This window comes from Paraburkholderia sp. UYCP14C (assembly GCF_004197395.1).
Lineage (GTDB): Bacteria > Pseudomonadota > Gammaproteobacteria > Burkholderiales > Burkholderiaceae > Paraburkholderia.
The window spans coordinates 1-57012 of record NZ_SELS01000033.1 but is presented as its reverse complement, the minus strand read 5'-3'; the positions used below and the strand labels follow the sequence as shown (position 1 = coordinate 57012).

Annotated in this window: 51 protein-coding genes and 2 pseudogenes (1 of these 53 only partly in view); 31 read left to right on the top strand and 22 right to left on the bottom strand. The window is 60.7% G+C overall.

Annotated elements, in window-relative coordinates; genetic code table 11:
- The 6 genes from EVC45_RS26570 to EVC45_RS26540 form a co-directional block, all read left to right on the top strand.
- Positions 1-610 carry the 3' end of a xanthine dehydrogenase family protein molybdopterin-binding subunit gene (locus tag EVC45_RS26570; protein WP_129961190.1) on the top strand. The gene continues 1583 nt to the left of window position 1, outside the view, so 610 of the gene's 2193 nt are visible here — the last part of the coding sequence; its start codon lies off the left edge, out of view; its stop codon occupies positions 608-610.
- A gap of 3 nt (positions 611-613) precedes the next feature.
- Positions 614-799 carry a hypothetical protein gene (locus EVC45_RS26565; RefSeq protein ID WP_129961189.1) on the top strand — a complete coding sequence of 62 codons (186 nt, stop codon included), beginning with the start codon at positions 614-616 and terminating at the stop codon, positions 797-799.
- 19 nt (positions 800-818) lie between these two features.
- Complete coding sequence (locus EVC45_RS26560; protein WP_129961188.1) at positions 819-1844, top strand: NADP-dependent oxidoreductase; 1026 nt, start codon at positions 819-821, stop codon at positions 1842-1844.
- A 42-nt stretch (positions 1845-1886) separates the two neighbouring features.
- Positions 1887-2492 (top strand): 2-hydroxychromene-2-carboxylate isomerase, encoded by a 606-nt coding sequence (locus tag EVC45_RS26555; protein WP_129961187.1) that lies wholly within the window; start codon positions 1887-1889, stop codon positions 2490-2492.
- Positions 2489-3190, top strand: a complete 702-nt coding sequence (locus tag EVC45_RS26550; protein ID WP_129961186.1) for an SDR family NAD(P)-dependent oxidoreductase — start codon at positions 2489-2491, stop codon at positions 3188-3190. The genes EVC45_RS26555 and EVC45_RS26550 overlap by 4 nt, the downstream gene beginning before the upstream one ends.
- Positions 3191-4141: 951 nt before the next feature.
- The gene (locus EVC45_RS26540; RefSeq protein WP_129961184.1) at positions 4142-4921 is read left to right on the top strand and encodes an enoyl-CoA hydratase-related protein; all 780 of its coding nucleotides are present in this window, start codon (positions 4142-4144) and stop codon (positions 4919-4921) included.
- Positions 4922-5222: 301 nt separating this feature from the next.
- On the opposite strand, the gene EVC45_RS26530 is transcribed toward EVC45_RS26540, so the two are convergent.
- Together EVC45_RS26530 and EVC45_RS26525 are read right to left on the bottom strand one after the other, a co-directional pair.
- Positions 5223-5618, bottom strand: a complete 396-nt coding sequence (locus tag EVC45_RS26530) for a DUF779 domain-containing protein (RefSeq protein ID WP_129961183.1) — start codon at positions 5616-5618, stop codon at positions 5223-5225.
- 102 nt (positions 5619-5720) lie between these two features.
- Positions 5721-7241 (bottom strand): aldehyde dehydrogenase family protein, encoded by a 1521-nt coding sequence (locus EVC45_RS26525; RefSeq protein ID WP_129961182.1) that lies wholly within the window; start codon positions 7239-7241, stop codon positions 5721-5723.
- A 177-nt stretch (positions 7242-7418) separates the two neighbouring features.
- Between EVC45_RS26525 and EVC45_RS26520 the strand changes: the two genes are divergently transcribed.
- The gene (locus tag EVC45_RS26520; protein ID WP_129961181.1) at positions 7419-8288 is read left to right on the top strand and encodes a LysR family transcriptional regulator; all 870 of its coding nucleotides are present in this window, start codon (positions 7419-7421) and stop codon (positions 8286-8288) included.
- Between the two features lie 369 nt (positions 8289-8657).
- On the opposite strand, the gene EVC45_RS26510 is transcribed toward EVC45_RS26520, so the two are convergent.
- From EVC45_RS26510 to EVC45_RS26500, 3 genes are all read right to left on the bottom strand, one after another.
- Positions 8658-9842, bottom strand: coding sequence for an acetyl-CoA C-acyltransferase family protein (locus EVC45_RS26510; protein ID WP_129961179.1), 1185 nt, complete (start codon positions 9840-9842; stop codon positions 8658-8660).
- Between the two features lie 211 nt (positions 9843-10053).
- On the bottom strand, positions 10054-10779 hold the full coding sequence (locus EVC45_RS26505; protein ID WP_129961178.1) for an NAD(P)H-dependent oxidoreductase: 726 nt from the start codon (positions 10777-10779) through the stop codon (positions 10054-10056).
- Positions 10780-10996: 217 nt separating this feature from the next.
- The gene (locus EVC45_RS26500; RefSeq protein ID WP_129961177.1) at positions 10997-12100 is read right to left on the bottom strand and encodes an AraC family transcriptional regulator; all 1104 of its coding nucleotides are present in this window, start codon (positions 12098-12100) and stop codon (positions 10997-10999) included.
- A 541-nt stretch (positions 12101-12641) separates the two neighbouring features.
- On the opposite strand from EVC45_RS26500, the gene EVC45_RS26495 reads away from it, so the two are divergent.
- From EVC45_RS26495 to EVC45_RS26465, 7 genes are all read left to right on the top strand, one after another.
- Positions 12642-13661: a zinc-dependent alcohol dehydrogenase family protein gene (locus EVC45_RS26495; protein ID WP_129961176.1), complete on the top strand. Its 1020-nt coding sequence runs from the start codon at positions 12642-12644 to the stop codon at positions 13659-13661.
- A gap of 75 nt (positions 13662-13736) precedes the next feature.
- Positions 13737-14495, top strand: a complete 759-nt coding sequence (locus tag EVC45_RS26490) for an enoyl-CoA hydratase/isomerase family protein (protein ID WP_129961175.1) — start codon at positions 13737-13739, stop codon at positions 14493-14495.
- 2 nt (positions 14496-14497) lie between these two features.
- The gene (locus EVC45_RS26485; RefSeq protein WP_129961174.1) at positions 14498-15730 is read left to right on the top strand and encodes a CaiB/BaiF CoA-transferase family protein; all 1233 of its coding nucleotides are present in this window, start codon (positions 14498-14500) and stop codon (positions 15728-15730) included.
- Positions 15731-16291: 561 nt separating this feature from the next.
- Complete coding sequence (locus EVC45_RS26480; protein ID WP_129961173.1) at positions 16292-17224, top strand: 3-keto-5-aminohexanoate cleavage protein; 933 nt, start codon at positions 16292-16294, stop codon at positions 17222-17224.
- Between the two features lie 229 nt (positions 17225-17453).
- The gene (locus tag EVC45_RS26475; protein WP_129961219.1) at positions 17454-19100 is read left to right on the top strand and encodes a long-chain-fatty-acid--CoA ligase; all 1647 of its coding nucleotides are present in this window, start codon (positions 17454-17456) and stop codon (positions 19098-19100) included.
- A 238-nt stretch (positions 19101-19338) separates the two neighbouring features.
- Positions 19339-20592: an acyl-CoA dehydrogenase family protein gene (locus EVC45_RS26470; RefSeq protein WP_129961172.1), complete on the top strand. Its 1254-nt coding sequence runs from the start codon at positions 19339-19341 to the stop codon at positions 20590-20592.
- A gap of 258 nt (positions 20593-20850) precedes the next feature.
- The gene (locus tag EVC45_RS26465) at positions 20851-21873 is read left to right on the top strand and encodes an NADP-dependent oxidoreductase (protein WP_129961171.1); all 1023 of its coding nucleotides are present in this window, start codon (positions 20851-20853) and stop codon (positions 21871-21873) included.
- A gap of 582 nt (positions 21874-22455) precedes the next feature.
- Here the strand turns inward: EVC45_RS26465 and EVC45_RS47960 are convergent.
- From EVC45_RS47960 to EVC45_RS26435, 6 genes are all read right to left on the bottom strand, one after another.
- A complete protein-coding gene (locus EVC45_RS47960; RefSeq protein WP_373683067.1) occupies positions 22456-22665 on the bottom strand; it encodes a hypothetical protein in 210 nt (69 codons plus the stop codon).
- Positions 22666-23041: 376 nt separating this feature from the next.
- Positions 23042-24709 carry an electron transfer flavoprotein-ubiquinone oxidoreductase gene (locus tag EVC45_RS26455; protein ID WP_129961170.1) on the bottom strand — a complete coding sequence of 556 codons (1668 nt, stop codon included), beginning with the start codon at positions 24707-24709 and terminating at the stop codon, positions 23042-23044.
- 11 nt (positions 24710-24720) lie between these two features.
- Positions 24721-25395 carry a HutD family protein gene (locus EVC45_RS26450; protein ID WP_129961169.1) on the bottom strand — a complete coding sequence of 225 codons (675 nt, stop codon included), beginning with the start codon at positions 25393-25395 and terminating at the stop codon, positions 24721-24723.
- Complete coding sequence (locus EVC45_RS26445; protein ID WP_129961168.1) at positions 25395-26327, bottom strand: electron transfer flavoprotein subunit alpha/FixB family protein; 933 nt, start codon at positions 26325-26327, stop codon at positions 25395-25397. The genes EVC45_RS26450 and EVC45_RS26445 overlap by 1 nt, the downstream gene beginning before the upstream one ends.
- A complete protein-coding gene (locus EVC45_RS26440; protein WP_129961218.1) occupies positions 26324-27097 on the bottom strand; it encodes an electron transfer flavoprotein subunit beta/FixA family protein in 774 nt (257 codons plus the stop codon). Before EVC45_RS26440 ends, EVC45_RS26445 begins: the two co-directional genes overlap by 4 nt.
- 22 nt (positions 27098-27119) lie before the next feature.
- Entirely contained in the window at positions 27120-28307 is a 1188-nt protein-coding gene (locus EVC45_RS26435; protein WP_129961167.1) for an FAD-binding oxidoreductase, read from the bottom strand.
- Positions 28308-28515: 208 nt separating this feature from the next.
- Between EVC45_RS26435 and EVC45_RS26430 the strand changes: the two genes are divergently transcribed.
- Complete coding sequence (locus EVC45_RS26430) at positions 28516-29481, top strand: LysR family transcriptional regulator (protein ID WP_129961166.1); 966 nt, start codon at positions 28516-28518, stop codon at positions 29479-29481.
- Between the two features lie 23 nt (positions 29482-29504).
- A complete protein-coding gene (hutG, locus tag EVC45_RS26425; RefSeq protein ID WP_373683066.1) occupies positions 29505-30308 on the top strand; it encodes an N-formylglutamate deformylase in 804 nt (267 codons plus the stop codon).
- A gap of 222 nt (positions 30309-30530) precedes the next feature.
- On the opposite strand, the gene EVC45_RS26420 is transcribed toward hutG, so the two are convergent.
- Entirely contained in the window at positions 30531-31133 is a 603-nt protein-coding gene (locus EVC45_RS26420; RefSeq protein ID WP_129961165.1) for a helix-turn-helix domain-containing protein, read from the bottom strand.
- A 190-nt stretch (positions 31134-31323) separates the two neighbouring features.
- Between EVC45_RS26420 and glnT the strand changes: the two genes are divergently transcribed.
- The 6 genes from glnT to EVC45_RS26390 all read left to right on the top strand — a co-directional run bounded on the left by glnT (position 31324) and on the right by EVC45_RS26390 (position 39061).
- Complete coding sequence (glnT, locus tag EVC45_RS26415; RefSeq protein WP_211193479.1) at positions 31324-32712, top strand: type III glutamate--ammonia ligase; 1389 nt, start codon at positions 31324-31326, stop codon at positions 32710-32712.
- A gap of 12 nt (positions 32713-32724) precedes the next feature.
- Positions 32725-33633, top strand: a complete 909-nt coding sequence (locus tag EVC45_RS26410; RefSeq protein WP_129961164.1) for a glutamine amidotransferase family protein — start codon at positions 32725-32727, stop codon at positions 33631-33633.
- Positions 33621-34310 carry a protein glxC gene (locus EVC45_RS26405; protein ID WP_129961163.1) on the top strand — a complete coding sequence of 230 codons (690 nt, stop codon included), beginning with the start codon at positions 33621-33623 and terminating at the stop codon, positions 34308-34310. The genes EVC45_RS26410 and EVC45_RS26405 overlap by 13 nt, the downstream gene beginning before the upstream one ends.
- Before the next feature lie 54 nt (positions 34311-34364).
- Positions 34365-35726: an FMN-binding glutamate synthase family protein gene (locus EVC45_RS26400; protein ID WP_129961162.1), complete on the top strand. Its 1362-nt coding sequence runs from the start codon at positions 34365-34367 to the stop codon at positions 35724-35726.
- Positions 35727-35806: 80 nt separating this feature from the next.
- Positions 35807-37243 (top strand): APC family permease, encoded by a 1437-nt coding sequence (locus EVC45_RS26395; RefSeq protein WP_129961161.1) that lies wholly within the window; start codon positions 35807-35809, stop codon positions 37241-37243.
- Between the two features lie 93 nt (positions 37244-37336).
- Positions 37337-39061, top strand: a complete 1725-nt coding sequence (locus EVC45_RS26390) for a bifunctional protein-serine/threonine kinase/phosphatase (RefSeq protein ID WP_168991537.1) — start codon at positions 37337-37339, stop codon at positions 39059-39061.
- A gap of 62 nt (positions 39062-39123) precedes the next feature.
- On the opposite strand, the pseudogene EVC45_RS26385 reads toward EVC45_RS26390, so the two are convergent.
- Both EVC45_RS26385 and EVC45_RS26380 read right to left on the bottom strand, forming a co-directional pair.
- Positions 39124-39417, bottom strand: a pseudogene (locus EVC45_RS26385) (helix-turn-helix domain-containing protein); the annotation flags it as partial.
- 422 nt (positions 39418-39839) lie between these two features.
- Complete coding sequence (locus tag EVC45_RS26380; protein WP_129961159.1) at positions 39840-40751, bottom strand: LysR family transcriptional regulator; 912 nt, start codon at positions 40749-40751, stop codon at positions 39840-39842.
- A gap of 122 nt (positions 40752-40873) precedes the next feature.
- Between EVC45_RS26380 and EVC45_RS26375 the strand changes: the two genes are divergently transcribed.
- The 5 genes from EVC45_RS26375 (at position 40874) to EVC45_RS26355 (ending at position 46017) form a co-directional block, all read left to right on the top strand.
- Positions 40874-42061 (top strand): acyl-CoA dehydrogenase, encoded by a 1188-nt coding sequence (locus tag EVC45_RS26375; protein ID WP_129961158.1) that lies wholly within the window; start codon positions 40874-40876, stop codon positions 42059-42061.
- Between the two features lie 12 nt (positions 42062-42073).
- Entirely contained in the window at positions 42074-43312 is a 1239-nt protein-coding gene (locus tag EVC45_RS26370; protein ID WP_129961157.1) for a CaiB/BaiF CoA-transferase family protein, read from the top strand.
- Positions 43309-44172: a 3-hydroxybutyryl-CoA dehydrogenase gene (locus EVC45_RS26365; RefSeq protein WP_129961156.1), complete on the top strand. Its 864-nt coding sequence runs from the start codon at positions 43309-43311 to the stop codon at positions 44170-44172. The genes EVC45_RS26370 and EVC45_RS26365 overlap by 4 nt, the downstream gene beginning before the upstream one ends.
- A gap of 57 nt (positions 44173-44229) precedes the next feature.
- Entirely contained in the window at positions 44230-44538 is a 309-nt protein-coding gene (locus tag EVC45_RS46900) for a hypothetical protein (protein WP_248295256.1), read from the top strand.
- A 360-nt stretch (positions 44539-44898) separates the two neighbouring features.
- Entirely contained in the window at positions 44899-46017 is a 1119-nt protein-coding gene (locus EVC45_RS26355; protein WP_211193478.1) for a porin, read from the top strand.
- 94 nt (positions 46018-46111) lie between these two features.
- Here EVC45_RS26355 and EVC45_RS26350 read toward each other — a convergent pair whose 3' ends face one another.
- The 5 genes from EVC45_RS26350 to EVC45_RS26330 all read right to left on the bottom strand — a co-directional run bounded on the left by EVC45_RS26350 (position 46112) and on the right by EVC45_RS26330 (position 51579).
- Positions 46112-46885, bottom strand: a complete 774-nt coding sequence (locus tag EVC45_RS26350; RefSeq protein ID WP_248295255.1) for a GntR family transcriptional regulator — start codon at positions 46883-46885, stop codon at positions 46112-46114.
- Between the two features lie 62 nt (positions 46886-46947).
- On the bottom strand, positions 46948-48570 hold the full coding sequence (locus EVC45_RS26345) for a bifunctional 3-(3-hydroxy-phenyl)propionate/3-hydroxycinnamic acid hydroxylase (RefSeq protein ID WP_129961155.1): 1623 nt from the start codon (positions 48568-48570) through the stop codon (positions 46948-46950).
- 79 nt (positions 48571-48649) lie between these two features.
- Entirely contained in the window at positions 48650-50089 is a 1440-nt protein-coding gene (locus tag EVC45_RS26340; RefSeq protein WP_129961154.1) for an aldehyde dehydrogenase family protein, read from the bottom strand.
- Positions 50090-50107: 18 nt separating this feature from the next.
- Positions 50108-50731: a VOC family protein gene (locus EVC45_RS26335; protein ID WP_248295254.1), complete on the bottom strand. Its 624-nt coding sequence runs from the start codon at positions 50729-50731 to the stop codon at positions 50108-50110.
- On the bottom strand, positions 50728-51579 hold the full coding sequence (locus tag EVC45_RS26330; RefSeq protein ID WP_129961153.1) for a fumarylacetoacetate hydrolase family protein: 852 nt from the start codon (positions 51577-51579) through the stop codon (positions 50728-50730). The genes EVC45_RS26335 and EVC45_RS26330 overlap by 4 nt, the downstream gene beginning before the upstream one ends.
- Positions 51580-51707: 128 nt before the next feature.
- On the opposite strand from EVC45_RS26330, the gene EVC45_RS26325 reads away from it, so the two are divergent.
- The 4 genes from EVC45_RS26325 (at position 51708) to EVC45_RS26310 (ending at position 54737) form a co-directional block, all read left to right on the top strand.
- Positions 51708-52289, top strand: coding sequence for an amino acid synthesis family protein (locus tag EVC45_RS26325; protein ID WP_129961152.1), 582 nt, complete (start codon positions 51708-51710; stop codon positions 52287-52289).
- Positions 52290-52364: 75 nt separating this feature from the next.
- Positions 52365-53477, top strand: a complete 1113-nt coding sequence (locus tag EVC45_RS26320; RefSeq protein WP_129961151.1) for an alcohol dehydrogenase catalytic domain-containing protein — start codon at positions 52365-52367, stop codon at positions 53475-53477.
- An 82-nt stretch (positions 53478-53559) separates the two neighbouring features.
- Positions 53560-54114 carry a cupin domain-containing protein gene (locus EVC45_RS26315; RefSeq protein ID WP_129961150.1) on the top strand — a complete coding sequence of 185 codons (555 nt, stop codon included), beginning with the start codon at positions 53560-53562 and terminating at the stop codon, positions 54112-54114.
- Between the two features lie 29 nt (positions 54115-54143).
- Positions 54144-54737, top strand: coding sequence for a malonic semialdehyde reductase (locus tag EVC45_RS26310; RefSeq protein ID WP_129961149.1), 594 nt, complete (start codon positions 54144-54146; stop codon positions 54735-54737).
- 56 nt (positions 54738-54793) lie between these two features.
- Here the strand turns inward: EVC45_RS26310 and EVC45_RS26305 are convergent, their stop codons facing one another.
- The 3 genes and pseudogenes from EVC45_RS26305 to EVC45_RS26295 form a co-directional block, all read right to left on the bottom strand.
- Positions 54794-55159 carry an RES family NAD+ phosphorylase gene (locus EVC45_RS26305; RefSeq protein WP_129961148.1) on the bottom strand — a complete coding sequence of 122 codons (366 nt, stop codon included), beginning with the start codon at positions 55157-55159 and terminating at the stop codon, positions 54794-54796.
- Positions 55156-55266: pseudogene (locus EVC45_RS46895) on the bottom strand (DUF2384 domain-containing protein); the annotation flags it as partial. The pseudogene EVC45_RS46895 and the gene EVC45_RS26305, both read right to left, overlap by 4 nt.
- Positions 55267-55384: 118 nt before the next feature.
- Entirely contained in the window at positions 55385-56827 is a 1443-nt protein-coding gene (locus tag EVC45_RS26295; protein ID WP_129961147.1) for an ISNCY family transposase, read from the bottom strand.
- Positions 56828-57012 lie beyond the last annotated feature (185 nt).

The following is a 57012-nucleotide window of genomic DNA, read 5'->3' as shown; positions in this document are numbered from 1 at the left end:
CGCGACACGCAGCACTTTTGTGATCGAAAGCTTTATCGACGAACTGGCGGCAACGGCAAAGACTGATCCGCTGGAATATCGACTGGCCCTACTTGATAAGAGTCCTCGCGCGAAAGGAGTGTTACAACGGGCGGCCGCTGAGGCTGGATGGGGCGAGCCGCTTGCGCCAGGCCGTGCGCGTGGCATCGCGCTGTGTACTGGGTTTGGCAGCTTTGTCGCTCAGGTCGTCGAACTCGAATTGGGCACGGACGGCGCGGTCAAGCCGATACAGATCGACTGTGCGATCGATTGCGGCCAAGCGGTTAATCCCGACGGTATACGTGCCCAGATGGAGAGCGGGATCATCTTTGGGCTTTCAGGCGTGCTCTTTGGCGAAATCACGTTGAAGGGCGGCCGCGTGGAGCAGAGCAATTTCGACGACTACCGCGTGTTGCGCATCAATGAGGCACCGCCCATTCGCGTGCACCTGATCTCGAGCAGCGAGGCGCCCGGTGGGGTGGGGGAGCCGGGAACCTCGTGCGTGATGCCGGCGTTGACCAATGCGATATTCGCAGCGACGGGCAAGCGTATCCGCAAGCTGCCGGTGGGCAATCAACTGAGCACTGCCTGACGTATGGACAATCTCGATCAGCAGGCGCTGCGCAAGGCGTGCGACCGGCTTGCGCACGCCGTATCAATCGCGGCCGAGCTGATAGCGACGAAGAATGGAGTGCCGCCGAGCGCTCTGCTTGACGTGCGGGCGGCAAAAAACGACCTGGAGCTCGAGCCCGACGCTCTTCGTTATTGCGCTGCTGCCTGACACACCCCAACGGAGAGAAATGATGCAACAGACCGGACGTCAGATCGTCCTTGCCGCGAGGCCAACGGGTATACCGAAGTCCACAGACTTCCGGGAAGAAGAAGTCGCGGTGCCGGAGCCAGGCGATGGTGAGGTCCTGCTCGCGACCAACTACTTGTCTCTCGACCCGTACATGCGTGGACGTATGGACGATCGCAAGTCCTACTCGACTCCGACACCTATCGGCGGCGTGATGGAAGGTGACGTTGTTGCGGAGGTGATACGGTCCCGTCATCCCGACTATCGCATCGGCGATAAGGTGTTAGCGCGACTAGGATGGCGCACGCATGCGGTTAGCAATGGCGCTGGGCTGACCAAGCTCGACAGCCGTTTTAGCCCTGTCACGACGGCCTTGGGTGTGCTTGGGATGCCCGGCTTAACTGCCTACACAGGCTTACTGACAATCGGCAAGCCGCGAGCGAACGAGACAGTTGTTGTAGCTGCCGCGAGCGGCCCGGTTGGTTCGCTGGTGGGGCAAATTGCAAAGATCAAGGGGGCGCGGGCGGTCGGTATCGCGGGCGGCACACAAAAGTGCGCTTTCGTTCGGAACGAGTTGGGATTCGACGCTGTCATCGATCATCGATCCCCCCGCTTTGCCGAGGAGCTGGCCGCTGCTTGTCCGAACGGTATCGATGTCTACTTCGAACTCGTCGGCGGCCGGGTCTGGCATGCGGTGATGCCGCTTCTGAATGAGTTCGCCAGGGTGCCCGTTTGCGGTCTGATCGCACAGTACAACAGCTCCGGACAGCCGGACGGCCCGGATCGGCTTCCCGCAACCATGCGAGAGGTATTGTCGCGCAGCTTGACTCTACGCGGTTTCATCGTTCGAGAGTTCTGGGACCAGCGGCCGACGTTTCTTGGCGAGGTGAGTACCTGGATGTCGGAAGGCCGTGTTCGCTTTCGAGAGGACATAGTCAAAGGTCTCGCCAACGCGCCAGAAGCGTTCATTGGCATGCTGGAGGGTACGAACTTCGGAAAGTTGGTCGTCGAAATCGACGAAGGCTGACCATGACCGCCACAAAATACAGAAAATTGGAGAGCAACAACCATGCAAGTTCGGTTCGTACTCGACTACCGGAGCATCTATTCGTATCTGGCCAATTCACAAGTCAAGAAGCTAGGCGTAACCATCGACTATGAGCTGGTTGACATCGTTTCGGTCATGAAACATGTCAACAACCAGCCGTCGCCGCTGTGCCCACCGAAGCTTCGGTACTCGCGTGTCGACGCCGGACGCTGGGCGCAGAAATACGATCTTGCTCTGTCCCCTAACAAGACGCTGCTTAACGCCATGAAAGAGGGGCATCTGCCCAACGCGCTGCTATCGCGGGCGGGACTTGCGGCTCAGCAAATGGGGCTCTTTGAGAAGGTCAATGAGACATTGTTCAACACGGTCTGGACAGGAACGGAAGACTTGGCCACGGATGAGGCGCGTTTGCAGTTTGCGGCGGCCAATGACATACCGGCCGCATTGTGGGAGGTTGCAGACTCACCCGAGATCGTCGCTCAATTGGCCGTAAACAATGAGCGTGCCATTGAAAATGGTGTCTTTGGCGTACCGACATTCTTTGTCGATCAGGATATGTTCTTCGGAAACGATCGATTGTCTTTCGTCAAAGACAAGCTGGACGCGTTGGCGAGGGCTTCCCAATGAATAGTAAGCGCTTGTTGATAACCGGCGTCGGCCCCGGCACCGGGGCGGCCATTGTTCGGCGCTTCGCCGACGGCGGCTACGACGTAGCCATGGTTGCGCGAAATGAGCAACGTTTGAAGAAGATTGAGTCCGAGATTCGCGGCACTAAGGCGTTTCCGGTCGACGTCACCGACAGTGCCAGTTTCGCCGAGACGCTAGATCGTATCTTCGGCGACTTCGGGCCGCCCGATGTCGTTATCCATAACGCCGTTGGTGGAGCATTCGGAAACTTCCTGCAGATTGACCCCGCCATTCTGGAACGCAATTTTCATGTCAACGTGACGGCGTTCTTGGCTCTAGCGCGACGCGTTGCCCCGGCAATGATAGAAGCCGGTGCCGGCGCGATCATCGCGACGGGCAACACTTCCGCCCTAAGAGGTAAAAGTAATTTCGCCGGCTTCGCGCCAACCAAAGCGGCGCAGCGCATCCTGGCGGAGGCAATCGCGCGCGAACTCGGGCCCAAAGGGATCCATGTGGCCTATCTCGTGATTGATGCAGTGATCGACGTCGAATGGACGAGGGCGGCACGTCCGGACGCTCCTGACGATTTTTTTATCCTACCTGCCGACATCGCTGGCGAGTTATGGCATGTCGCACACCAGCCGAGGAGTGCCTGGTCGTTTTATCTCGAAGTTCGCCCGTTTAAGGAAACGTGGTAGGAAGCGATCTTATCGCCGATGTCGATGACAGGAAGTCGGCACTCGGTACATGGCGAGGGCACGCTGACGCCTTCTCGAGCTAAAGGCGTCTCAGCCTCGCCGTTCCAAGGAGAAAAGTAAGAGCTTCCTTATCACCGTGTAGATTTCGTCACTGAGTTTGGCTACTTTGGCGCACACCAAATGAATGGTGGACGCAACGGTGGACGACCGAATCAACGGCCTTTTCCGGTGCGATTGCCTTGCGGGATGCCCATGCCGGGCGGTGCTGGAGCGAATATCGAACTCGTGGTGGATGTGCCGGCATTTGTAGTGGCCGCAACCTTGGTCGCTTGCGTTACGGTCAGGAGCGCCTGCGACCCCTTTTGAATCCGCGTCTTAAAGTGCCATGAAGTTGAAATAGATGGAGAAGTGCAATGGAAAGAGCAGGACGATCGTTGCGCGCAATGGTCCAAGATTGGTTGTCGCCAGACCCTGAGCGAGGCTTTAGGGTGAGCCACTATGGGCGATCCAAGATCGGGCGTTACATTTGTGTTGTCGCAGACAATGGAAAAGGCTCGAGGGCTATGTTCTTTTATCGTCACCGCGATGGAAACTGGAGCGTCTTTCCACCGGAACCCGAAAGACCGGCCATGCGGATTCCGAGTTATCCTTAATTGGTTGGTCCCGAGCAATTCGAAGCGCTTTTTGCTGCAAGAGTTTCCAGCGGAAAGCTGTTGATCCATTTGCAGGAACCCGTCATGTATAGACGAGACGCCTTTTGTAAGCTTCCATTTGTTGATGTCGAATTGGTCTGCATGCGTGTATCGGCTTGCGAGTGGGCGAATTGCCGAAGCACGCACGTAGCCTTGATGAGATCCCCCTTGAACTGCATGTTCAGACCGATATCCTGTTCGCCAATAGCCGACACCACGCCAATCGCCGGGCTCGCGGGAATCGCCGGAGAAAATAGGTATGACCTCTGAAATCAAAACTGAACGCCACGCTGGCGTATTGACCGTCACGATCTCAAGACCGGACAAAAAGAATGCACTAACGAATGCGATGTACGGTGCCCTTGCGGACGCGATCGACGGCGCATCATCCGATCCCGAAGTCCATGTGATCGTGCTCCAGAGCGAGGGTGATTTGTTCTCAGCCGGAAATGACATCGGCGAGTTTGCGGCGCGAGCTGCAGGCTCTGCACTGCAAGAGCGCCATGTCGACCGATTTCTCCGCAGTCTGGCGAGCACCTCTGTTCCGCTTGTCGCGGCAGTACAGGGCAAGGCGATCGGAGTGGGCGCCACCATGCTGTTGCATTGCGACTACGTGATTCTGGCCGAGGACGCTCAGTTGATCACGCCCTTCATTGATCTTGCGTTGGTCCCCGAAGCTGCGTCGTCCTTGCTCCTGCCGTTGCGCATTGGCCACGCGCGCGCGTTTGAAATGTTCGCATTTGGCGCCCCATTGCCAGCCGCAGCCGCATTGGCATCGGGCCTTGCGAACAGGGTGGTGCCAAACGCCGAACTGCGGAGCGAGGCGAGACGTGCGGCGGAACAGCTCGCGTCGAAACCTTATGGCGCGATGATCGCAATGAAGCGGATCATGCGTGATACAGAAAAGCTCGCGTTGCAGATCGATGTTGAACTTGGCGTCTTCGCGAAGCGGCTCGAAAGCGATGAAGCCCGGGAAGCATTCGCTGCATTTCGCGAAAAACGAAGGCCAGATTTCACCAGGATTCGGGAACGCAAGTGAAAAGCCGCACGAACCGATGTGAGTTGCACGGCCGCTTCACCGCCCTGGTTGTATAGCTCATTGAAGCGATAAGAGCTGTCCGGGGGAATAGCGCATTACCGGACAGCCGGACTGACATTGCGCAGTTGCTGTGCGAGTTCGAGCATGCCAACCTTGGCGCGAATGACTTTCTGTTCCTGTGTCGTGGTGGACTCCTTGCGGTTCGCCGCACACATCGCCGATTCGGCTTACGCACTCCGGCGCTCGCGCGATAGCACGAAGAACCGGCCACTGTCAGATTCAGTCTCGTGCTATTGCACCGTCATTTTTTTGAGCCGAGCTCGCAACTGTAACGTGTTGCGGTCAATCCTAATTCTTGTAGTTCTTCATCGGTGAATACTCGGGATCGGGTGTGGAAGGTTCTGCCACTGGCGCCCTCTAAAGAGAATGTTCCCCCGGATCCCTCGATTACGTCGATGATAAGTTGCGTGTGCTTCCAGTACTGGTACTGGTTCACGCCAATGTATACGGGCACCTCACCGATCTCGCCGAGATAGACATCCCCCGCGCCGATTGTCAGCTCGCCGGGAAGATACGCGTTGATTGCGCTGTTGTCGCAGCAGCCACCGGATTGATGGAAGAAGAATGCACCATACTGCTTTTTCAACTCATCGATCAACGCCAGTGCTGCGGAAGTAGCCAGAATCTTTTCGACCATGCAAATCCTTTGCCGGGTGCCGCATCTAATGAAGTCCGAAAGCGTCTGTCAGTGCCCCGCTGCCAAGACAGCAGGGCACTTCGAGCTATTGAGGTAGCCGGATCAGAAAAAGCCCAGCTTATCGTCGCTGTAACTTACAAGCAGGTTCTTGGTCTGCTGGTAATGCGCGAGCATCATCTTGTGGTTTTCCCGGCCATAGCCCGATTCCTTGTAACCGCCAAACGCGGCATGTGCCGGATAAACGTGATAGCAGTTGGTCCACACGCGCCCCGCTTTGATGCCGCGGCCCATGCGATAGGCGACGTTGCCGTTACGGCTCCAGACTCCGGCACCCAGACCGTACTGAGTGTCGTTGGCAATGGACAGCGCCTCTGCTTCGTCTTTGAAAGTGGTAACCGCTAATACCGGACCGAAGATCTCTTCCTGGAAGATGCGCATCTTGTTGTGGCCTTTGAAAAGCGTCGGCTGCACGTAGTAGCCGCCCGCCAGCTCGCCTCCCAGATGCGCCTGCGCCCCGCCTGCCAGTACCTCGGCGCCTTCCAGCTTTCCAATGTCGAGGTAAGACAGGATCTTCGCCAATTGTTCCTTACTCGCTTGTGCGCCAATCATGGTGTCGGTGTCGAGCGGGTTGCCCTGCTTGATAGCAGCCACTCGTTCGAGCACGCGCCCCATGAACTTGTCATAGATTGATTCGTGGATCAGCGCGCGCGTCGGCGAGGTGCAGACCTCGCCCTGATTGAATGCAAACAGCACCAGTCCTTCGATGGCCTTGTCGAAGAAAGCGTCATCTTTGTCCGCAATGTCGGCAAAGAAGATGTTTGGCGATTTCCCACCCAGCTCCAGCGTGGCCGGGATCAGGTTGTTCGCAGCGGCCTGCGCAATGACGCGGCCGGTGCTGGTGCTGCCCGTGAACGCGATTTTGGCGATGCGGCGGCTGGTCGCCAGCGGCATGCCTGCTTCGCGACCAAAACCGTTGACGACATTGACTACGCCCGGAGGCAGCAAATCGGCGATTAGCTCGATCAGTATCAGAATGCTGATGGGCGTTGATTCAGCCGGCTTCAGCACGACGCAGTTGCCGGCGCCCAGTGCGGGGGCCAGTTTCCACGCAGCCATCAGAATGGGATAGTTCCAAGGAATAATCTGGCCCACTACGCCTAGCGGCTCGTGGAAGTGATAGGCGACTGTGGTCTCGTCGATTTCGCTTAGGCCGCTCTCTTGAGCACGCACAGCGCCCGCAAAGTAACGGAAGTGGTCGATGGCGAGCGGAATATCGGCAATAAGGGCTTCGCGGATCGGTTTGCCCTTGTCCACGGTCTCGGCATAGGCCAGCAACTCGAGGTTTGCCTCGAGCCGGTCGGCAATCTTGAGCAATACACTTGCGCGGTCGGCTGCGGACGTCTTACCCCATTTATCGGCCGCCCCATGCGCGGCATCGAGCGCGAGTTCAATATCTTCCGCGCTCGATCGCGCGGCGCTCGTATAGACGGCACCTGTGGTCGGCGTAACGACGTCGAAATATTCACCCTTGAGCGGTGGGACCCATTTGCCACCAATGAAGTTGTCGTAACGAAGTTTGTAGTCAATCTTGGCGCCTGCAGCGCCTGGTCCTGCATAAATCATGAAAGATCTCGCTTTGTATTGAAAGAGCGGTACTTCCGTTCGAAAGAACGGCACGAAGAGTTCGAAGACGGGTGCATCGGCATCTGCAAGATCGTCTTTGCAGGAACTATACGAACCGAGTTAACATAAGTAAAATCGTTTGTTGCTATTCATTGAATCAAAATAAGTGATCCTGCCATGGAGCTCTATCAGATCAGTCAGTTCGTCGCGGTTGTCGACACGGGAAGCTTCACGCGCGGCGCCTCGCGGGTCGCGGTATCACAGTCCGCACTGTCGGCGACCATCGCGAAGCTTGAGGACGAACTCGGTGTCGCTTTGCTCGAACGCAAGCGCAACGCGGTGACACCGACCGCTGCCGGCAAACGGCTTTACCAGGTCGGCTCCTCACTGCTTCAGACGTGCAATATTCTCAAGGCCGACATTCGTGCAATTGGTGCACCGCGCGTATTGCGCGTCGGTATCGTGCGGACCTTGCCCACGCCGCAACTCGGCGCCCTGTTGAAGGCGTTCAGGCAGGCGCATCCGGAAGTCATGGTGGAACTGACCGATGCTCCAGCGTCGGATCTCGCCGGTCATCTCAAGCGGAAGGAGCTTGACGTCTGTTTGACGACTATCCGCGAAGGCGACGAAATGGAGCGGAGCCTGGCGCTGTTCGACGAGGCGTATGTCGTGATCGTGAGCAAAGCACATCGCTTCGCCGGACTCTCATCGGTGACGCTGGCCGACCTACAAAATGAACCATTCATTGTGCGCACGAGCTGTGAGACATTTGAAGTTGCCGCAAAGGCGTTGCGGTCGCATGACCTTAAGTCTCGGGTGGTATATCGGACAGATCAAGACGATCGCGCGCTCGGCCTCGTTGCCGCGGGCATTGGCATCACTCTTATGCCGGCGAATTTTTGCAACGGAGAAGTTGTCGCGGTGCCCGTGGCCGATTTCCCGCATCGGCGGACGATAGGAGCACGGTGGATTGCCGATTCACGCGATCCGGCAATCGACTTATTCATTTCGTTTGCGAAGAGCCATCGCTGGATGGGGCCGTACTGACCGTTGGTTATCGGGATAGCCCGCGAACGCTCCATGGATTTGGAGCGGATCGCGTTGTATCGCATTCATCTACCTCGCCCGCATAGTCAACCGTTGTGGATCAGGAGGGAATACGCGCCACGTTCCATCATGGTGACGATAGAAGTAGATTGACAGAGATCCTGTTGTCGTGCTTTTCTCAATGCATACATAGCACTCGCGAGGGGACCGTCTGTTCCTGAACTCCGCAACACGCAGCCGGCTTTCTGAGTCTGGCGCGAGCCAGTGTTCGACCATTAACCGTAGCGACTTTCCAGCACTGGGCATCTACTTCTCCATCAATTTCGACCGGCTATGGCTCGCACATGTCTGGCAGCTAACTATGGAACTTCAGACGCGTTCGTAGATCGCGGCAACGCCTTGGCCACCGCCGATGCACATTGTCACGAGCGCATAGCGCCCGGCGGTCCGATGTAGTTCATAGATAGCCTTTACCGAAAGGATGGCACCGGTCGCGCCGAGTGGATGTCCTAGAGAAATGCCGGATCCGTTAGGATTGAGCTTACGGGGATCGAAGTCCAACACCTTCGCGACTGCGCAAGTCTGGGCGGCAAATGCTTCGTTCGCCTCGATCACGTCCATGTCGGAAACCTTAAGGCCAGTTCGTTGCATGACGAAGCGCGTGGCCGGTACAGGACCAATGCCCATGTACTCGGGCTCGACACCTGCATGCGCGTACCCCACCAAGCGGGCCAACGGCTTAAGCCCCATTGCAGCCGCTTTGCCCGCGTCAGCAAGAATCAGCGCGGCGGCGCCATCATTGATACCAGACGAGTTGCCCGCCGTTACCGATCCTGACTCCTTGAATACTGGCTTCATTTTGGACAGGGCGTCGACAGTCACGCTTTGACGGACGTGTTCGTCGGTATCGAATTCGACGACACCGAGGCGGCTCTTAACGGTCACGGGCACGATCTGTCTTTTGAAACGGCCGTCGTCGATTGCTGCAGCAGCGCGACGCTGGCTCTCCAGCGCCAGCTCGTCCTGCTCCTGGCGGGAAATACTGTAGCGCTCTGCGACATTCTCGGCCGTCACTCCCATGTGGATGCGCTGCCACGGATCATGAAGGATTCCGTTCATGTAATCAGTGATCTGGCTATCACCCATGCGCTTGCCCCATCGGACAGCCTCGGCGATGTATGGTCCACGACTCATGGATTCAGCGCCACCGCCAACCGCCAGGTCCGCATCGCCTAGCATGATGGACTGCGCCGCGCAGATAATCGCCTGCAGACCAGATCCACAGAGACGATTGACGTTGAACGCCGGCGTCTCTTTTGGAATCCCCGCATCCATCGCGGAAACACGACTCAGGTAGCCATCCCTCGGCTCGGTCGGGATAACGTTGCCCATGACGACCTGCCCGATGTCGCCTGCTTCGGCGCCTGAGCGCAGCAGCGCGGCTCGCACGACCGTCGTGCCCAGTTCGGTCAACGGAACATCCCGCAACGAGCCACCGAAGGTACCAATCGCCGTCCGGGCGGCTCCGACCACGACCACTTCACGACTACTCATTGCTAATCCCTCCACCACACAGGTGTGTTTAACCATCAAGTTGAAACGTGTTTCGCCGCCGTCGGCATGGGACCGTCGGACCTAGGGTGCGGATGGCGCCGAACAAGACCGATTCCGGAAGTCGCACCAAGTCAGCGTCGGCTCGCCGGATTGCGCCCACGACCCCGTCGGCCAGCCACGCTTGCGCGATGTCATGGGCCGTGAGCCACAGTCATTCAGTTTCTTGCTGTACTTTGTTTTTAAGTGGGTATAGCCGTTCGTCAAAGTCGTTAAGACTCGGGAATGAAAGCGGAGTCTCCCCCTCCAGGGATCGAATTCGATCACGCCACTTTTCCAGTATTTCGACTCTGGCCTCATGCGCGATATAAGGCACATGCCATCCAACAAACGGTGGCAATACTTCGAGTCCCGTGTAGGCCAGCGTTCCCTGCAACAAGTGCCTCAGCATCGATTCGAACGGACCATGTATTGCATCCTGTCCGAACATGTGTTGCTGCCCGCCTAGCGTTACGCTGACTAAAGCGCGTTTGCCACGAAGTCCTCCGCGGTCATAGAAGCGTGTTCCGCCGTACACAGCGCCAGACGCGAGTACGCGGTCGATCCAGCCCTTGAGAATGGCTGGCGTAGAGAACCAGAACAGCGGGAAATTGAGGACCAGGAGGTCACATTGCAGTAGCTTCGCCAACTCCTGCTGAATGTCGGCACTGATTGTCGCGGTCTTTATGCCGTGGCGCTGCTCGAGCGCATAGACGCAGTAATCCGGATTTGCTCGTTCGCCAAAGTCGGCAGCAGACGCGACCGGATTGAAGCCCATTGCGTAGAGATCGGAGACTTGAACCTCATGTCCGTCTTCGATGAATGTCTTCACCGCGACGGTTTTCAAGGCAGAGCTGAATGACTGAGGCTCCGGGTGAGCGTGAATGATCAGAACTTTCATGGCGGAAGTTTCGGCTGGGGAACATATGCACATCGCCGGCGGCGACGAGATGCTCATATGCTGCGGCCAACGCTAAAGGCTAGAAAGGTCTTTTCCGGTCAATACGGAGGTGATCTGATGCCACCGCGGACTACAGTCGGCGGCGGGCAGGAGCGCCGTGACGTGCTAGACAGGCACTATAAAAAAAGAGCCTGCGGCTGTCGTTGTGGGAGTGGAGTTATCGCGTGGGGAGCCGGCCGACCGGCGTCTGTCCTGCTGTAACCGGGCGCGCGGCCCGCTGTGCACCGGGGGCGGCACCGGTCCACTTCTTGAATGCCTTGCGGAAATTGGACGCGTCGGAGAATCCCAGCCGTTCCGCGATCTGCTCGATCGTCAACGAAGTCTGATCCAGATACTGACGGGCTAGTCCGAGCCGCACCTCGTCAAGAATCGCCTGGTACGATGTGCCTTCAGCTGCCAGTCTGCGGTGTAATGTGCGTACCGACATGCCAAAGCGCTCTGCCAGAACATCAACGTTCTCAAAGCGGCCAGGCTGCCTGAGTAGAAAGCCATGGATTGCGGATACCAGTTCCGAGTCGCTTTCAACGCCCGCCAATACCTGTTCGCAGAAGTCCCCGCACACTAGTGCTGTCATCGGGTTCGCGTTCGGCAACTTGCGCTCGCGCGCGCTCGCGTCGTAGTGCCATTCCATAACTTCTGCGCCGAATTCCACCGGACAGCCGAACGTTCGCGTGTAAGCTCGCCAATGTGCGGGAGCGGGGTAGGGAAGCAACATCCGGATTGAAGGAAAGGGCGCTTCAAGGACGCGGCTGAGCAGTGAGTTGATCGAAGCGCGCCAGAACTCCGCCACGAATGGAAGTAGGTCTCCCATGGACCAGGGATCGTGGCTGCGCAAGATTCCGGTATCGCCGTCGATGCGCGAACTAATCTGCAGTACAGGACCTGCATGACGGAGGTGCTTCATGCATAGATCGAGCGCTGCGCCCAACGTCGGGCTGCTGGCGATGGCATAGCCGTAGACACCGAAGTCGCTGACACGCTGCCGCGCACCTGCGAGCAGGCCGATGTCGGGGCGCTTGGCTAGATGGTAGGCATTGCGATAGATGGCCAACCGTTGATGGCGCGAAATCAACGTCCGCGGATCATCAAACTGCTTAATTCGTACCCCGGTTCCGGACAGTACTTCCCGCGCGGAGATACCTTCGTCGGCCAACTCGGCAAAAAGTGCGTCCAGGCCGAACAGCATCATCGTCGGCGCATGAGGGCCGCCGGCATGGCCCACGAACACGTCGCTGTTCACGGCTCTAGACGTGGACGTCATTCGTTTCTCCTAGTCAGCCAATGACCCCATATTGGCAGAAATAGACCCCATTTTAAATCCGGGTTACCCCGCGGCGAGAGTCGTTACTGGGTGAGGGCGACAACACCTACCGTCGTCGCGCCGCGAGGGCTGTCAGGGGATCGCCAAGGCAACCGAGGTGCCTTCAAGTATTTGATCGCTGGTGCGAGGAAAGGAAAGTCCCGCCACTTGTGTATCTCTTGATGCATAACCGATAGACATGCGTGACAGCTCAGCCCGAACCCGACTCCTGAACACCTTGTGTGAACTTCGACGATTTCATCCTGACGCGTTGACGTGGGACGATCAACTGGACATTCAGCAGTTTGCAACGATGCACGTGCGTGCCATCGCGCAACGCCCGTAGGGCGCTGCTGGCATGACATGCATGCCTCACCACACCTTGGGTGCCCGGAAACCAGTCCTGTCATTAAATCACCCGGAAAGCGGCAGAGAGAGACCTTGGCGATAGGACTGGCTCCAGCCATGATTAATCACATAGAGCGAGTGAAGGAGAGAGCACATGAGAGCCCTGATAATCGAAAAGAACGGCGAGCCGTCAGCGGTCGTCCAATCATGCGAATTGCCCGAACCGACGCCCGGGCCAACTGAGCTCCGCGTAAGGATGCTGCTGTCTCCTGTGCACCCGTCGGACTTGCACGTTATCCGCGGACGTTTCGCCCGTCAGCGTCAGCCCGAACTGCCCGCTTCACCCGGGTCTGAAGGTGTCGGGATCATTGACGCCGTAGGCAGCGAAGTACCGAGCTCGCGGCTCGGGGAGCGCGTGGTATTGCTGAACGTGCCCGGAACCTGGCGGGAGAAGGTCATCAGCCCGGCTGCGCGCGCGATACCGGTGCCGGCGGCGGTCTCCGACGAGGACGCCGCGCAGGCTCTTGTTAATCCGATGACAGCTTGGGCAATGACGATGCTGGAACATGAGCTAGGCCGTGGAGACTGGCTGGTCCAGAGCGCGGCGGGCTCAACGGTCGGCCGTTTTGTACTGCAGATTGCCAAAACGCAGGGATTTCACACTATCAACCTGGTACGCCGTCATGAGCAGGTCGCCGAGATCCAGAGTCTGGGCGGGGACGTCGTTATATGCACAGCGCAAGACAACTGGCCTGAACAACTGAGGGAAGCTGTCGGCGGCGAGGGCATCGTGAAAGCGATCGACTGCGTCGCCGGACGCACCGGCGCTACGCTGGCGCGCCAGCTTGCGCCAGGCGGGCGCCTGCTGGTCTATGGAGCGCTGTCGACGCACCGACAGACCGAACCGGCAGCCTTCGAGATGCCGATTTTTGCTCCGGCGCTTGTCTATTCTGCTGCCGAGGTACGTGGCTGGTTCCTCTATTTATGGCTCCAACGCAAGAGCCTGCTCGAAAGCGGCGAAGGGCTGCGCAGTCTGCTCGAGCAGATGGCTGCGGGCAGCCTGAGGCCGCCCGCAGCGCGCCGCTATCACTTCAATGATGCGCTCGAAGCTTTCGCAGCCACGGAGCGCGCCGCTCACGACGCTAAGCCGCTGCTGGCCTTCGCGGAAAGCTGAGCTTCTCACATCTGACCACCAAAACAACGGCGGCCGTCGCAACGGCTCTTACTCGCGCTTCTTCGGAGACAAACCATGCCAACAGTTGAATACCATAAAGATGGCAACGTCGGTGTCGTGACGCTTGCCAAGCCACCGCACAACCTGATTGACAACGCGATGCTGTCGGACGTGATGACAGCATACGACCATGCGCTCACGGAAGGCTGCAGATCGATCCTGCTGCGCAGTTCGATGCGGCACTTTTGTGCCGGTGCGGACCTGAATGTGATCTATGCAGAGCGTGGAGACCAGGAGCGTTTCGAGAGAATTTGGTCCGTGCTCGAGGACATCCCTATACCGACCGTGGCTGCGGTCCACGGAGCGGCGCTGGGCGGTGGCTTCGAACTCGCGTTGATATGCGACATGATCGTGGCCGCCAACACGGCATCGTTCGGCATGGCCGAAGCCACTCTCGGCCTGCTGCCGCTGTTGGGTGGTGTGCAGCGCGTGGTCCAGCGTGCCGGCCCTGCGCGCGGCAAGGAGATGGCAATGTTCGCGCGTCGCCACGATCCGCGCGCCCTCGAGCGCTGGGGCGTGATTAACCTCGTCGTCGAGGAAAGCGAACTGGGCAACGCATCGCTGTCGTGGGCACGTCAGCTCGCCGCTGGCGCGACTGTGGCTCTGGGCGGTATCAAGCGTCTGGCGAACCTCGCCGCAGGCGGCGGCGTCCAGGCCGCGGATGCGCAGCAGGCGCAGATCAACGACGTCATGTGGGCCAGCCAGGATCGCGTGCGCGGCCTCGCGGCCTTTGCCGCAACCGGGCCGGGCTCTGCCGTCTTCGAAGGGAACTGATCATGAGCAGCGCACCGCTTGCAGGTCTGAAAGTCATCGACTTCACCCGCGTCCTTGCCGGCCCAGGCTGCACCAAAGCCCTGCTCGATCTCGGCGCTGACGTCACCAAGATCGAGCCGCCTTCGGGCGACCTTGGTCGCGCCGGGGTGCCGCACGTCGGCGCCATGTCGCTCTACTACGCACAGCTGAATGCCGGCAAGCGTAACATCAGTCTCGACCTTAACTGGCCCGAGGCGCGCAAGCTCGTCACCGAGTTGTGCCGTGACGCCGACGTTATCGTCGAGAACTTCCGCCCAGGCACGCTCGCGCGTTTCGGACTCGCCTACGAGGATGTGATCAAGTTCAATCCCACGGTGGTCTATGTGTCGATCACTGGCTACGGACAGACCGGCCCGTGGCGCAACCGGCCAGCGTACGCGCCCGCAGTGCACGCCGAGACTGGTCTGACACACATCCTCGAGCAGCACTACGCCGGCGCGATGAACGAGTTGCGCAATGACGCCTGCAGCCACGCCGACGTCTATACCGGCCTCCAAGGCGTCATCGCCGTTCTGGCCGCACTGCAACACCGCTCGCGCACCGGCGAAGGGCAGCACGTGGATGTCTCGATGGCGGCGACAATGATTTCGGTCAACGAGCGTGCCGGGGCGCTGCTTTCGGGGCTGGACGTCAATGACGAGCCGTATGCGCTTAGCGCCAACGAGTCGCCGATCATAGAGCTTCCAGACGGACAGCGCCTGACACTCGTCGGGAGTCCGATATTTTCGCCGATATTCGCCCGGTACTGCTCGATGATGCGGCGGTTCGATCTGCCGCGTGATCCGCGCTACGCATCGGCCACGCTGAGGCGCGAGCACCTTGCCAGCCTGATGGCCGAAGTGCGGTCGTGGGTACTTACCTTCACGGATTTTGATCAGCTTCAGGCACAAGTCAGTGAGGCAGGACTCGCGATCGGGATGGTTCGTAGCATCGACGACATCGCATCGTCCGAGTGGGCCAAAGACTGGGGCGCGATCGTCGAGGTCGACGATCGCGAAGGCGGCACGCTGCGGATGCCGGGGCCGCCGTGGCGGTTCAGCCGATCAGAGTTGCCGGCGCCGGGCCTGCCTTATTTCCAGGGCGAATGCAATGCTCACGTGTTGGCTGAGCTCGGCGTGTCTGCCGAGGAGTTGGAGGTATTGCGCCGCCGACGAGTATTGCTGAGCCGACGTAGTCCGGTGGGCGCGTTCGATTGACGCTAGCGGGCGGTTGCGCTGATTCAAGAGGCTTGCCGGACCCGCTCAGGGCATTTTGGGAGCACCAGGATTTGCCCAGCCTCAGGAGGCTTTGTGCCCCGTGACGTCGAGTGGCGGTGGAGCAGCTTTTGGATATTGCGAAGCTCATCGACCGCATCGAGATGGAACTGCGGGCGCTCGAGCACAAGAGGAATTCGGGAAACGCCGCAATGCAGCTGCGAGCGCTCGCCCCGGAAATACAAACTTCAAAAGGCTATCTTGCCACAGACATTGCCCCCAAACATGCCGGAGCGTGGACGTCCCGAGGCCAGCCGCGAACCGGGATTCCGAAGACTTGTGGAGCGCATCCGAGAGAAATGACCTCGCTACCCGAGCTGATCAGATGGAACCCAGCCTTGGTGCGGCATAGAAGAAGAGGGGCGTGCGCAATATAGCGCGGTCCGGAAACACCTGCAGTCCCCAAGACAGCCAAGCGATTTGCATAAACGAAGGTGAGCGTCACCGTCGCCAGCGCGGAGACATGTGCCCCTCGCCAGCAGCTGGCGTGACCAGGAGAACAGAATGTCGAATGGAAGCAAAGTCATCATCACGTGCGCTATCACCGGATCGATCCACACACCGGGGATGTCGGAATTCCTGCCGGTGACCGCGGCAGAGATCGAAGAAGCCGCCGTTGGGGCTGCGCAGGCGGGCGCAGCCATCGTACATCTGCACGCACGCGGGCCCGAAGGGCGGCCAGATCAGTCCCCCGAGGCCTACGAGCTATTCCTGAAGGGCATTAGGGAGCGCAGCGATGTCGTGGTCAACATCACCACTGGTGGTGCCGCGACTATGCCGATCGAAGAACGGCTCCGTCCGGCTGCAACCTTCAAGCCCGAGGTCGCCTCGCTAAACATGGGATCGATGAATTTCGGTTTGTTCCCGATGTTGACGCGATTCCCCAAGCTCAAGTACGACTGGGAAGTGTCGTACCTTGAGGGCTCTCGCGATCGAATTTTTCGCAACACTTTCGCCGATATTGAATACATCCTTAAGACCTGCCAGGAGAACGGTACCCGGTTCGAGATCGAGTGCTACGACATCGGCCATCTGTATACGCTTGCGCACTTTGCAGAGCGCCAACTGGTGAAGCCGCCGTTCTTTGTGCAGTCCGTGTTCGGTATTTTGGGTGGCATCGGCGCTCATCCGGAAGACGTACTTCACATGCGCCGCACCGCCGATCGTCTGCTGGGGCGTGAGAACTACGAGTGGTCTGTGCTGGGAGGGGGGCGCAATCAGATCCCGATCGCGACGTTGGCTGCGACGATGGGCTCGCACGTTCGTGTCGGTCTCGAGGACTCGTTGTGGCTACGCAAGGGGCAACTCGCAAAAACCAATGCGGAGCAGGTCATGCTCGTTCGCCAAATGCTCGAGGGCTTGGGTCTGGAGATAGCGACACCAGACGACGCGCGCCACATCCTCGCGCTGAAAGGAGCGGGCGAAGTGGCCTTCTGAAGCAATTGACGGCGGCCCGTCAGCACGCACCCAGAAGCTGGAATGGACTGTTCAAAGCGAAAAGCGGTGCAACAGACTGAGTGCCAGGCGAGTGGAAGAAGGCTTCTATCTGGATTTGGCAGTGCCAAGTGGCTATTTTTCTCTTCGTTTGATTTGGTTGCGGCACTCGGCAGTTTGGCTGCAGCTTCGTGATCACGGCGAGCGTTTTACACAGACATCAAGGACTCCGATGCATGCATTGATGCAGCAACGACCGCTCCTCATCTCCGGCCTGATCGAGCACGCGGCGACCTACCACGGCGACCGGGAGATCGTCTCCTGCCAGGTGGACGGCAGCATTCTCCGCAGCGACTGGCGGCAGTTGCACGCGCGCGCCAAGCGACTTGCCAACGTGCTAACCGGCTTCGGCGTCCAGGCCGGCGACCGCGTCGCCACGCTGGCGTGGAACACGCACCGCCACGTGGAACTGTATTTCGGCGTGTCGGGCATGGGTGCAGTGCTGCATACAGTGAACCCACGCCTGTTCGCCGAGCAGATCGTCTACATCTTGAATCACGCCGAAAGCCGCTACGTCTTCTTCGACACCACCTTCACCGACCTGGTGGCTAAGATCGCGCCCCAATGCCCGCATATTAAGGGATTCGTCGCACTGTGCTCGCGCGCGCAGATGCCCGCACTGAATGTGGCGCGCCTGTACAGCTACGAGGACCTGCTCGACGGCGCCTCAGCCGAGTACGCGTGGCCGGTCTTCGAGGAGACCCGCGCGTCGTCGCTGTGCTACACCTCAGGTACCACCGGCAATCCGAAGGGCGTGCTGTACAGCCACCGTTCCACCGTGCTGCATACGTTTGCGGCCTGCGCGGCCGACGGCCTTGGGTTGTCGGCGAATGACAGCGTGCTTCTGGTCGTGCCGCTGTTCCACGTCAATGCTTGGGGCGTCCCGTACGCGGCCGCTATGTGCGGCGCCAAGCTGGTACTGCCCGGTCCTGGTGTAGGCGGCGAGAGCATCTTCCGTCTACTCCGCGACGAGGCGTGCAACTTCTCGCTTGGCGTGCCCACCGTGTGGCTCGGCCTGTTTGACTATATCGAGGGCAGCGCTGCTAAGCTGGACGTATCGACCATGCGCCTGAAGCGTGTAGTAGTTGGCGGTTCGGCGGCGCCGCGCGCGATCATCGAGAAATTCGAGAAGCACTTCGGCGCCTTTGTGATACAAGTCTGGGGTATGAGCGAGACCAGCTCGCCAGCCACTATCGGCAATCTGCTGCCCAAGCACGCTGGCCTGCCGCTAGAGCGCCGCTTTGATCTGCAGGTCTTGCAGGGGCGCGCGATCTACGGTGTCGAGATCGAGATCTTCGACGCCGACGGCAGCCCACTGCCACACGACGGAAAGGTTTTCGGCGAGCTGAAAGTACGCGGCCCATGGGTGGCGGGCGGCTACTACCGCGGCGACGATGGCGCCGCCCTCGACGACACCGGCTGGTTCCCGACCGGCGATGTCGCCACCATCGACCGCGACGGCTTCGTGCGCATCACTGACCGCTCAAAGGACGTCATTAAGTCGGGCGGCGAATGGATTTCGTCGATCGACCTGGAGAACGCCGCGGTCGGTCACGAGGCCGTGCAGGAGGCCGCTGTTATCGGCATTGCTCACCGACGCTGGCAGGAACGTCCGCTGCTGGTGGTAGTGAAGCGGCCGGACAAGGAGGCAGCGCCCGCTGATATCCTGGCCTACCTGCAGGACAAGATCACCAAGTGGTGGCTGCCCGATGACGTGGTGTTCGTTGACGCGCTGCCACACACCGCTACCGGCAAGGTGCAGAAGCTGGAACTGCGCGAACGCTTCAAGGGCTATCGCCTGCCGACCGACCAGAGCTGATGGCGCCTTGCCGCAGGTGCGAATTCGCGACCAGCAGGATGTCCGCAAAACCGCCGATGCTGGAGGCTTAGCACTCATCGAAGGTGATGATTGTGGCGCAGGTCATGGAGTGTCCGAACTCACATATGGAAAGTCATTTTAGCCGCTGTAACCACTGCCATCGGTTTTTTAGTGGGAACGTCTTGAACATTTGTCCCCCGATGGCGGCGACACATCTTCCAATCCCAAGGGTTTCATCATGAACGACAGCCACGATTCACTCTCCGCCCGCCAGACCGCCGTCGAGCGGCATCAGCCGCGGCTCTACCATGACCTGACCACTCCACACGAAACCCTCGCGATCCGCGAGGAAGTGCGGAGTTTTGCCGACGAACATGTGCGGCCTGCAGCCTGGGCGATCGGACATCGCGAGGAGTCCGTCGAGAATTTTCCACGAGAACTGTTCAAGAAGATGGCTGATGCCGGCCTGTTCCGCATCCCTTTTCCTGCAGAGGTCGGCGGTCGCGGCCTAAAGCACCCCGCCACGGCCACGGCAGTGTTGATCGAGGAACTTGCTTACTACTCCAACTCGGTGGCGGCGATCGTTGATGTGCACTGCATTTTGGCTGGCCATGCGCTCGAGCACGCATCACCCGAACTGCAGAAGTGCTATCTCGAGCCGCTGCTGGCAGGCGAACGCATCGGCAGCTTCGCGACCACCGAGCCGGAGGCCAGCACGGACCTCGACGTCAAGGTCATGCAAACCCATGCGGTCTGTGGCGATGCCGGTTTTGTGATCAACGGGCGCAAGCGCTTCATTACCAACGCACCGGTGGCAAATTTCGTCGTGCTGCTATGCACCGACGAAGGCCGCATGACCGAGGTCGTCGTCGACCTGGATGCGCCGGGCGTGCGTGTGGGGCCGCCGGATCGCAAGCTTGGCAACCAGGGGCAACTGACCGCAGACATCTATTTCGACAACGTGCGCGTCCCGGTCAGCAATGTCGTAGGTGTGCGCGGTGCAGGACTGAAGATCGCGCTGCAGACGCTCACTTATGGCCGAATCGGCATAGCCGCCAGCGGTGTCGGCATGGCCCAGGCGACCTTCGATCACTGCGTCGACCGCCTAAACAATCGTAAGGCGTTCGGAAAGAAGCTGGCCCAATTCCAGCATTGGCAGTTCAAGCTCGCCGAACGCGCGACCGAGATCGAGAACGCGCGCAACCTGTACCTCAAGGCGGCACTGCGCATGGATGCCGGGGATGCCTTCCCTGAACCCGAGGCCGCGATGGCCAAGTGGTACGCGACGCAACTTGCGGGCGAGTTTGCGCGCGATGGGGTACAGATCTTCGGCGGCTACGGCTTCATGCGTGAACTGGCGGCCGATGACTCGCACTACCGCGTCGAGGAGATCTACCGTGATTGCAAGATCTCCGAGATTTACGAGGGCACGAATGAGATCCAGAAGCTGGTGATTGCCCGCGCCATCTTCGGTAAAGAGGTGACAGGTTGACCACCAATTCGGCCTTCGGTTGGACCGAGGATTGACAGAAAATCACCCTGGCTGTGGCCGGAAATGAACCTGGATGGTGGGCTGGGCTTCGTGATGATTTGAACCGTAACTTGAGCGAAGAAGAAAGCACGTGAAATGTTTGGTCATTGAACGAAACGGCAAAGCGTCCGAGGTCGTCCATTGGCGTGACTTGCCCGAGTGTGCGCCAGGCCGCATCTCTTCCCAATGTGCTGTGATGACATGCTAAAGGATGATTCCATGACTTTAAGATCGAATCGGCAGGTGGTCCTCACTAGCCGCCCAGATGGCATCCCGCAGGCGGAACACTTCCGCATCGTCGAGACAACGGTGCCGGTCCCCGGCGCGGGCCAGGTGGTAGTTCGCAACGAGTGGCTATCGGTCGAGCCAGCAATGCGTGGCTGGGTCAGTGCCGTCGCTAACTACTCGGAGCCCGTTGCGTTGGGCAGCGTGATGCGATCGTTCGCCGCGGGACGTATCGTGGCGTCGCAGCATCCTGACTGGCCGGTGGGAACCGCGGTGACCGGTATGTTCGGGTGGCAGGAGTTCGCACTCGTCGATGGTACTCAAATTGAGCGCCGTATTGATGAGGTCGACCTGCCGCTGTCCACTGCACTCGGAGTGCTGGGCATCAATGGCGTCACGGCTCACTATGGTTTGCTGCAAATCGGTCAGCCTAAACCTGGCGAAACCGTCGTGGTTTCCACGGCCGCTGGCGCTGTCGGTTCGTGCGTGGGGCAGATCGCGCGGTTACATGGTTGTCGCACCGTGGGGATCACCGGTGGAGAGGTGAAGCGCGAGCTGTGTATGGAGCGTTTTGGCTTCGACCAGGCCGTCGACTACAAAGCGCCGGATTTCCCCGAACGCCTGGCCGATGCGTGTTCAGGCGGCGTGGACGTGTACTTCGACAACACGGCCGGTCCGGTAACTGATGCCGTCATGACACACCTGACCATCGGCGCGCGCATCGTTGTCTGCGGCACTGCCTCGATACCGAGCTGGAACCCTCCACCACTTGGGCCTCGCATTGAACGCCACATTCTCGTCAAGCGCGCTCGGATGCAAGGGTTCGTCATCTTCGATCATCTGGACTACTACGCGCAGGCACGTACTGACCTCGCAGAATGGGTGCGAGGCGGTCAATTGAAGTACGTGGAGGACATGCTTGACGGCATCGAAGCCGCGCCGGACGCGATCGCGGGCCTGTACCGAGGTGAGAATCTGGGCAAGCGTCTGATCCACCTCAACGCGGGTCAAATGTAAGCGATATTTTTAGTACCCGAGTGGAGAATCGTTTGCATCTGACGGTCATGCGTGACCGCATCGCGGCGGTCGGGATCGATCAGTGATGTCTGCATGGAGGTGATGAGACCAGTGCACGCCGGTATGATGGCCGACGCGCGTTCGGAGCGTCAACCCGTGCCGCCTCTCCTGATCCTGCTTTACTTCTTTGCTCTTCTCGATCGCGTGAACGTCGGCTTCTATGGGGACTTGTTTGTCAAGCCGTGTTCGATTGTCAGGTAAACGGATCAGATTTCATCCCGGCACCTTTGTATTGCGAGTGATGTGAAGCGGTCGTGTCGCACGGTGGTTCGATCCTGATCCGAGGTCGGGGTGTGGCGAGCGTTCCAGCCAGTGCCGGAACGAACTTCTATCCGTGCAGTGCATAAACGGCCTGCACCTCATGCAGCATGCGCGCAAGGCGCACTGGCAAACCCCAGTTACCGCCGCGCCCCATCGTTGGCTTCGGTCACCGTGCGGTGACCCCCCGACGTTACGGGCGCGTCGACCTCTCATCATGATGTGTTCCTTGCCAGACCACGCGAACGATGTTGACCCGGCACTTCAGGGGACAACAGGTTTGAGCGCGGCCCCGGCCGGGATGTCGCCGTGTTCCAGGTAGCGCCATAGCGCGATGGCAAGACGCCGTGCCAGCGCGACGATGCCCACCCGTCGCATCCGCTTGCCGTTGCCCGCAAAGCGCCGGTTGAACCACTCAGTCAGGAGGCTGCCTGGCTGCAGGCGCAGCCAGCGCCATGCCAGTTCGACGAGCATCTTCCTGCGCGGGCGTGGGCTCGCGCAGCACCGCCCAGACGCGCTCACCGGCGTGATGGCGCCTGAGCATGGCGAGCAGCCTGTCGCCATCGAGGCGGTCGTTCTTGGGCCGCCTTGCGCGTCGGTTCACTTCGATGCTGGCAGAATCAACCACGGGGTTGTCGATGCGTTGCGCGGTCAACCAGCGGTGCAGCCACCAGCCATCGCGCCCGGCCTCATAGCAGGAATGTACCTTGGCCTCGGGCGCAAGCCGGCAGCGCTCCTTCGCACGGCGTACACAATCGAGCACCGCTGCCGTGTCGCCGCCTTGCACGCTGTAACGGCTTGGGCTACGCCGACTGTCGCTCGCCGTTCGATCCTCGTATTGACAGCACCGTTACATATTGACGTAGTTCGGCCCGCCGCCGCCTTCCGGCGCGACCCACAGGATGTTCTGGGTCGGGTCCTTGATATCGCAGGTCTTGCAATGCACGCAGTTCTGCGCGTTGATCACCAGCCGCTCGCTGCCCTCGTCGTTCTTCACGAACTCATACACCGCAGCCGGGCAGTAGCGCGATTCCGGACCGGCATAGGTCTGCCAGTTCACGTTCACCGGTACCGAAGGATCTTTCAGCGTCAGGTGAGCCGGCTGATTCTCTTCATGGTTGGTGTTCGAGATAAACACTGAAGAGAGCCGGTCAAACGTCAGCTTGCCATCCGGCTTCGGATAGACAATCGGCTTGCACTGGGAGGCGGGCTTCAGCATCTCGTGATCGGAATGCTGGTGATGCAGCGTCCACGGCACATTGCCGCCCAGCAGCTTCTGCTCGACGCCGACCATCAAGGTACCGAGGTACAGGCCCTTGCTCATCCACTGCTTGAAGTTGCGCGCACGATGCAATTCGGTATGCAGCCACGAAGTCTTGAACGACTCCGGATACGCGGTGAGTTCATCGCTGGTGCGTCCGGCCTGCACGGCTTCAAAAGCAGCGTCAGCAGCCAGCATGCCGGTCTTGATCGCCGCATGCGAGCCCTTGATCCGCGAGGCGTTCAGGAAGCCAGCATCGTCACCGATCAGCGCGCCACCCGGGAACACCAGCTTCGGCAGCGACAGCAGGCCACCCGCGGTGATCGCCCGCGCGCCGTACGACACCCGCTTGCCGCCGTCGAGCATCGCACGGATCGCCGGATGCGTCTTGTAGCGCTGGAATTCCTCGAACGGCGACAGGTACGGATTCGAATAGCCGAGACCGACCACGAAGCCGACCACGACCTGGTTGTTGTCCATGTGATAGAGGAACGAGCCGCCGTACGTGTCGTTCTCCAGCGGCCAGCCGGCCGTGTGCATCACCAGACCCGGCTTGTGCTTCGCGGGATCGATCTCCCACAGCTCCTTGATGCCGAGGCCGTACACCTGCGGATCGACGCCGTCACGCAGCTTGAACTTCTCGTTCAGCTGGCGGCCAAGGTGGCCGCGCGCGCCTTCGGAGAACAGCGTGTACTTCGCGTGCAGCTCCATGCCGAGCTGGAAGTTCTCGGTCGGCTCGCCGTCCTTGCCGATGCCGAGGTTGCCCGTGGCGACACCCTTGACCGAGCCGTCGTCGTTGTACAGCACTTCGGCCGCCGGAAAGCCCGGGAAAATCTCGACGCCGAGCGCCTCGGCCTGCTGACCCAGCCAGCGCGTCACGTTCGCGAGGCTGATCACGTAGTTGCCGTGGTTCTTGAAATTGTCCGGCAGCGCCCAGGTCGGCACGCTCTTCGCACCGGTTGCGGACAGGAACAGGAAGCGGTCTTCGGTCACGTCGACCGTCAGCGGTGCGCCTTTTTCTTTCCAGTCCGGAATCAGCTCGGTCAGCGCGCGAGGGTCCATCACCGCACCCGACAGGATATGCGCCCCGATCTCCGAGCCTTTTTCCAGTACGCACACGCCAAGCTCGACGCCTTTTTCAGCCGCCAGCTGCTTCAGGCGGATCGCCGCGGACAGGCCGGCCGGGCCGCCGCCGACGATCACGACGTCGTATTCCATCGACTCGCGCGGGTCGTACTGCTCAATCAGGTTTTGCATGGTTGCATTCGTTATTGCACGGGGGATGGATCGACTGGTTCGATCGCAATTGATACCAGTTTCGCGCCGGGCCCAACGTGGTGTAGATCCAGCTCTTCGCTGCGACCTTCGATCCAGATGCCGTGCATGGCGGGCAACTTGACGTTCTTCAGCAACGCGCTCGACGCGGTCCATTGACCGGACAGGCTGATTAACAGTTGTACGCTGGCTGGTGTGATCCTCAGCGCATTCGTCGCGACGCTAACACTCGCGCGGCACGCTTCCCGGCGCGTCATCACGTTCAGTACCTGGACGGGTTTCGTTGGCAAGCTGATCCAGACATGCAGGTCACCGGAAAAGTGCACGGGCTGCCCCATCTGTGCGAGCAACTGTCCATCTTGCGAGTGCAGATCGACTGCGCCGTCACCGATCACCAGCATCGTTCGATCGAAGCCGGTGAATTGCGAAAACCGCGCCGCGCCCTTGAGGTCCGCCAGACTCACACGCCAATCCGCTATACCAGCAGGGTTCGTGCCACGGGCGAGGGTGCGGGTGGTGCCGCCGCCGTTGGCCCATGGTTCGGGCGCAACCGACGTGCAGTCGAGAAAGCGGACTGACGGCAGGGTTTCTTCGACGCGCTGCGTTTTCAGATGACGCAGCCCTTCGCCGGTATCGCGCGAAACGGGGTTGAGAGGGTCGAGTTTCATCACGCCGCCTTTGCACTGACGTGGGCTTCCAGTTCACCCAACACATCGAACAGATCACCGACAATGCCGTAATCCGCCACCGAAAAGATGGGCGCATCCGGGTCCTTGTTCACCGCGACGATCACCTTCGAGTCTTTCATGCCGGCCAGATGCTGGATCGCGCCGGAGATGCCGAACGCGAAGTACAGATCCGGTGCGACCGTTTTGCCCGTCTGTCCCACTTGCACAGCGTTCGGCGCATAGCCTGCATCCACGGCGGCGCGCGACGCGCCGAGCGCCGCGCCTACGCGTTCAGCGAGACCGCCGAGCCGGTCCATGTTGTCTTTCGACGCCATCCCACGGCCGCCGGCAACGACAACACGCGCCGTGCCCAGATCGCGTCGGGATTGTCCGGATGCCTGGCGCTCCAGCAACCTCGTTTTCTCGAACGCGGCCGCCGGTTTCGTTTCCACAATCGTTGCAGCGCCGCCTGATGGCTCCGCCGCAACGAAAGAGGATGTGCGTATCGTGGCAAACGTCACGCGCGCTGTGACCGATACTTTCGCGATCACGCTGCCTGCGTAAAGACCACGCGTGAAGCTGCCTTGCGCGTCGATACCGGTCACGTCCGCGAGAAACGCGCCATCGGTCAGCGCAGCGGCGCGCGGCAACGCGCTGCGGCCGAGATTGCGGTGACTCGCGACGATCAGCGTGTAATCGTCAGAGACGGCCTGAAGCTGACTGCCGAGCGTTTCGGGCACCTGGGCATGCGCCGCATCACCTGCGATAACGAGCACGCGTTCCACCCCGGCAATGCCGGACGCAGCCTCGGCACCTGCTGCGGGCACCATGACGTCAACCGGAAAGCCACGTTGGAGCGCCGCAGTGACCGCGCGCCGCGTCGATTCCGCGAGCGCGTCGTGTTCCCATTCCCCTACCACAAGGCTTCTCATGTCCGTGCTCCCAGGTTGTTGAACAGGTGTTGCGCGGCGAGCGCATCCAGCAGCCCAGCCGTATTCGCGACCTTGATGCCGGCTTCGCGCACGGGCGGATTGCGCAATTCGTCGATTGTCGTGCCCGGTGTCAGATCGACACCGAGCGATCCGCCGTCGATCGTCACAAGCGGCTTCTGCTTCGCCTTGACGATGCTCGGCAGCGTGACGCGACGTGGCTCGACCAGACGCAGGTCCGCGCTGACGACGCTTGGACCGTCCAGTTCCCACGTCGATGTGCCACCGTCATCGCCGCACGTCACCCGCCAGTGGGCGCCATGTGCGGACAACGCGCTTGCGTTCAGGGCCTGCGGCCAGCCAAGCAGTGCCGCAAGCATGGCGGCGACGCCGCCAATGTCGTTGTCGATCGCCTGCTTGCCGCATAGCACGAGGCCGAAGTCGCTTGTCGCCATGTACGCGCGCAGCAAGCGCGCGACGGCCAGCGAGTCCAGCCGGGCGCTGGCGGCGCCGGTATCGATCAGCGCCGCGTCGTCGGCGCCCATGGCGAGGGCGGTGCGCAACACGTCCTGGCTCGTGGACTGGCCGCACGTCACGACCGTCACCTGGGCGGCCACGCCTGCCTCCCGGAGTTGCAGCGCCTGTTCGACCGCGCATTCGTCGAAGGGATTGAGCGACATCTTCAAACCGGTCGTGTCGATCGCGCCGCTTGCGCTGACCCGCACGCGCACGTTGGCATCGACGACCCGTTTGACGGGAACGAGAATTCGAATGGTCATGTGGACAGGCTCCTGATCAGGACACGGCGCCTGCGCCGTATTTGCCGACGAGCAGCGCACCGCTCGCGAACCGGCTCAACGCGTAGGGGGCCAGCGAGACGTCAGTGGGCAGCCCAAGTGCATGCTGCGCGAGGATCTTGCCGACGCCCGGCGACAGCTTGAATCCGTGGCCGGAGAAGCCGAACCCGACGACGAGGCCCTCGATATCGCCAACGGAGCCGAGTACCGGATTCCAGTCGGGCGTGACGTCGTACACACCGGTCCACGACGACGCGAGACCGGCGGCCTCATAAGCGGGAAAGCGCTCGGCCACTTGCGCGCCGACTTCGCCGACGTAATCGAGCGAAATATCACCTTGCTCGGTCTCGGGGGCATTCAACGTCTCGCCGACCACGCCTTCGGACACCAGCATCTGACTGCCGCCATAGCTGCGGTAATACAGCATGCCGGCCGAACTGAGATCTTTGAACGCGGGCATCTTGAAGGAATAGGCGGCCGCATCGCATTCCAGCGCGAGCACCGTATGACGTTCAGGCTTTACCGGCAGATCCACGTCAAGCCAACTGGCGATCTCCGGTGTCCAGATGTTCTGCGTGCTGATCAGTGTGCCGCAACTGAACGAACCCGCCGTCGTCTCGACGCCGACCACCTTGCGGCCCTCGCGCAGCACGCCGGTGACGCTTACGCCTTCCATGATCCTGACGCCCTGCCGGCGCGCGGCGCGAGCGAAACTGGTTGCCACCAGATATGCGTCCGCGAAGCCCGCTTCCGGCTCGTAGCCGATCAACGCGGCGTTATCGAACTGAGCGATCGGCAGGCGTTCACGCGCCTCGGACCTGTCGAGCAACTGGACTTCGATGCCCATGTCCTGCTGCGTGGTCAACGACGCGTGCAACGGCTCGATCTTGTCGCCGTCCGGCGCACAGATCATGTAACCGCACTTGACGAGACCGCATGATGCTTCGTCATCGCCGACGTATTCGGCGAAATTGTTGAACGCCCACCACGACGAGCGGGCCAGTTCGACGTTCTGTTTCACCGAATAATGGGTGCGCAACAGACCGGACGACTGCGACGTCGTGCCCGCACCAATGGTGCTGCGCTCGAGAACAAGCACGCTTTTCGCGCCGAGCGCGGCCAGATGATGGGCCACCGAGGCTCCAATTACACCGGCTCCGATCACAACAAAATCGTAATGGCTCATGTGAACCTCTGCGTTGAAGATGGAGCCGATTCTAGACAGCCGAAAACCCACGGGACTTTTGTATTAGGCAAACTTATGGTTCAGACCGTGGATTGCTCATGCTCTTCGGGTGCCGGAAGAAAAAAAGCATCATGCAGGCTCTTCCGTGGCAAGAGGGTAAGTGGGCAAGAGGGCGAGAAGCCAAAGGCGACAACCAGCGGAGTTTTTCATGAGACGAACTCAACCTCCCATCGACCTGCGCGCGTTGCAGGCTTTTATCGCCGTCTGCGAAGCCGGGTCCATGACGGGCGCGGCGAAGCAACTGGGCGTGAGCCAGAGCGCGATCAGCCAGGCCATCGGCGCGCTGGAGCGCGATCAGGGCGTCGAGCTGTTCGATAGGGAAAGCCGGCCGCCGCGCCCCAATATCGCCGGGCGCGCGTTGCTGGAACTGGCCGGTCCGTTGATCGAGCATGCGCAGATGGTGAGCACGCGCGTTGGAGACGCGTCGCATGCAGGGAAACTGCCGGTGCGGCTCGGCTGTGTGGATTCGTTCGCGGCCACGGTAGGGCCCGAGCTCATCCGCGCAGTATCGGGCTCGGCGCGGCAGATTTCTCTCTGGTCCGGCCTGACGCCAGGCCTCAGCAAACAGTTACATGACCGTGAACTCGACGTGGCGATCTGCACGCAGACCCCTCTGAACGACGCACGAATCGTCGAAGTACCGCTGTTCTCGGAAGCATTCGTGGCCGTCGTAGCGCGCCCTTATCTCAAGCAGCGCAAGAACGTCGACTGGCGCACGCTTGCGCTGGAATTGCCACTGATCCGCTATACGGCGCGCTCCGTGATCGGTCAGCAGGTCGAGCGGTTCGCGCGGCACCTTGGCATAGAGAGCGCGCGACGCTATGAATTCGATGCGACCGATCCGCTATTGAGTCTGGTGGTCGCCCGGCTCGGATTTGCGATTTCGACGCCACTTTGTTTGTGGCAAGCGCGTCACTATCTTGACGAGATCGCCGTATTGCCATTGCCCGATAGCCGTCTCGGGCGTCGTGATTTTTTCCTGCTGCATCGTCAGGGCGAATGGGACGACTTTGCGTCGGAGATCATCGAGCTCACGCGTAGCGTGCTCGATCACAGCATCCGGCCAGCGCTGGCCCGCGTACTGCCGCATCTACCCGACGACGCCCTGCGCTGAGCACGTATTTAAAGGAGTGAACGATGAGCGAGATTTACCACCTGCATCGTGGCGATGGGCCGTTGCTGATTTCGATTCCGCATCTCGGCACGGAGATTCCGTCGTCGTTGAAGCATGTGTATTCGGAGGTGGCACTGACGGTGGCGGACACCGATTGGCATCTCGACCGCCTCTACGACTTTGCGAAAGCGCTGGGCGCGACTGTGCTGGGCGCACGTATTTCGCGCTACGTGATCGATCTGAACCGGCCTCCGAACGACGAGAGCCTGTACCCCGGCCAAACGACGACAGGCCTCTGTCCGACCGAAACGTTCCGGGGCGAAGCGGTTTATCAGCCAAGGTCGGAGCCTGACCATGCAGAGAAGCAACGGCGCGTCTCGACCTACTGGCAGCCGTATCATTCGGCATTGCAGACGGAACTGGCGAGGCTGCGCGAAAAGCATCCAAACGTGCTGCTGTGGGAAGCGCATTCGATCACAAGTGTATTGCCGCGCCTCTTCAAGGCGAAGTTGCCGGATCTCAATCTGGGTACGCAAGACGGTCGCACGGCAAACGCGCTCGTGCAAAGCGCCGTGGCACGCGCTGCTGCGGCCAGCACCTACACATGGGTCGCGAATGGCCGCTTCAAGGGCGGTTACATCACGCGTCACTATGGCGATCCCGAGCGTGGCATTCACGCGCTCCAGCTCGAAATGTGTCAGTGTATCTATATGAGCGAAGACGCGCCCACGACGCCCGCGCGGCGGCGCTTCAACCCACGCTGCAGCGCATGGTGGGCGGCGCGCTGGATGCACTTGAGGGTCTTTGACCGATTTGTCTTTGTATAAGTAAAGCTGTTGATGGGTCTGAACCCGAGGTGCCGTTCCTGTGCAGCGAGGCACCGCACCAGTGTGTAAGCCGCACTGCTTTGACGCGGTGGGCGTTTCCGGAAGTGACGTATTTATGGAGTTGGTCCGGCCAATGCGTTTCCCAGCATGAATCTTATGTTCCTGTTAGTAATCATGGCACGGAGGTTGCATAAGAAGTCGCGGTGAGTGGACGAAGGCGTATCAGTCCCGGTCATCCTGGCCGTAGAGGAAGATGGACAGGAACTGGATCGGCGTTTTGATCAGCCGCTCGGGACCATGTGGCACGTCGGCCTGGAAGGTGATGGTGTCGCCGGGATGCAGGATGTAGGTTTGCTGGCCATGGCGGTACTCGATGACACCCTTGAGCATGTGGATGAACTCGGTGCCCTGATGTTCGAAGACCGGGAAGATCTCCGATTCGTCGTCCATGGTGATCAGGAACGGCTCAAACAGTTTTTTGGGGCCTTGGTCGTAAGCAAGCAGGTGATAGGTGTGGCCGCGTCTGGTGCCCTTACGGACCACCTCCATGCCTTCGCCCTTCTTCACGAGCTGGGCGCCGCCTTCAGGTACGTCGAAGCGGCGGAACAGCGTGGACATTGACACACCGAGCGCGTTGGCGATCCGGTTGAGCACGTCGAGTCCAGTGGAAGTCTGGGCGTTCTCGATCTTCGAGAGCATGCCGCGGCTGATCCCAGCCTGCTCCGACACCTGGGCGATGGTCAGTCCGTGGCGCTGGCGAAGTTCGCGGATTGTCGCGCCCAGATAGCGTTCGAGCGAGGTTTTGCTGTCTTCGCCGTTTTGCATGTTTGAACCTCGTTGAAAGACATGAGGGTAGCAGATAAGCAGGGCCGCATTGCGCCCTGAGTGTTTCTCAGGGGGAACTATTGTTGCACAGTAATAAATTCATATTGATGCTGCGAACAGGCTCGCAGCGGGGTCGTGCAATGGGGCATGACTCGTCAATCAGCCAGCGATGGTGGTGCAAGGAGTGACGATGAACCTGAACGATGCGAGCAAGCTGCCGGTAAACGAGTTGGGTAGCGTGCCCCGCTTTAGCTCGGCTGAAGAGGCGCAGGACTACTTCACGCAACATGGCGTGAAGTACGTGCTGGCGCAATTCGTGGATATTCACGGGGTTGCGAAGGCCAAGTCGGTCCCGGTTGCGCACCTCAAGGGTGTGCTGAAGACGGGCGCCGGCTTTGCGGGCTTCGCGATCTGGGGTGTGGGCATAGAGCCGAACGGTCCGGACTACATGGCGGTGGGCGATCTGTCGACTCTCACACCAGTGCCCTGGCAGGACGGCCTGGCGCGAATCGTCTGCGACGGTCACGTCGACGGAAAACCGTGGGCACACGACTCGCGCGTCACGCTGAAGAAGCAGGTTACGCGCATGACGCAACGCGGCTGGACGCTATTTACCGGACTGGAGCCGGAGTTCTCGCTGCTCAGGCGCTCGGCGACGGGCACGATTGAACCGTGCGACCCGAGCGATACGCTCGCCAAGCCGTGCTACGACTACAAGGGACTGTCGCGCACGCGCGTCTTCCTGGAAAAGCTCACCGAATCGATGCGCTCGGTCGGCATCGACGTCTATCAGATCGATCACGAAGACGCCAACGGTCAGTTCGAAATCAACTACACGTATACCGATTGCCTGACCTCGTGCGATCACTACGTGTTCTTCAAGATGGCCGCCTCCGAGATTGCGAACGAGCTGGGCATGATCTGCTCCTTCATGCCGAAACCCTTCGCGAACCGTCCGGGCAACGGCATGCACATGCATATGTCGATCGGTGACGGCGAGCGCAACCTGTTCTCGGACAAAAGCGACAAACTGGGCATGGGGCTCTCTACCCTCGGCTATCAGTTCACCGCTGGTTTGCTCGCGCATGCGCCCGCGCTTGCCGCGCTATGCAACCCCACCGTCAACTCGTACAAGCGCCTCGTCGTAGGCCGCTCCTTGACGGGCGCGACGTGGGCGCCGGCCTACATCAGCTATGGCGACAACAATCGCTCGACGATGGTGCGCATGCCGGGCGAGCGCATCGAACTGCGTCTGCCCGATGGCGCATGCAATCCATACCTCGCGACGGCCGCGGTGATCGCGGCGGGACTCGATGGCGTCGAGCGTGAATTGTCGCCGGGTGCACCGGCCAATGAAAACCTCTACGAGTGGTCGCCCGCGAAGTTGCGCGAGCACCAGATCGGCATCCTGCCGCAGAACCTGGAGCAGGCGCTCGACGCGCTCGAAAGCGATCGCCTGATCTGCGACGCACTGGGTCCGGTTGCCGACGAGTTTATCAAGGTCAAACGAATGGAATGGCTCGAGTACATGCGCCATGTCTCGGACTGGGAAATGAAAAGCTATCTGGAATTCTTCTAAGGGGGTAAGACTATGTGTGGAATTGTAGGCCTGCTGGTCAAGACACCGGCATTGCGCGCGCAACTCGGTCAGTTGATGGTGCCGATGCTGATCGGCATGACTGAACGGGGCCCGGACTCCGCCGGACTCGCCGTGTTCGGCGGCGCGGTCGACGAAAGTCAGCGCAAGCTGAGCCTTTACGCGGGCTTTACGGAAGCCGGCAACGACTTCAACTGGAACGCGTTGCTCGATGCGCTCAATGGCGCGATCGACGTGAAGGCGCACGTCGCGGCGAAGGGCAATCACGCGGTGCTCAACGTGAACGGCAATGTCGAAGCAGTGAAAGCGTGGCTTAAGGAGCGTTTTCCGAAGCTTTTTCTGCTGTCCACCGGACGCTCGATCGATCTCTACAAGGATATTGGCTCGCCCGCCGAAGTCGCGCAACGTTACGGCTTCTCGAAGCTGACCGGCTCGCATCTCGTTGGCCATACGCGGATGGCGACTGAATCGGCGGTAACGCCGGATCGCGCGCACCCGTTCACGGCCGGCGAAGACTTTTGCCTCGTGCACAACGGCTCGCTGTCGAACGCGCATGGCGTACGCCGCAAGCTGGAACCGGAAGGTATCCGCTTCGAGACGGACAACGATACGGAAGCCGCGTGCCGCTTTCTCGAATGGCGGCTGCGTGAAGGCGACGAACTGCCGGTCGCCTTGCAGAAAGGCTTCGAGGAACTAGACGGTTTCTACACGTTCCTGATGGGCACCTCGACCGAACTCGCACTGATTCGCGACCCGTTCGCGTGCAAACCCGCAGTGGTCGCCGAGAACGACGACTACGTCGCGATCGCTTCCGAGTTCCGCTCACTCGCACACCTGCCGGACATCAGGAACGCCAGGGTATTCGAACCCGCACCCGAGGAGATGTATGTATGGAAAGCATGAAGTTTGACCTTGAGGGGTCGCCGGTACGCGAGCTGAACCAGTACCTGCATGGTTCGAAAGAAGCGCTCGAGGGCGTGAATGTCGACATCACGTCGCCGAACGGCGCCCACAACATCGCCGTGGGCGTTAACGCGCACGTGACCGTCACGGTGCAAGGACACGCCGGGTATTACGTGGGCGGCATGAACCAGCTCGCGACGATCGTCGTGGAAGGCAGTGCCGGCACTGGCGTCGCGGAAAACATGATGAGCGGCAAGGTCCACGTGAAGGGCTTCGCGTCGAACGGCGCGGGGGCTTCGGCACATGGCGGCCTGCTCGTGATCGACGGCGACGCGGGCTTGCGCTGCGGAATTTCGCTCAAGGGTGGCGACATCGTGGTCGGCGGTTCGGTAGGCAGCTTCTCGGCATTCATGGCGCAGGCCGGCCGCATGGTGATCTGCGGCGATGCGGGCGATGCATTGGGCGACTCACTGTACGAAGCCGTACTGTATGTACGCGGCGAAGTGAAGTCGCTTGGGGCGGATGCGCAGTACGAGCCGATGACCGACGCGGACGTGACAGCAGTCGGCGCGTTGCTCGACGCCGCAGGCCTCGATCATGACCCGCGCTCGTTCAAGCGCATTGCATCGGCACGCACGCTCTACCACTGGAACGCCGACGCAGACCAGGAATATTGAGCGCCGGCTGAACCCGCAACCGAACCGAACACCCAGTTCATCGAGAAGATCCCCATGGAAGCCAAACCTATCCATTTCGCCCGTTTGCAGCAGGAAGAGTCGCAAGGCTATGACCGCAAGACGATCGATTACATCCATACCGCCGCACAGCGCGGCCTCTACGAAATTCGCGGTCTGGGCGCGAAACGCCGCGTGCCACATTTCGACGATCTGCTGTTTCTGGGCGCGTCGCTGTCGCGCTATCCGCTCGAGGGGTATCGCGAGAAGTGCGCGACACAGACCGTGCTCGGCACGCGCTTCGCTAAAAAGCCGGTGGTGCTCGACATTCCGATCACCATTGCAGGCATGAGCTTCGGCGCGCTGTCCGCGAACGTAAAAGAAGCGCTCGGCCAGGCCGCGACCGCGATGGGCACCTCGACCACCACCGGTGACGGCGGCATGACGCAGGAAGAACGCCGCTCCTCGAAGACGCTTGTCTATCAGTGCCTGCCGTCGCGTTATGGCTTCAACCCGGACGACGTGCGTCGCGCCGATGCGATCGAAATTGTGATCGGGCAGGGCGCGAAACCGGGCGGCGGCGGCATGCTGCTCGGGCAGAAGGTCAATCCGCGCGTCGCCTCGATGCGCACCTTGCCGGCCGGCGTTGATCAGCGCTCGGCGAGCCGTCACCCGGACTGGACCGGCCCCGACGATCTGGCAATCAAGATCCAGGAACTGCGAGAGATTACGGATTGGGAAAAGCCGATCTACGTGAAAGTCGGCGCGACGCGCACGTTCAACGACGTCAAGCTCGCGGTGCATGCGGGCGCGGACGTGGTGGTGATCGACGGTATGCAGGGCGGCACGGCAGCCACCCAGACGTGCTTCATCGAGAACGTGGGCATTCCGACGCTGGCTGCCGTCCGTCAGGCTGTGGACGCACTTGAAGATCTGAATATGAAGGGCACGGTGCAGTTGATCGTGTCGGGCGGGATTCGCTCCGGCGCGGACGTAGCGAAGGCGCTCGCGATGGGCGCCGATGCGGTCGCGATCGGGCAGGGCATGTTGATGGCGCTCGGTTGCAACAGCGATACGTACTTTCAGAACGGCGCGCTGCATTCGGCCGCGGCGGACTACGCAGCGCTGAACACGTCGCCGGGTTTCTGCCATCACTGCCACACGGGCAAGTGCCCGGTCGGCGTGACCACCCAGGACGCGGTGCTCGAGCAGCGTGTGCAGCCCGAAGAAGGTTCACGCCGCGTGCGCAACTACCTCAAGACGCTGAACATGGAACTGACGACGATCGCGCGAGCGTGCGGCAAGCAGAACGTCCATCACCTCGAACCGGAGGATCTGGTCGCGTTGACGGTTGAGGCGGCGGCCATGGCGCGCATTCCGCTTGCGGGTACTTCCTGGATTCCCGGATGGAACAGATGAATTGAGTTGTTTTGAGTTTTTTGACTGTGGAAAAGTTGAGTGCATTCAACCTTGATTCATTAATCTATCAGGAGCCCGACATGAGCACTCCGCAAAGCACCACGCAAGCAACACCAGCACCATCCGGCGGTCTACGTGCCGGTACGTTAGGTTTTCCCGAGGTCATCGGCCAATCCATCGCGAACCTTTCGCCGACTTTCACGCCATCGATCAACGTGACCGCGATCGCGGCGCTGGCCGGTGCGGGGACATGGTTGATTTATGGTCTCTCGACGCTCGGACTGCTGCTGGTGAGCATGAGCATCATCGCGCTCTCGAGCCGGATCGCCTCGGCGGGTTCGTTCTTTATCTATATCTCGCGCGCGCTTGGGCCAATGGCGGGTGGCATTGCCGGCTGGGGGCTGATCGCGGCTTACGTGGGCACGGCAATGGGGGTTGGCGCCGCAGGCGTCGTGTTCGTGCAGAACGCTTTTACGGCCTGGGGTGTCAATATCCCGTCGTGGGCGGTCTACACGGTCTTTGTCGGCCTCGCCTGGTTCTTCTCGGCGCGTGACGTGAAACTCTCCTCGCGTCTGTCGCTGGCAATCGAAGCCGCTTCGGTGGTGATCGTGGGCGGCGTGCTGATCTATGTGCTCGCACTGCATCCGGACCATATCATCGACCATACGCAACTGGGGCTGCAGGGCGTGAGCGGGAAGGGCATGGCACAGGGCATGGTGCTCGGTATCTTCTCGTATGTGGGTTTCGAAAGCGCGGCCTCGCTCGGCCAGGAAACCAGGAACCCGCTGCGCGTCATTCCGCGCGCGGTGGTCTGGTGCGTGATCCTGTCGGGCTTGTTTTTCATGTTTGTGGCGTATTCGATGACGATCGCCTACCACGACGATGCAGCCAAGCTCGGCGGCGATTCGGCCGTGCTCAGCACCTTGCTCACGAGCGTCGGCGCCTCGCCGCTCGGTCCGGTGTTTTATCTGATTGCCTCGGTCAGCGCGTTCTCGTGCGTGCTTGCATGCATCAACTCTTCAAGCCGCCTGCTGTATTCGATGGGCCGTTATCAATTCGTGCACCGCTCGATGGGCATGGTGCACCGCACGCACCAGACGCCGTACCTGGCCGTTGCGTTTTCCTCCATCGTGACCTTTGTAGTGTGTATCGCGATGCTGGGCACGGGTCCGCTCAACACCTTCGGCTATACCAGTACGTTTGCGACCTTCGGCTTCCTGGTTGTGTATTTCCTGGTCGCCATCGCGGCACCGGTGTATCTGAAGAAGCAGGGCGAGCTCAAGACGAGCAACGTCGTGTGGGGCGTGCTTGGCGCACTGGCGATGGTCGGCGCGGTGATCGGCAGCGTGTATCCGGTGCCCGATTATCCGTATAACATCCTGCCGTATCTGTTCGTTGCGTATATGCTGGTTGGTGCAGTCTGGCTGTTGATGCTCAAGAAGCGCTCGCCGCAGGTGCTCGAGAAGATCGAGCACGATCTGGAAACAAGCGACGTGATGACCCACGGCAAAAAGTAAATGAGTGAACCCTTCTCCCTGGATAGCTTGCCCGCACCGAACACGAGTCGGGTGCTAGACGATCCAGAGGGAAGGCCCGCTAGCGGTGGCGGAATGGACGGCCAGGAAATCGATCTGCAATTGAAGCCGGAGCGCGGCGAGTGCGCCGCGCTCGAGATTGGTTGTGTTTCTTTCCCTGCCCGCGCCCGCGGGCAGGATTACATCAACGAAGACTACGTCGGCGTGATGCTCGGCGATCTGGCGGAGCGCGCCGCGCGTGGCAGCGTGATCGCTCTCGCCGATGGCGTGAGCGGCAGCAAGGGCGGACGGGTCGCGGCCGAACTCTCGGTGCGGGCCTTTATCGATGCCTATTACGGGCTCGCCGACACCTTGCAGCCCGGCGTGGCCGCTGCTCGCGCGCTCGAGGCCATACACGGCTGGCTGCATCAGATCGGCCGCGTCGACCCTGCACTGCAGCAGATGTCCGCGTCCTTTGCGGCGCTGATCGTGCGCCGCGCAACCGCGTATCTGGTCGCGGCCGGCGATGTGCGGCTCTATCTGCTGCGCGATGGCCAACTGGCCCAGCTCGGTGACGACGACGTGGTGCCGGTCGCCTTCGGTTCTTACGTGGCGCATGCGGTCGGCATGCTTCCGACGCTGGTGACGCGCATTGAAACGCTTGAGCTGCACGAGGGCGATCGCCTGCTGATGTGCTCCGACGGGCTCTATCGCCGCGTGCCGATGCGCGAACTGCAGACGGTGCTGGCGGCGCGCGGCGGTGCGCTCGAAACGGCGCGCCGGCTGGGCGCGCTGGCGGTGACGCGCGGCTCGCAGGACGACGTGACGAGCGCGGTGCTCGACGTGGGCGGCCTGCCTTTGCTCGATGTCGGTTACCTTGAACGGGTGGTCGGCACCTTGCCGATTCCGGCGGTGCCCGACGCCGGCGAAGTGGTCGACGGATATCTGCTCAAGAGCGTGTTGAGCGATGGCTTCTATTCGCGGATTTTCGCGGGCTACGATCTGGCCGATCCGAATACGCCGCTGGCGCTCAAGTTTCCCAAGCCGCGTGTCGAGCAGGACGAAAACGTGCGGCAGTCGATCGTGCGCGAGCGCTGGCTGGCAGGCAAGATCAGCGACGATGGCGTGCTCGCGCCGATGCCGATCGATGCCGACCGGCAAACCCGGCTCTATGTGGTGATGCCGCTCGGCGCAGGCGTCACGCTCGAAAAACTGCTGGGGGCGCCTCAGCCCATGGCGCTGCCACGTGCACTCAAGATCGCGCAACAGCTAGGCCGTTCGATCGACGTGCTGAATCGCCGCAATATCTTCCATCGCGATATCAAACCCGAGAACGTGCTGGTAATGTGGGGCGATAACACGCGGCTGCTCGATTTCGGATTCGGTTATATGCCGGGCATGCAGTTGCCGGGTCCTGACGCCGCGCCGGGCTCACCCGCTTATATGGCGCCTGAGTTGATGAAAGGCGCACAGGGCGATGCGCGCTCCGAGGTGTTCGCGTTTGGCGTGACCCTGTACCGGCTGTTCAGCGGCGGCAAGCTGCCCTACGGCTTCAATGGCCGTGTGCCGCTTTATCAGTACCGCCGGGACGCGCCGCTATGGCTCGACCTGGTGCTGGAGAAAGCGCTGCAGCCCGATCCGGTGCGCAGGTATCAGGACGTGCTGGAAGTCTGCGCTGACCTCGAACGTTTTTCGAGCGCTCGGGACGCGGTGGCGCCGATTCGGCGCAAGCCCCTGCTCGAGACCGATCCGGTGCTGTTCTGGCAGATGTGCGTAGTGCTGTTGCTGGCGTTATTGTTGTGGTCCTTGATGCGGCATTGATCCTTGCCTTGAGATTGCCCGCGAATTTCGTATCCGCTACTGGTCCAGCGTATATCCGCGTTGCCAAAATCAAACCCGTACTGCATTGGATTCTTGCCAATAACCCAGCGCATTATCCGCTGCTCCTACGTCGCAGTGAGCGTACGTGGACGACCTGTTCCCTTGGTCGATCGCAGCGCTCGCACACCATTACCACGGCCTCGCGCCTGCGCCCTGATCTTGTACGCCCACGAGCGATGCATCCCAAACGACGCCGCAACATCATTAGGATGCTCGCCTTCAGCCATACGCTGAACCGCAAGGATACGCATCTCTTCGAGCGTGTTGTGAGCCAGGCTCCGGCCATCTCGTTTCATGGGCGATACTCTCAATAGCTATCTCTCAAGCATAGCCATCTGTCCGCAAAATTCCCGACTTATGAGTAAGCCTTTGGGGTTTGGTCAACGATGAAGGCGACACGGTCGCGCGAGTGTCGACAACCAGCGCAAAAGACTGAAGCGAATCCCGACGCGATATCAGCAAGGGTTCATCCGCGCCCCGTGGGTCTGTTCAGTGCCGGTCGGCGTGACATCTCAGTTCAAGATGGCTAAGACGGGAGCGGACTCGGCATCGCACGCTCGAAGCTGGCGTTCCATCGCGTACACGTCTTCTGTAGCATCCGTACTGAGTCAGGTGCCGAGTTTCTTGCGTTTTGCGCAATGTGTCTGAAAGGGCGCGTCTGGAGCTGACGTGAACGATAGACTTGCTCGCAGTAGCGGGAGCGCGTGGCACACAAACATCACCCCAACGCCAACGGCTCCCGATAGATCCTCGCCTGCTCCTCGATCCAGTCACGAAAGACCCCGAGCGGCGCACTGTCCGATTTCTGCTCCGGATAAATGAGATAGTACGACCGGTCGCTAAGATAATCGTGCTCAGCGACCGGTATCAAAACGCGACGCTTCAACTCGTCCTCGATCAACAGACGCGGGATCAGCGCGACGCCGATCCCCTGAATGGCCGCTTCCGCGTGCATCGAAAAAAGCTCGAATCTCGGGCCCGACATGTCGCCTTCGACTTGCATGCCCCGTGATGCAAACCATTCGCGCCATGCATAGGGCCGCGTGCTCTGCTGCAGCAGGCGATAGCGACCCCAGTCGGCGGCCTTGAGCTTTCGTCGGGGAGCGATGAGCTCTGGACTGCACACGGCGATCAGGCTTTCCCGCATTAGGAACCTGCTGGCCGTACCGGGCCAGCTCGCGAGGCCCGCGTAGAGCGCGGCGTCGAACTCCGTGTCGCCGAACAGGAATGGGCGGGTGCGCGTAGTGAGGTTGATCGTAATGTCGGGATGGGCCGTCATGAACTTCGGCATGCGGGGAAGCAGCCACTTAGTCGCGAAGGTAGGCACTACCGCGACTTCGAGCGCGGCGCCGCCGCCACCCCTGCCCATCAGCTCAACCGTGTCACGTTCCACGTCGTCGAGGCGCGCGGCCACTTTGCGGCTATAGGCAAGGCCGGCTTCCGTCAGCGCGACCCCCCGGCGATCGCGCCGAAATAGCTTCAGGCAGAGAAAATCCTCCAACGAAGCGATCTGTCTGCAGATAGCGCTCTGCGTTACCGCCAGTTCATCGGCGGCTTTGGTGAAGCTCTGGTGGCGCGCTGCCGCCTCGAATGCGGACAGCGCGAGGGTAGACGGGATCTTGCGGCGCATGGCAGAAACTCTCGGGCGACTGACTTGTGCGATTCTCGCACAGGTGACTGAGAACAAGTCGTTTGATCCAGCGCGCAGCGGCGGATAAATTGACGCCACGATAAATTCCACGCGAGTCAAAAATGAGCCAACAGCAAAAGTCCGCGTCGTTTCAATGGGACGATCCGCTACTGCTGACGCAGCAGTTGAACGAAGAGGAACGGATGGTCGCCGAGTCCGCACGTAGCTACTGCCAGGAACGCCTCGCGCCGCGCGTGTTGGACGCATTCCGCAATGAGCAGACGGACCCGGCCATTTTCCGCGAGATGGGTGAACTGGGGCTGCTAGGTGTGACGATTCCCGAAGCCTACGGCGGCGCGGGCCTCAACTATGTCAGTTACGGTCTGGTAGCACGCGAAGTGGAGCGGGTGGATTCGGGCTATCGCTCGATCATGAGCGTTCAATCGTCGCTCGTGATGGTGCCGATCAACGCATTCGGCAGCGAGGCCGTCAAACAGAAGTATCTGCCGCGACTCGCAACCGGCGAATGGATCGGCTGCTTCGGGTTGACGGAGCCGAATCACGGTTCGGATCCCGGCAGCATGGTGACGCGCGCACGAAAGGTGGCGGGCGGCTACCAGTTGACGGGCAACAAGATGTGGATCACCAACAGCCCGATCGCCGATGTATATGTCGTCTGGGCGAAGGACGATGAGGGCGCAATTCGCGGCTTCGTGCTCGAAAAGGGTTGGAAGGGGCTTTCCGCGCCCGCGATTCACGGGAAGGTCGGATTGAGGGCGTCGATCACAGGCGAGATCGTCATGGACGAAGTGTTCTGCCCCGAAGAGAACGCGTTCGCGGAAGTGCGCGGCTTGAAAGGGCCGTTCACATGCCTGAACAGCGCACGTTACGGCATCGCCTGGGGCGCGCTCGGCGCGGCCGAAGATTGCTGGCACCGCGCGCGGCAATACGTGCTGGATCGTAAGCAATTCGGCAAGCCGCTTGCGGCAAACCAGTTGATCCAGAAGAAGCTTGCGGACATGGAAACGGAAATCACGCTTGGTCTACAAGGTTGCTTGCGGCTTGGCCGCATGAAGGACGAAGGAACGGCCGCGGTCGAGGTCACCTCGATCATGAAGCGCAACTCGTGCGGCAAGGCGCTCGACATCGCCCGTGTGGCGCGCGACATGCTCGGCGGCAACGGCATCAGCGACGAGTTCGGCATCGCCCGTCATCTCGTGAACCTCGAAGTGGTCAACACTTACGAAGGGACGCACGACATTCACGCATTGATTCTTGGGCGCGCCATCACCGGCATCGCCGCCTTCTGATTTTCGATCGCCATGAACGACACCTTGCAAGCGGGGGCGCTCGCCGGCGTGCGCGTCCTCGATCTGTCGCGCGTGCTTGCCGGCCCCTGGGCCGGTCAGTTGCTCGCCGATCTCGGCGCCGACGTCGTGAAGGTGGAGCGCCCGGGCGCGGGTGACGATACGCGCGCCTGGGGACCGCCGTGGTTGAACGATGCCGACGGACATTCGACGGGCGAGTCGGCCTACTATCTGAGCGCCAACCGCAACAAGCGATCGGTGACGATCGATATCGGCAGCGCAGACGGACAAAGCCTCGTGCGGCGGCTGGCGCGCAAGGCCGACATCGTGCTCGAGAATTTCAAGGTAGGGGGACTCGCGCAATACGGCCTCGACTACGCGAGTCTCAAAGCAGTCAATCCGCGGCTCGTCTATTGCTCGATCACCGGGTTTGGGCAGACGGGACCTTACGCGGCGCGCGCCGGCTATGACTTCCTGATTCAGGGCATGGGCGGTTTGATGAGCCTGACCGGCCTTCCCGACGGGACGGAAGGCGGTGGCCCGTTGAAAGTTGGCGTGGCGCTGACGGACATCATGACCGGGCTCTATGCGACGGTTGCGGTGCTGGCCGCATTGAAGCGTCGCGAGAGTTCCGGCGAAGGTCAGCATATCGATCTCGCGCTGCTCGACGTGCAGATCGCATGCCTTGCAAACCAGGCCGCCAACTATCTGGTGGGCGGTGTTGTTCCGCAACGCATGGGCAATGCGCATCCGAACATCGTCCCGTACCAGGAATTTCCTACAGCCGATGGATACATGATCGTGGCTGTCGGCAACGACGGTCAGTTTGCGAATCTGTGCAAGACGCTAGGCAAACCAGAGTGGTCTAGCGACGAACGCTTCGTTACCAACCCTCAGCGCGTGAAGCACAGAAGCGAACTCATCGCGCTGATTCACGGCATGACAGTGCAACGTACGACCGACGAATGGATTGCCGCGATGGAAGCGGCAGGCGTACCCTGCGGCCCGATCAATACGCTTGACCGGGTGTTCGCGGATCCGCACGTGCAGGCCCGTGGCACCCGCATCGAGATGCCTCACCCGTTCGCGAACGACGTTGCGCTGGTGGCGAATCCGATTCGACTTTCCGAGTCGCCGGTGCAGTATCGGAATGCACCGCCGACGCTCGGTCAGCATACTGAAGAGGTGTTGTCGGATTGGCTCGCAGCGACTGCGATGGAGATCGACGCACTGCGTACGAAGCAAGCGACATGAACATACAGACGATAGGGATTGTCGGAGCCGGCCAGATGGGGCGCGGCATCGCGCAGGTCTGCGCCGCCTCGGGGTTGAGCGTGATACTCAACGATATCGACGACGAGGCGGTACGACGTGGCTTGACCGGTGTCGAGGCCGGTCTGGGACGCATGGTGTCGAAGGGAACGATCCCGGAAAGTCAGGCCAGTTCGATACGCGCGCGAGTAAGCGGCAGCGTCGACGTGCGCAAACTTGCGACCTGCGAGCTGGTGATCGAGGCCGCGACCGAGCGCCTGCAGACCAAGCAAGACATTCTCAAGGCGCTCGATGGCGTAGTTCGCCCGGACGCGATCATCGCGACGAATACGTCGTCGGTATCGGTGACGAAGCTTGGCGCTATGCTTTCTTGTGCTGGGCGCTTCGTGGGGCTGCATTTCTTCAACCCGGTACCGATCATGGAACTCGTGGAAGTGATACGCGGGTTGCAGACGACCGACGCGACGTTCGATGCGGTAGCCGGCTTCGTAAAGCGCATCGGCAAGACCCCGATCGATGTGAAGAACTCGCCGGGCTTTGTGGTCAATCGGATCGTCGTGCCGATGATCAACGAAGCGATTTTCGTTCTACAGGAAGGACTCGCGGGTGCTGAGCAGATCGATGCGTGTGTGAAGCTGGGGGCGAATCACCCGATCGGGCCGCTCGCGTTGGCCGACCTGATTGGCCTGGATACGACGCTGGCCATCATGGACGTGCTGTGCCGTGATTTCAACGACCCGAAATATCGCCCTGCGCCGTTGCTCAGGGAAATGGTCGACGCAGGATATCTGGGACGAAAGAGCGGGCGAGGCTTTTACGTCTATTCCGATGCTCGCGCGTGAGCGCGGCCGACATGTCGATCGAAAATGGACTCTAACCAGCGTAACCCTATGGACGCCATGCAACGAGTTCGCGCCAATGCGGCCGCCGCTGCCAATGCCGAAGATGCGTCGGTCTGGCGTTGGTTTTCCGCGCTGCTCGAAGAGCGCCGCATCCGCTGGCGCTACATGTTCGATAGCTGGGTGGTGAACGTCGATCGAACCAGTGTCGCCACAGAGCGAACCTTCTACGACGCGATACGAGCGGCAAAGGACGAAGCCGACCGGCGTGGACTTGGGCAGTTCGCCGAGCGATCGCGAACGCGCCGGACGCGTTCCGACGCTTCCCAACACGAGCGTCAGACTCAGAACGACTTTCACCCGCACTGAGCGAATCGCTCGCTCGGCTTTTGGCGCCAGACTTGTACGTCCGTGGCATTGCGAATGCGATGACATGACGCTTCGCGCTGCAAGGTGCAACGTTCGATAGCTATCGTCACCTGCTATCCGATCACTCATCGTAGTCGTCACGCGTGCGAGACAGTTCACGCGCGGTGTGACTTGCCTTCGCAGTTCGAATCCCCCTCTCTTCCTCCGCGACGCACACACGCGTAAACACTTAGCACGATTTCTCCAGAACAGCATTGACCGTCACAGCCGTTTGGTAGAATATGCATAAAAAGCAGTATCACATATGAAAATGTCGTTCGTGCGTAAAGTGTATAAACAGTCCGTTTGGAGGAGACGATAGTGAAGAAGCGCATCATGGCTGCGGCGGCGGTCGCGGTGGGAACGTGTGTCGGCATCGTGCCGAGTGCACACGCTCAAAGCAGCGTCACGCTGTGGGGCTTGCTTGATGCAGGGGTGTCGTACATCAGCAATATCGGCGGGCATTCGGCGTGGAGGCTGGACGACGGCATCGCTTTGCCGAACCTGATGGGGTTCAAAGGCAGCGAAGACCTCGGCAACGGTACCCACGCGATTTTCGAGTTGGTGACCCAGTTCACGCTGCAGGGTAATCTCGTCGCCCAAACGTCGAATGGCAGCGCAACGGGGACAGGGCTGTTCGCGCGCAATGCGTGGGTGGGTCTCGATAACGACCGATACGGCAAACTCTCGCTCGGGCGGCAATATGACTTCATGGTCGACACGCTCTTTCGCGACGTTGGCGCAGACGCAGCGATGTACGGCGGCGGCTTCTACCAGTTTCGTGACGGCCCGTTCGCCAAGCTGGGCATTCCGGATTCGCCGCCTGACGAGGCATTCGACTTCGATCGAATGAACGGCGATACACCGTTGAATAACTCGGTCAAATACACGAGCCCGCGCTTCGGCGGACTGCGGTTCGGGGGCATGTATGCGTTCGGCGGGACGGCGGGTGATTTTCGCCAGAACAGCGCGGAAAGTTTCGGGGCGAGCTATACCGTCGGTCCTTTCGCATTCGGTGCAGCCTATACCGACGTCCGCTACGCGTCGCTGCTCGGCGACAGCATCCGCAATTTCGGGCTAGGTGCGAAATATACGAGCGATAAGCTTCTTTTGACGGCGCTTTTCACCAATACGCGCAACACGCACAACGGTGCGGCAGTCAACGCCGCCGAAGTGGGGGCGCTTTACAGCTTCACTCCAGCGTTCTCGACGAGTCTCGCGTACACCTACATGTGGGGCAACGAAGTGGTGGATCACAACCACGCGCATCAGTTTGGCGCTGTGGCCAAGTATTTCCTGTCCAAGCGCACCGCGGTCTACATGCAGGGGGCTTACCAGTTGACCAACGCGGGTGCCAACGCGGTCATCAACGGGACGTTCGGTCCGTCGAGCGGCCGCTCCCAGTTTATCGGCCGGATCGGCATGCAAACGATGTTCTGAGGAAGCGGACGTCGGCAAGGCGAGGCAGTGCCTTGCCTTGCCGATATCGCTAGAAGAGGGGCGCCGCGCGATTTCCGAACAGCGCGGCGCTTGCTTATTGGACGGTAGCCAATTGACGTTCGAGCGCGCCTGCGACGCGTGCCAGCGTACCTTCGATATGTTTGCGCAGCAGCCGGGTGGCTTTTTCCGCGTCCCGATCGATCGCGGCCTTCATGAGCGCTTCGTGTTCGCTGCTCTTATGGCGCTCTTCGGTTCGATGCAGCGCGGAATAACGACGGTAGCGTTCGGCGCGATCGAAAAGCGAGCCAACCATATTCGAGAGTAGGGCACTGGGCGTCGCCGACAACAACGCCATGTGATAGGCGCGGTGGCGTTCGGACCAGTCGTCGTCGAGCGCGACGGGGCCCGAGCCGAGACGCTTCTCCGCGAGGCTCAATCGATGAAAAGCCGTTAGCACGGCCACTTCCCATTCTTCGTCCCCGTGCGCGATCGAATCGCTGAGCGCCTCGTGTTCGAGCAGCACGCGCATCCGCGTGATGTCTTTGAAGTCGTCGATGCTGATGGGGGCGACCCAGAACCCACGATTTTCCGTCGCCCGGACAATGCCGTCCTGGGCGAGCCGATTCAAGGCTTCGCGGATCGGTGAACTGCTGAGCCCATATCCCTTCGAAAGGCTTTCGACCTTGAGCCGGCTGCCAGGGGCGAGCTCGCAGCGGATGATGGCCGTCTTCATCCGGGCAAAGGCGACGTCGATCAGCGGTGCGCCGTTCGAAGCAGGTGAGACCATGGGCGTGGGTTGACCAATGATTGTCGATGAAAGGAATTTTATGCGCAAAATGTGCCGATATGCAAGATCGAAATGTTTCACGTCGCAAGCGAAAAAAGCGCGAAGGCTACCGACCCTTCGCGCTGCGCGGATTGCATTGCAGATCAAGCACAAGTGGCGGCTATGGGATTTTCATGTGAGTTACCCGCTCGCAGTGCAGCGGCCAACTCACGGATTATCGCGGCTGCGTCTTCCGCTTTGCCGCAACCGCCGTACACGTAATGATCGGGGCGCACGATCACGGCTGCGCAAGCATGCCGTTGCATCCAGCTGACGAGTACTCCTTCGACGTCCTGATAGGCGTACGACGGTGCGCCTGACGTAAGCGGTTCTGTGCCAATCACGACCAGTTCCACCGGAATATCGCTCAGTACACCCCATTCCTCTGCCATGCGCTCGATGATAGCTGCATCGGTGCGGTCCTCGACGACGATGCGAAAGGTCATGCCGGTGGCTTCGTCGAGCAGGCATTGGCGACCGTCCGAGGTCTTGACGAGCGGTTGAGGAAACAATTGGCCGCGCGGGCCGTCATTCGCTGTGGATAGAAGGCCCGCACTGAGCCCCGGGATCAACGACTGCCGGACGGTGCCGCGCGGATTGGCCGATATTTCCTCGAGCAAGCGTTTGTCCCGATCGCGCGCGGCCGCGGGATCGCGCTCGCAGATCAGCTTGCCGAGCGATTTCGTGACGAGCGTGGTTTGCTTCACATGCGGGAGCCGTTCGGCCTGATATGTGTCGAGCAACTCGGGACCGGCCGCGCCGCGGTTCACGAGGGTAAGCTTCCAGACCAGATTGGCTGCGTCGCGAATTCCCTGGCACATCCCTTGCGCCAGAAACGGGGGTGTCATGTGCGCAGCGTCGCCGAGGAAGAACACACGGTCCGACCGCCATTGGCGCAGGACGAGAGCATGGAAACGATATGACGACGCGCGCCAGATATCGTATTCGCTTTCGTCGAGCCAGCGCGAGATGAGCCGGCGGACGAACGAACGCTCCATGACCTGCACTGGTGTTTCGTCCGCATTGATCATGAATTCCCAGCGCCGGACTTGACCAGGCCCGACCACGAACGTGCAAGGGCGCTCGATTTTACAGTACTGGACGTTGGTCGACGGTAGATTAGCGCCGCATCCGTCCTTGAGGACGACGTCGACCACGAGCCACGGTTCGTCGAAGTCGAGGTCTTCCATCTCCAGGCCGAGCCCCATTCGAATCGGGCTCGTTCCGCCGTCGCATGCAAGCACATAGTGTGATCGGTATGTGCGCGGTTCGCTCGACTCGAGTGACGCTTCGACGACCGTAACCGATGCGCCGTCCTCGCCAGACGTGACGGCATCGACTTGCGCGCCGAGCTTGACGGTCACCGACGGAAAGCGCGCGAGATTCTCGCGCAGGATCCTTTCCATCTGAGGCTGCATGAAAACATAGTTGGGCGCCCAACCGAGTTGGAACGGCGGCTCGGCCGCTTCGATGCGGCGAATCACGCTTGAATCCGTCGTGCGGTATTCGGACGGCCGATAGGGCATCACGTAACGCGCGATTTTGTCGGCGAGCCCGAGGTCGCCGAAGATCCGCATGACTTCCTGATCGAAGCCCATTGCGCGCGGCTTATCGAAGACCGTCAGGGACTTTTCGAGCACGAGCGTGCGCAGCCCGGCCTCGCCGGCCAGATTGGCAGCGACCGCGCCAACCGGTCCCATCCCGACAATGATCAAATCGAAGTCCACGTCTCCTCCTTATGGAATGCTGTTCCGCAAGCGCGCGGCGGCACTTGCAACGCGCCGGCCGTGCTGGCCGGCGCTGGGATTAATCGAAGTATGCCTTCGTGTAAGCGGTTTTGACGGTCGTGAAGAAATCGACCGCGTAGGGGCCCTGTTCGCGCGGCCCATAGCTCGACGCCTTGGTTCCGCCGAACGGCACGTGATAATCGACGCCGGCGGTCGGGACGTTTACCATCGTCATGCCGCTTTTTACATGTCGTTTGAAATGCGCCGCGTGCTTGAGCGACGTCGTGCAGATGCCGGACGAAAGACCGAAAGGGCTGTCGTTCGCGACCGCGAGTGCTTCTTCATAGCTGTCCACAGCGATGGCGCAGGCGATCGGGCCGAAGATTTCCTCGCGCGCGATGCGCATCTTCGGTGTGGCATCGATAAATAGCGCAGGCGATAGAAAGTGACCACGAGTTTCTCTCGGGAGGCGCTGACCGCCGCTGGCGAGCCTGGCGCCCTCGCTCTTGCCGATGTCCAGATAGTTCTCGTCATGGCGCAAGTGCGACTCGTCCACCACGGGGCCGATCTGCGTCTGTGGAGCGAGCGCGTGACCGACTCGTAGCGCTTCGACCGCTTCGGTCAGACCAGCAACGAACCGGCGATAAATGCCCTTTTGCACGATGAAGCGCGACGACGCGGTGCAGCGTTGTCCCGTCGAATAGTAGGCGCCCTGAACCGCGCAATCGATCGCGACGTCGAGATCCGCGTCGTCGAGCACGACGAGCGGGTTCTTGCCGCCCATCTCGAGCTGCATGCGCTTGCACTGTTGCGCGCCGCGCTGCAGCAGCATGTGTCCGGTTTCAACCGACCCGGTGAACGAAAGCGCGTTGACGCCGGGTGCAGAGACGATCGCATTGCCTACGACGCTGCCACGCCCCATGACGAGGTTGAACACGCCTGGGGGAATGCCGCTGCGCGAAATGATTTCCGCGAGCGCCCACGCGGATGCGGGTACCAGATCGGCGGGCTTGAAGACCACACAGTTGCCGTAGGCGAGCGCCGGCGCAATCTTCCAGGCGGGAATCGCGATCGGAAAGTTCCACGACGTGATAATGCCGACCACGCCGACGGGTTCGCGCGTGATCTCCACATCGACGAGCGGGCGAACCGACGGCAGTTTCTCGCCGCCCGTTCGCAACACCTCGCCGGCAAAGAACTTGAATATCTGGCCCGCCCGAGCCACTTCCGCGATGCCCTCGACAAGGGTCTTGCCTTCCTCGCGGGAAAGCAGCGTACCGAGTTCGGTTTGTCTCGCCAGCAGCTCGTTGCCAATGAAGTCCAGCGAAGTCGAGCGCGCCTGGATACCGCCGTGCGCCCAGCTTGCCTGAGCGGCGCAGGCCGCATCGATCGCCGCTCGCGCATCGTCGGCATCGGCTTGAGCGTACTGCCCGACGACATCGTCCAGGTCGGACGGGTTGATGTTGCTGCGGGATGCCGCGCTTTCTCGCCACTGGCCGCCGATGAAGTTGCTCTTCATATGAAGATCCGCTCGCACTTACGCGTCGAACGCCATGCGCTGGGCGGCAATCCGTTCGCGCATCTCGGCGATCCAGTCCTCACGCGACAAAAATCCCGGGCGACGGTGACACATGGCTTCGGTCTGCTTGAGGATTTCATCTATCGAAAGACCGAGATTGAGCGGTTCGCGGCACGGTTGGGCCGTGAAGAATGGGCTGTCCACGTACAACTCGATGGGATTGCCTTCGGGATCCTTGAAATAGATCGACCAGGCATTGCCATGATCGACTTGCTCGATTCCTTTGACGCCAGCTTTCACGGCCCGCCGATAGTACGACTGCAAGTCGGCAAGCGAGTCGAGCAGCAGCGACAACTGATTGACGGGGTTGAACGGCAGATCGGTCGGCTTTCCGTCGAACAGCACGAGCTGATGGTGGATCTCGGGATCCTGCGTCATGAAATACAGACGATGGCCTGTCGAGGCGACACCTTTGTCGCTAACGACGAAGCCCAAAAACTTGCGGTAGTAGTCGACCATCATCTCGAGGTCGCTGCAAAAAATCCCGCAGTGTGTGAACTGAATTCTCGGCAAGGCTGCCATGGCTGTCTCCGGATGTTTCGTTTGTGTTTTGTTCAGGTGTTCGTGTATCCGCGCGTTCACGCTTCGTCTGCGACGGGGTTCGATAACGTGCCGATGCCGGGAATGACGACATCGAATGTATCCCCCGGCTTCAGAAAGATCGGCGGCTGACGCTTGAAGCCGATTCCGCTCGGGGTGCCCGTTGCCAAGATATCGCCCGGTTGCCAGTCGAGCGCCTGTGAGACGTACGCGATCAGCTCGGGAATGCCGAACGCCAACTCGGAGAGTTCGCCGGTCTGCATGCATTCGCCGTTGAGCAGCCCTTGAATCGACAGCTCGCGATAGTCGCGGACTTCGTCTGCCGTGACGAGCCACGGACCCAGCGAGCCGGTGCCGCGGAAGTTCTTGCCCATCCCGTATTGGTGCGTGTGGAATTGCCAATCGCGCACGCTCGCATCGTTGAAACAGGTATAACCGGCGACGTGGGCCATCGCGTCTTCGGCTTTGATGTGCGAGCCTCCCTTGCCGATCACGACTGCCAGTTCCGCTTCGAAGTCGAAATGGTCCGACACACGCGGGCGGATGATCGGGGCGCCATGCGCCACGAGCGTTTCCGCGAAGCGATGAAAGATAACCGGGTATTGGCCGACCGTACGGCCAGCCTCGGCCGCGTGTGCGACATAGTTGATGCCGACGCAGATGATTTTGCTCGGGCGGGGAATGACCGGTTCGAGCGCGATCGCCGCGAGCGCGAAATCGGCCGTCGCCGTTTCGACGAGACGTCTGGCCTCCTCGAACGCGGCCTGATTCGATACGAGTGTCGCCAGATCGGCGACAGCGGGCAGTCGCTTCGCGAGATCGACGACGCCTTCATCCTTGACGGCGCCGAAGCCCGGTCGGCCTTCATGTCGATACGAGACCAGTTTCATGCGTTTGCTCCTTGTGGGCGTAAAAGATATTTTTGTGCATATTACACCGCGATGGATATAATGCAAGCGTCGGTGTGCGATATGACACCGGTTATCAGTCGATGTGATCCATTTTCTCGGAGCAGCGGATGTCGCTAGTCAATGTAAGAAAGGTCAAGCTGGACGTCGAAGAGGTCTGGCACGAAGGCGGTGAGCGGCTCGGCGAGCCGTTGGTCGTCGCGGTGGCGACGGCCATCGTCACGAATCCTTATGCGGGCCGGTATGAGGCGGATCTGTTGCCGTTCATGAGCCAACTGAGGCTACTCGGGGCCGATCTGTCGTCGCGTCTGGTGGCGGAGTTGGGCGGCGCATCGAAAGTCCAGGCGTACGGGAAAGGTGCGATCGTCGGCGAGGACGGCGAACTCGAGCATGGCGCGGTCTGGCATGAGGCAGGCGGGTGGGCCATGCGAGAAGCGTTGGGCGCACCGAAGGCGATCGTGCCGTCGGCGAAGACGATCGGCGCAGTGGGCACACGTCTGATGATGCCGCTCGGCCACATCCAGGCTGCATACGTACGGAGCCACTTCGGAACCTGCGAGGTCACAGTATGGGACGGCCCACGCCGCAACGAAATCGCCTTTGCGCTGGCGATGGCGACGGGAGGGCGCGTTCATGCGCGAGTGGGCGGATTGCAGGCGTCAGAAGTCAAAGGACTCGACGGTCTGCGATAGCGTTCAGGTAAACGATGATTTGCTTTGTGCACAAACATTAATATCGTGCACGTATCGATAAACAGGAGACAAACGATGACGACGAAGATGATGCGGGCGGCGCGCATGCACAACGTAGGCGAGCCGATGGTAGTGGAGGATATCCCGGTTCCGTCGCCGCGCCCCACCGACGTGCTCGTCAAGGTGAAGGCATGCGGCATCGTGCCAAATCTCGGCAACGTTTTGAGCAATTGGGAGAAGTGGTTTCCGCATCTTCCGTTGCCGAAGCTGCCGGCGATCTTCGGTCTCGATGCGACAGGCGTGATCGAAGAGGTGGGCAGCCAGGTTCATGCGTTCAAGCCGGGCGATCGCGTCTATGTGAATCCGGCCCGCTATTGCGGCGGGTGCCGCGCTTGCCGTTCAGGCGATACGACCGCATGCCCCTACTACACGTTCAACGGCTATTTCGGATTCAGCAAGCGTTCGCAGGCGATGTTCGACGACTATCCGTACGGCGGTTTGTGCGAGTACATGACGGCTCCGCAATACAGCCTCGTGAAGATCCCGGACAACCTGAGCCACGAAACTGCCGCGCGCTTCGGCTACCTGGGCACCGCATATCGTGCATTGAAAAAGGCGGAAGTCGGCCCGAGCAGCACGATTCTCATCAGCGGTATCAGCGGAACGCTGGGTCTCGGCGTTGCGCTGTTCGGGCTCGCGATGGGGGCAAAGAAGATTCTCGGCACCGCGCGTAACCGCGAACTTCTGCAGCGGGTCAAGGCGCTGGCGCCGGAGCGCATCGAAGTGATGTCGCTCGATGACGGCTCGGTCAGCGAATGGGCCGCGCGGGCGACGCAAGGCGCGGGTGTCGATGCCGTGATCGACGCATTGGGACCGGGTGCGCCGCAAGAGACGCTGCGTGAAACCTTGCTGACGCTGCGGCGTGGCGGACATCTGATCAATATCGGCGCCGTGGCGGGCGAAGTGCCGATCAATCTGCACTACATGATGGACAACGACCAGCGGTTCAGCGGTTCGGCCTGGTTTACGGCTGGCCAGGGGCAGGAGATGGCCGACATGGTGGAGTCGGGCGTCGTCGATTTGTCGGTGTTCGAGCATTGCACCTTCAAACTCGAGGACATCAACACCGCACTCGGAGGTATCGAGAATCGCAACGGCGGTTTCAGCAACTACGTGATTTGCCCTTGAGCGTCAGGTAAGCGCCTGGCTGGGTCACGTCGTGCCGCGCCAGGCGCATCGCTTTTTCCCTGTTCTTGCATAGAGCCTATCCATGCTTATTCGACGAGTGGTAACCGGTCACGACAACAACGGTCGCTCCGTGTTGGTTTCCGACGGCGCGCCGCCGCGTACCGTTTCCTTTCAATCGATTCCAGGCCACGCATTCGCGCAGGTCTGGACGACACCGCCTTCGCCTGTCGTGCCTGCCGGCAATGCGGACCTTACGGAAGGACAAGTCAAGCTATTGCCTCCTGCGGGCGGCACGAGCTTGTTGATCGTTACGTTTCCGCCCGACAGCACGATGAGTGCACCGGGCTTCGATCCCCTCGCGGCGGGCGAGGAGTGCATCGCACGCATGCCCGATCTCGCTCGCACGTTCGAACCGGACTGCCCGGGCATGCATAGAACCGATACCGTCGATTACGCGATCGTGCTGTCGGGGGAAGTTTGGCTGGAGGTCGATGATGGACGGGAGACGTTGCTTCATCCGACGGATGTCGTCGTGCAGCAGGGTACACGGCACGCGTGGCGCAACAGGAGCGAAGCGCCCGCGACTGTGGCATTTTTCATGGTGGGCGCCAGCCGTCAGAAGGTGGGGGAGGCGTAGTGAGTCACGCTGAATTGGAGTCCGCACTGTTGACGCAGCCTCTCGATAGCCGTACCCGAGAGCAATTGTTGACGCACGCGCGCAGTCAGAACGCCTGGCTCCCGCGTCCCGTATCCGATGAGGCGTTGCGCGAGCTATACGAACTCGCGAAGTGGGGGCCGACGAGCATGAATTGCTCACCGATGCGGGTGACGTTCGTGCGTTCGACGGATGCGCGCACACGGCTGCTGTCGGCTGTATCGCCGGGCAACGTCGAGAAAGTGCGCACCGCACCTGTAGTCGCGATCGTCGCACACGACACCGCGTTTTACGAGCAGCTACCCAAGCTGTTTCCGCATCGCCCGAATGCGGGCGATCTCTTTCGGGATCGACCCGCGCTCGCTGACCAGACTTGCTTGAGAAACAGTTCGCTGCAGGGCGGCTACTTCATTATCGCGGTTCGGATGCTGGGGCTCGACTGCGGACCGCTGTCCGGCTTCGATGCAGGGCTCGTCAATTCGCTGTTCTTCGAAGGAACATCGTTGCGCGTCAACTTTCTCTGCTGTCTCGGCTATGGCGATCCCGCTGGGCTGTTTCCGCGCAGTCCTCGGTTCGACTTCGAAGAAGCTTGCGTGATTGTGTAGGTCGTCGTACTAGAGAGCGATTGATCGCGGGACGATAGCATATCCGTTCGAAAACTCTAGGCGCTGCGGGCAGTCGCCCGCAGCGGTTCGATGCGCTGATTGAACCAGCAATCTCGCCAGTCGCAATAGAAGTCTTCCCAGAGCGCAGCCCATTTGCCGCCTTGATACCCACCGGTGAAATCGACGACAGGATCGATGGTCAACTGGTAACTGACGAGCGTGCCGGGTGGCATCAATGGCGAGACCTGCTGATATTCCTGTACGGCAGTATTGATATCCAGCGCAAGGTAGAGGGCGGAAAGTCCGATGCGGTTTGCCCGTCCTCCGTGCTTGCCCGCACCGGCGCCGCTCGTTGGTGCGACGGCCCACTTTGGCGCGTGCATGCGGTAGGCCGTGATGCCGGAAATGGCGGTGAGGATCATCCTGCCGCGCCTGCTTCGAGAGACGAAACGTAGCGAAGCAGGTCGTCAGTCCGACCATCGGAAACCAGTTGCTCGGCCGTCTTGTAGTCGAACACAGGCAGGGGTTCACGGTTTGGTTCACTCTCCCGCAAAACGCACGGTCGTTCGTTTGTCAAAGCCAGATTCAAATGTCGGGGTTTCAGCTAGATACAGATGTCGGGGTTGAGGTCGGTTTTGAGGGGTGGGTTAGGGGTGTTTTGCAGTCCTTTTATCTCTCTCTCGAGGGGTTTTTAGCACCGAGCCTCCCGGGTTCTGGTGTGTCCCCATGACGGCCGTATTCCAGTCATCGAGCGTCACTTCGCGCGGCTTCTTCGTGCCGGGCAGCCGTACCTTCGCGCGCACGGGTTCACCGCGGTTCGTGCGTGACGGTGAGCCGGATATCCGGCGGTTGTCGCGCTGCGCCTGGAGCGCCTGGGCTACCTGCAGTGCATGACCGAGACGCTTGTGCTCCACCACCGCGCCCTGGTCAATCACGGCAAGCTTGTCGTACTGGACGCAGGGCAGTGCGACACCATCGGCGCGGATCTCCAGGCGTCCGTCCGGATACTCCCACACGTCGATATAGCGGTGAATCAGCCTGCGGTTGGCCGGCGTATCCTCAAGCAGCCAGATCACGCGGTCGTTCAGCAGCGTCAGTGAATCCGAGACCTTGCGCAGGACCCGCCAGGTCAGGACCGCGTCGAGATCCTCGTCAGCACGCAACGGCCGGTGCGCATCGAAGGCGCTGCGTGGCGGCTTCGCAAAGCGCGCGTTATACGCGGCCATGAAGGCAGGGGCATAGGCGTTGGCGGCCTCGATGGTGCTGATGCCGCGCAGCCGGAGCTCCTTGACGAGGCGGTCCTGCAGCGTCAGATGGGCACGCTCGACGCGTCCCTTGGCGGGGCTTGAGTTCGCGCAGAACGTGTCGATGTTCAGTTCGTACATCGCTCGGCCGAACTGCGTGACGCCTTTGCCCGCGGTCTCCGAACGCTTCTTCACATAGAACACGCTGGCCTTGTCGCTGTAGAACGCCACCGGCTTGCCGTAGCGTTCCAGATACGCGCGCGTGGCCTCGAAGTAGCTGAAGGTCGACTCGGTTGCGGTAAAGTGCAGCGCCATCAGGCGGCTCGTCGCATCGTCCACATACACCAGCAGCGTGCAGGCCGGCGCCCGGTCCTCGAACCAGCGATGGTCGCTGCCGTCGATCTGCACCAGCTCACCGAAACACGCGCGCCGCGCACGCGGCTGGTAGACCTTGGGCGGTCGCTGCCGGCGCGGTACCCACAGCCCGGCGTCCGTCATCAGGTGCCGCACGGTTTCCTTCGACAGCACCAGCCCATGACATTCGCGCAGCTTCTCGCAGGCCAGCGTCGGGCCAAAATCGGCATAGCGCTCGCGAATGGTGGTCAGGGCCCGCACCGCCAGTCCTTCATCGAGCTTCCGGTTGCCGGGCGACCTGCGCTTGCGTGAGGCCAGTCCTGCCGCGCCGGATTCACGGTACCGCGCTACCAGCCGCTCGACCTGACGCACGGTCAGGCCAAGTCGCCCGGCGGCACGTCCGGGCTTCAGACCGATGTCCACCACGGCCTGGATCACCTTCAGACGGTCGAGTTCGCGCATGTTCAATGTCACCAGTGCGGCTGGGCTCATGACTGGCTCCTGCGATCGCGCAGCAATATGCCAGCTTGCCAGCCACGGTAAAACACGACATTTGTATCTTGCTAGAACCCGACATTCTCATATTGCCGCTACATCGTTTGTCTCCGCTAAGTTCAAATGTCGTGCCTCCAGCTAAATAGAAATGTCGGGTTTTGCTGTGCTTTTTCTTATGTTTC

Bases quoted from the DNA above. Each gene is read 5' to 3' on its own strand.
- EVC45_RS26565 (WP_129961189.1), top strand. From the start codon at position 614: ATGGACAATCTCGATCAGCAGGCGCTGCGCAAGGCGTGCGACCGGCTT.
- EVC45_RS26560 (WP_129961188.1), top strand. From the start codon at position 819: ATGATGCAACAGACCGGACGTCAGATCGTCCTTGCCGCGAGGCCAACG.
- EVC45_RS26555 (WP_129961187.1), top strand. From the start codon at position 1,887: ATGCAAGTTCGGTTCGTACTCGACTACCGGAGCATCTATTCGTATCTG.
- EVC45_RS26550 (WP_129961186.1), top strand. From the start codon at position 2,489: ATGAATAGTAAGCGCTTGTTGATAACCGGCGTCGGCCCCGGCACCGGG.
- EVC45_RS26540 (WP_129961184.1), top strand. From the start codon at position 4,142: ATGACCTCTGAAATCAAAACTGAACGCCACGCTGGCGTATTGACCGTC.
- EVC45_RS26530 (WP_129961183.1), bottom strand. From the start codon at position 5,618: ATGGTCGAAAAGATTCTGGCTACTTCCGCAGCACTGGCGTTGATCGAT.
- EVC45_RS26525 (WP_129961182.1), bottom strand. From the start codon at position 7,241: ATGATTTATGCAGGACCAGGCGCTGCAGGCGCCAAGATTGACTACAAA.
- EVC45_RS26520 (WP_129961181.1), top strand. From the start codon at position 7,419: ATGGAGCTCTATCAGATCAGTCAGTTCGTCGCGGTTGTCGACACGGGA.
- EVC45_RS26510 (WP_129961179.1), bottom strand. From the start codon at position 9,842: ATGAGTAGTCGTGAAGTGGTCGTGGTCGGAGCCGCCCGGACGGCGATT.
- EVC45_RS26505 (WP_129961178.1), bottom strand. From the start codon at position 10,779: ATGAAAGTTCTGATCATTCACGCTCACCCGGAGCCTCAGTCATTCAGC.
- EVC45_RS26500 (WP_129961177.1), bottom strand. From the start codon at position 12,100: ATGACGTCCACGTCTAGAGCCGTGAACAGCGACGTGTTCGTGGGCCAT.
- EVC45_RS26495 (WP_129961176.1), top strand. From the start codon at position 12,642: ATGAGAGCCCTGATAATCGAAAAGAACGGCGAGCCGTCAGCGGTCGTC.
- EVC45_RS26490 (WP_129961175.1), top strand. From the start codon at position 13,737: ATGCCAACAGTTGAATACCATAAAGATGGCAACGTCGGTGTCGTGACG.
- EVC45_RS26485 (WP_129961174.1), top strand. From the start codon at position 14,498: ATGAGCAGCGCACCGCTTGCAGGTCTGAAAGTCATCGACTTCACCCGC.
- EVC45_RS26480 (WP_129961173.1), top strand. From the start codon at position 16,292: ATGTCGAATGGAAGCAAAGTCATCATCACGTGCGCTATCACCGGATCG.
- EVC45_RS26475 (WP_129961219.1), top strand. From the start codon at position 17,454: ATGCATGCATTGATGCAGCAACGACCGCTCCTCATCTCCGGCCTGATC.
- EVC45_RS26470 (WP_129961172.1), top strand. From the start codon at position 19,339: ATGAACGACAGCCACGATTCACTCTCCGCCCGCCAGACCGCCGTCGAG.
- EVC45_RS26465 (WP_129961171.1), top strand. From the start codon at position 20,851: ATGACTTTAAGATCGAATCGGCAGGTGGTCCTCACTAGCCGCCCAGAT.
- EVC45_RS47960 (WP_373683067.1), bottom strand. From the start codon at position 22,665: ATGCTCGTCGAACTGGCATGGCGCTGGCTGCGCCTGCAGCCAGGCAGC.
- EVC45_RS26455 (WP_129961170.1), bottom strand. From the start codon at position 24,709: ATGCAAAACCTGATTGAGCAGTACGACCCGCGCGAGTCGATGGAATAC.
- EVC45_RS26450 (WP_129961169.1), bottom strand. From the start codon at position 25,395: ATGAAACTCGACCCTCTCAACCCCGTTTCGCGCGATACCGGCGAAGGG.
- EVC45_RS26445 (WP_129961168.1), bottom strand. From the start codon at position 26,327: ATGAGAAGCCTTGTGGTAGGGGAATGGGAACACGACGCGCTCGCGGAA.
- EVC45_RS26435 (WP_129961167.1), bottom strand. From the start codon at position 28,307: ATGAGCCATTACGATTTTGTTGTGATCGGAGCCGGTGTAATTGGAGCC.
- EVC45_RS26430 (WP_129961166.1), top strand. From the start codon at position 28,516: ATGAGACGAACTCAACCTCCCATCGACCTGCGCGCGTTGCAGGCTTTT.
- hutG (WP_373683066.1), top strand. From the start codon at position 29,505: ATGAGCGAGATTTACCACCTGCATCGTGGCGATGGGCCGTTGCTGATT.
- EVC45_RS26420 (WP_129961165.1), bottom strand. From the start codon at position 31,133: ATGCAAAACGGCGAAGACAGCAAAACCTCGCTCGAACGCTATCTGGGC.
- glnT (WP_211193479.1), top strand. From the start codon at position 31,324: ATGAACCTGAACGATGCGAGCAAGCTGCCGGTAAACGAGTTGGGTAGC.
- EVC45_RS26410 (WP_129961164.1), top strand. From the start codon at position 32,725: ATGTGTGGAATTGTAGGCCTGCTGGTCAAGACACCGGCATTGCGCGCG.
- EVC45_RS26405 (WP_129961163.1), top strand. From the start codon at position 33,621: ATGGAAAGCATGAAGTTTGACCTTGAGGGGTCGCCGGTACGCGAGCTG.
- EVC45_RS26400 (WP_129961162.1), top strand. From the start codon at position 34,365: ATGGAAGCCAAACCTATCCATTTCGCCCGTTTGCAGCAGGAAGAGTCG.
- EVC45_RS26395 (WP_129961161.1), top strand. From the start codon at position 35,807: ATGAGCACTCCGCAAAGCACCACGCAAGCAACACCAGCACCATCCGGC.
- EVC45_RS26390 (WP_168991537.1), top strand. From the start codon at position 37,337: ATGGACGGCCAGGAAATCGATCTGCAATTGAAGCCGGAGCGCGGCGAG.
- EVC45_RS26380 (WP_129961159.1), bottom strand. From the start codon at position 40,751: ATGCGCCGCAAGATCCCGTCTACCCTCGCGCTGTCCGCATTCGAGGCG.
- EVC45_RS26375 (WP_129961158.1), top strand. From the start codon at position 40,874: ATGAGCCAACAGCAAAAGTCCGCGTCGTTTCAATGGGACGATCCGCTA.
- EVC45_RS26370 (WP_129961157.1), top strand. From the start codon at position 42,074: ATGAACGACACCTTGCAAGCGGGGGCGCTCGCCGGCGTGCGCGTCCTC.
- EVC45_RS26365 (WP_129961156.1), top strand. From the start codon at position 43,309: ATGAACATACAGACGATAGGGATTGTCGGAGCCGGCCAGATGGGGCGC.
- EVC45_RS46900 (WP_248295256.1), top strand. From the start codon at position 44,230: ATGCAACGAGTTCGCGCCAATGCGGCCGCCGCTGCCAATGCCGAAGAT.
- EVC45_RS26340 (WP_129961154.1), bottom strand. From the start codon at position 50,089: ATGAAGAGCAACTTCATCGGCGGCCAGTGGCGAGAAAGCGCGGCATCC.
- EVC45_RS26330 (WP_129961153.1), bottom strand. From the start codon at position 51,579: ATGAAACTGGTCTCGTATCGACATGAAGGCCGACCGGGCTTCGGCGCC.
- EVC45_RS26325 (WP_129961152.1), top strand. From the start codon at position 51,708: ATGTCGCTAGTCAATGTAAGAAAGGTCAAGCTGGACGTCGAAGAGGTC.
- EVC45_RS26320 (WP_129961151.1), top strand. From the start codon at position 52,365: ATGACGACGAAGATGATGCGGGCGGCGCGCATGCACAACGTAGGCGAG.
- EVC45_RS26315 (WP_129961150.1), top strand. From the start codon at position 53,560: ATGCTTATTCGACGAGTGGTAACCGGTCACGACAACAACGGTCGCTCC.
- EVC45_RS26305 (WP_129961148.1), bottom strand. From the start codon at position 55,159: ATGATCCTCACCGCCATTTCCGGCATCACGGCCTACCGCATGCACGCG.
- EVC45_RS26295 (WP_129961147.1), bottom strand. From the start codon at position 56,827: ATGAGCCCAGCCGCACTGGTGACATTGAACATGCGCGAACTCGACCGT.